Raw genomic sequence first — 56592 nt, 5'->3', positions numbered from 1 at the left:
ATAAGGCATTTCGTTTTCCGCCGCGCAAACCTTTAGCGGTTTGTTTTGTTCGGCCATGGCTTGGGGTATTGCTAAGCCGCACCCCAAACATAAAGCCGTTATGAAAAACTTGTTTATCTGCATATTTACTCTCATTAATGCTGGTTTAATGTAGCTACTTCGCTAGTTCCCAAGCTCCAGCTCTCGTCGTTATACACATCTCGACGTAGGCCGGAATAAGCCTGTCCGCGCGTTAAGCGCAGGACTGGTGTTTCCGGCGCTCCGATTGCCGGAAACATCCGCCCTTGCTGACGTCGGGCGGACTTATTCCGGCCTACATCCAGGGCCGCCATTTCAGCTTTCATGCCTAAATGACGGTCTTGAACAGACTTGCGTATAACGACGAGAGCTCCAGCTTGGGAACCAGCACAACTTAATAGCCCAATGCAAAGACCATCACGCCACCGCCTTGTTGCGTGTAGTGGGCCAGTTCTTTAAACGCACCGACTGCACCCAAACCTGCGGTAGGGTCCTGCAAGTCGAACACTAAACCGACACCGGGCCAGCCGCCGACACCGTAGTAAATCGCCACATATTGCTTGCCTTTGTGTCCAAAGGTGATCGGGTGGCCGATAACGCCGGAGGGCAGTTTGAATTTCCATAATTCTTTACCGTTCCGGGAATCCAGCGCTTTGATGTGACCGTCCAAGGTACCGTAGAAAACCAGGTCGCCCGCTGTTGCGGTGGTGCCGCCCCAGACTGCAAACTTTTCCTTGATTTCCCATTCGAATTTACCGGTCACGGAATTCATCGCTTTAACTTGTCCCAAGGTGCCTTTAGGTCCCGGATACATGTTCAGCGTCGCGCCGACAAAGAACTGGCCAGCGCGGTAAGGCAGCATGAACGGTTCCCAGTCCATGCAGATATGGTTGGTGCCCATGAAGAACAGTTTTTTGTTCGGATCGTACGATTCGATGCCCTGGTTGTGATAACCCATCGCGGACGGGCAAATGCCTTTGGCTTCGTGATCCATGTGCGTCGAAAATTCAGGATCGCGAACCGGCAGGCCGGTTTTTAAATCGACTTTTTTAACCCAGTTGACGGTATCGTCGATTTTAAAGGCGTTGACCAGATCGCCGTTTTCACGGTTCAGGGTATAAACCAGGCCGTTGCGGTCGGGGTGGGTCAGCAGTTTGGTCATTTTGCCGTCAACCAGCTGCTCCGATAAGCCCATGTAGTTGACGCCGGCGTAGTCCCATTCGTCATGCGGCGTTTTTTGATAACCGAATTTCGCTTCGCCGGTATTGATGTCGCGGCCCCAGATGGTCATCGTCCATTTGTTGTCGCCCGGACGCATGGTTTCATTCCACGGTGCGGGGTTGCCAGAGCCGTAATAGAGCATGTCCAGATCGGGATCGAACGCATACCAGCCCCAGTTGGTGCCGCCGCCGATTTTCCAGGCGTCGCCTTCCCAGGTTTTAAGACCCAGTCCGAATTGGCCGTAATGCGGGTTGGCGCTGTTAAAATCCTTGGCCAGTTTGATGTCTTCATCGGGACCGGTCGCATAAACGCGCCAGGCCTGTTTGCCGTCTTTGATGTTATAGGCGGTGGCATAGCCTCTTACGCCCAGTTCCGCGCCTGAGCTGCCGACAATGACTTTATCTTTAGCCACAAAAGGCGCGACGGTCAGCGTGGAGCCCATCGCAATATCGGAATTCTCCATTTTCCACAACACTTCGCCGGTCTTCGCGTTTAAGGCAACGATATGGCCGTCCAGTTGATTCTGGAAAATAGTCGCCGGATAACCGTCACCGGCGGGTGCGTAAGCCAAGCCTCTGTTTACCACGTCGCAACAGGCGACTGCACGGGCAGCGGGGTTTTGCTTGGGCTTGTGTTCCCACAGAATTTTGCCGGGCTCGTCCAGGTCGATGGCAAAAATATTATTAGGGAAGGGCGTATGCACATACATAATGCCGTCAATGACCAGCGGTCCGCCTTCATGGCCGTTCAGCACGCCCGTGGAAAACGACCAGACCGGCTGTAGATGCTGGACGTTGTGCGCGTTAATCTGGGTCATGTCGCTAAAGTGGCTGGCACTGTAGTCTTTGGTCTGCATGACCCAGTTAGTATCTTCTTTCGACAGTCTATCCAGGGCCTTGTTGGCCTGTGTCGGCATGGAAACCGTCAATAGAGCACCGCTACAGACAGCTGATGCGACAGCGGCGCGGGTGAATTTGGAAATCCGCATAGTTCCTCCAGGGGTTATGATTGTTGTACTTATAAAGCCAAGCCTGTGCGTATCAATAAAGGGTAAGTAAGACAACCAGCTTTCTTGATCAAAACGTTTGCAATGCCTCATTGAGATGCAGGGCTGAGCAGGCGGTCATAGTACGGGAGCGGTTGCTTGCAGCGTTACGGAATAAGCCCTGAAATCGGCGGGAAAAATCCCGGAATAAACCAAGAAAACTTCCTGTATCGTTGGGCGGAATAAAACAGGAAAAGCTCCTATCGATTTAGCGTTTATAAACAGGCATGATGGCTGTTTTGACACGTTAAGGAGTAAGGTAGTGGCGGGTAAGATTAGTGTGTTATTGGTGGATGATCACGCCGTGGTTAGGTCGGGATACAAAGCTTATCTTTCCTTATCCGATAAAATCGGACAGATTTATGAGGCGGATCGCGGCGAGACAGCGTGCCAAATGTATAACCGGTATCAGCCGGACATTGTGGTGACGGATTTATCGATGCCGGGCATCGGCGGTTTTGAGAGTATCAGGAGACTGCTCAATCGTGATCCGCACTGTAAAATTCTGGTATTCAGCATTCATAATGAACTGGTCTATGTGACGAGGGCGCTTGCGGCCGGAGCCAAGGGCTATATCACCAAAAGCAGCGTGCCTGAAACGCTGGTTACTGCGGTGTATAAAATTGCCCAAGGCGGGACTTATGTCGATCCTGATATTGCCCAGCAACTGGCTGTTTCTATGGCTGGCGAACAGGACGAGGCGGAAAAAATCAAGCTGCTTTCCCCTAGAGAGTTCGATGTGTTCTGTTTATTGGCGAATGGTTATACCGTTAGAAAGGCGGCGGAAAAACTGTGTTTGAGTTACAAAACGGTATGCAACCACGGTACTGTCATCAAGGAAAAAATGGGTGCGGAAACGTTGGCCGAGTTGACTTTGTTGGCAAGTCGGCAGGGGCTTATTGAAGTGCATGAACATTAATCATGATAATAGGCAAAAGGCAAAAGGCAAAAGGCGAAGGGCGAAGGGCGAAGGGCGAAGGGCGAAAACATCTTTCGTCATTTGCCTTTCGCCTTTTGCCTATAATATCTTTATTTTTCCAGCTTTTGCTTTAGTCCCATCAAACCGTTTTTAAAGAACGCATTCATCGCTTTAACTGCCGCTGCATCATTCAAGCTTTCAGGCGGGGTATTGCCGCTATCGCCACGGTAGAAACGGCTTTTTAGCGTAACCACGCTGGTATTCGTATCAGTTCCGGCTGTTACCTGGAGGTTGGTGGTGTATGAGCCGACCGGAAATGCCGTTACGTTTTCGGTTTTAAGACGGTAATTGTATTCATGATCTTTATCGCTGTAAAAATCCAGACTCTCTACCAGTTGTCCGTCATTTTGCAGGGTAACGGTTCTGGTGCCGTCGGAGGCGTTTTTTCCATCGCCTGAACTGGCTTTGACATCAGGGTGCCAGTTTGCAATGGCGTCAAATTGCTTGATTGCATTCCAGACCTCATCGACAGGGGCATTAATAGTGATGCTTTCTTTGGCTTTTTGCGGAGTGGGTCCGTGAGCCAGAGAGGTCACGGGGAATAACAGGAAACTCAGTAACAGGTAAGGTAAACGGGTCATGTCATTAATGCCATTAATTAAAATGGCTTATTATTCATAAATCCGGGCAAAAGGTATTGAGTGATTTTCCTGATAATGGCAGGGAAATTTTCTTTTTTAAGTCGGCAATAAAAAGGGCGGGTTAATGGCGCCCGCCCTTGTTTGTATTTGGAAACGCCTGATGACTTAAGCGTTTCCGGTTGAACAGTATCAGATAAAGTTTATTTAAGCACTTCCAGTTGCACTCTGCGGTTGTTGGAGCGACCTTCTTCGGTCTCATTGGTGTCGATAGGTTGGGTTAAACCGTATCCACGGGCAGTCAATGTTCCGCCGTTTTGGATATTGCGATGTAAATAGTTTTTAACGGCCAGTGCCCTGCGCTCTGATAATCTCTGGTTGTAATTTACTGTGCCGGTGCTGCTGGTGTGGCCTTGTACTTCAATGTTTACACCGGGATTTTGTTGGATGACGGTAACGGCATTGTCGAGTTCACGGTAATACTGAGGTTTAATGTTGCTTTTGTCGTTGTCGAACTTAATATCGACAATCCAGCAGCCGAATGCGTTAACGTGGGCTCCTTTTAAGGTATTAAGGCATTTATCATTGCAATTATTGACGCCGTCGGCATCATCATCTTGGGTTGAGCAGTCGGCAACCGGCGGCGTGCCGGCTTTTAAGAATATGCTTTGCACAAATTTAGTCATGCCGTCGGTGCTGGAAATCCGTTCGGCAGTGGTGCCAAAGCCGCAACCGCCAAAGTCGGAAAGTCGACTTAATTGGTTTTGTCCGTATTTGTCCTGTTCATTGCCTACCCAGACGGTATAAACGCATAGTTTGTCGCCATACCGTTGTCTTAATGATTTAACGGCTGGGACAGGGTCGTTATCTACCCCTCCATCGCTGAGGATCAGCACAGCGATATTGCCCGTCGTGGCTGATAAGTCTTCGGTTGTTTCTTCAATTCCGCTATCCATCGGTGTCCCGCCGCTTGCGCAAGTCAGTGTATCTATGCCGCTACCGAAAGGTGCTTTTGAGTGGAGGATCGGAGGCATGTTAAGCCGGGTGAATTTCCAGTCCAGACAAGGACCGAAACCGAAACTGCGGATGCTGGAAGTCAGCTTCAGATCGGGAATGGTCAGGTTTATCCTGTTCAGGATTTCTTTTTCAACGGATAATTTTGTAGGGGAGGGTTGAGCCGGGTAGCCGGTACCCAGATAATTTTCTGCCATTGATGATGAAGAATCATTGATGACAAAGAAGTTATCGGCTTTTTGTATATAGTATCCTGAAGAGACCAAGCTGTTTAGGTCTTGAGGATGAAAGCTTTCGAAAGTGCTTACCGGCTGCGAGGCGCAACCCGACATAAGGACGCTTGTAATAGCTGCTGTAATGATAAGTGCTTTTTTCATGAAATATCTCCTTGTAACCAAATCGTTTAAGATGACGTAATGTTATATAGTAACCATCGGCATTGATCCTAATATTGTCTTGAATAGATAAGCCTAAAGTAATCAGTTGGGACGGTAGTAACAGCCACAGGGTATAAGAAACAAGCTGTTCATGAAATCAGTGCTAACACCTAGCGGAAGAACTTATAGCTGAATGTCGGTTAATGCTTGCTAACTTTTAACAACAGTTGATTTTTGATGACGGTATGGGTCGATAGTACCGAGGATAATTTATCTTTAACCCTCGGCATGAAATAATGCGGGCTTTTCAATTAAAGTAAAAGGGAGTTACATTGATGTCCAAATTATTTATTCTAGCTTTTTTGTTGTCGCTTTGTCCCGGCGTACAAGCTCAGCAGCAGCCATCGCAGGATGATGTTCGGCAGTCTGCAATGCAAGGCAATGCAGAGGCTCAAGCCAAGCTGGGGGCGATGTATTTATTAGGCCGTAATGGTGTTGAAACGGATGAGCAAAAAGCAGCGGAGTGGATGCTAAAATCGGCAAATCAGGGCTTTATTGAAGCCGAAGTGATCATGGCTGCATTGTATGACCGCGGCATGGGTGTGAAAAACGATGTTAAAATAGCGACAGCATGGTACGAAAAAGCCGCAGCTCAAGGACATGGTCCTTCACTGGCTATTTTAGGCAAAAATGCCGCCGCCAAGGGAGCGGTGGCTTTTAATTATCAAGCGATGCGTTTAAGCGCTTCCAAGCAAATCCCGACAGAGTACGCTAACAAAATCTTACTAACGAAATAATATCAAATGAGTATAAAAACACGTTTTGCCCCGAGTCCAACGGGTTATCTGCATGTAGGCGGCGCGCGCACTGCCTTGTTTTCCTGGCTTTACGCGCGCAAGCATGGCGGAAAGTTTATTTTAAGGATCGAAGATACCGATCTGGAGCGATCCACGCAGGAATCGGTCGATGCCATTTTGGAAGGTATGACCTGGTTAGGCCTGGAATATGATGAAGGGCCTTTTTATCAGACCCATCATTTCGATCGGTATAAGGAGATTATTCAGCAGTTGCTGGATCAGGGCGACGCCTATTATTGCTATTGTAGTAAAGAAGAGCTGGAACAGTTGCGTACCGAGCAAATGGCTAATAAGGAAAAGCCGCGCTATAACGGCAAGTGCAGGGATTTGGCGGGGCCTAAAAATGATCGGGAAGCGGTCATCCGCTTTAAAAATCCGATTGACGGCGTAGTAACAATTCCCGACTTGATTAAAGGCGATATTGTTGTTGCCAATAAAGAGCTGGATGATTTGATTATCGCCAGAGGAGACGGCACGCCTACCTATAATTTGACGGTGGTGGTTGACGATATGGATATGAAGGTCACGCACGTCATACGCGGCGATGATCATATTAATAACACGCCAAGGCAGATGAATATTCTTAAGGCTTTGGGTGCGGAACTACCCAAATACGCGCATTTACCGATGATTTTGGGGTCTGATGGCGCCAGATTGTCTAAGCGCCACGGTGCTGTCAGTGTGATGCAGTTTCGTGACGACGGCTACTTGCCTGATGCTTTGTTGAATTATCTGGTGCGTCTGGGTTGGTCGCATGGGGATCAGGAGATTTTTTCGATTGATGAAATGGTCGAGCATTTTGCGTTGGAAAATGTCAATGTGTCTGCATCTACATTCAATACCGAAAAGCTGTTATGGCTGAATCATCATTACATTATGAATAGCGATCCGGCTCATGTGGCGCGTCATTTAAGCTGGCACATGGGCGAACTGGGCATCGATCCTTCCGAAGGACCCAGTCTTGTCGATATGGTCAAGGCACAACGGGAACGCTGCAAAACACTGGTTGAAATAGCGGCTGCCAGCGTTTATTTCTATAAGGATTTCGATGTGTACGATGAAAAGGCGGCTAAAAAGAATTTCACTCCAGGTTCGGACGAGGTTTTGGCGCAGTTGCGTGATGAATTTGCAGCTGTGACAGAATGGCAGGGCGAGGCGCTGCACCAGATTGTGGTGAATCTTGCCGAAGCCATGGGCCTGGGTCTGGGTAAAGTAGCTCAGCCTTTGCGCGTCGCAGTTTGCGGCTCAGCGGTTTCACCGGCAATCGATATAACCTTGTCGTTGTTGGGCAAGGGAAAAACCTTGGCCAGAATACAGCGAGCCATAAATCATATAAAAAACTTAAATTAATATTGGACAGAATAAGTAATTACTGTACAATGCCGGTTCTCAACTTAGGGGCCATAGCTCAATTGGGAGAGCGCAACACTGGCAGTGTTGAGGTCAGCGGTTCGATCCCGCTTGGCTCCACCAAAAAGTTGGTAAATCAGTTCTAGTCCCCATCGTCTAGTGGCCTAGGACACCGCCCTTTCACGGCGGTAACGGGGGTTCGAACCCCCCTGGGGACGCCATATATTAAGGCCTATATGTATAGGCCTTTTTTTACGAAGTTGTCTTTTTATAGTTTTTAGGACATAAAAAGCAGCAATATGATTTACAGTTAAGTGTAGGCTGACTAAACCAGTTTTAGTCCCCATCGTCTAGTGGCCTAGGACACCGCCCTTTCACGGCGGTAACGGGGGTTCGAACCCCCCTGGGGACGCCATTAATAAAAGGGTTATCAGAAATGATAACCCTTTTTTATGCCTGTCAGTTTTGTTTTGGCGTCAGGTATGACGGAATAATCTTTATCAAAAACAGTAATTATTCTATAAAATAGAATTTTCCCAATCATTGCTGTTTCTTATATGCATACGCGTACATTAAACCTTCTGAAGCACGAGCACGACTTCTCCGTCACTAGCAAGAAAGGGGAGCGGCGAACCAAGCAGGTTCTTGTCCTTACCTTTTTAACTATGCTGCTGGAAATAGCGGCAGGCATTCTGTTTGGATCGATGGCGCTGCTTGCCGATGGCTGGCATATGGGGACGCATGTTGCCGCTTTCATGATCGCCATCATTGCTTATCGCTATTCCCGCGTTCATGCGCATGACCAGACCTTTGCGTTTAGCTCTGGAAAAGTGGGTGTTTTAGGGGGATATACCAGTTCTGTTGTGTTGGGCGTTGTAGCCTTGATAATGTTGATCGAGTCGGGACAGCGCATAGTTCATCCGCATATAATTCATTTTAATGAGGCTATCGCCGTTGCTGGTTTCGGCCTGTTTATTAATTTGATTTGCGCGCTTCTGCTTAAGGATCACCACGACCATGATCACGCTCATGGCCACAGTCATGATCATAATCTCAAAGCGGCATATCTGCATGTTCTTGCCGATGCGTTGACTTCAGTGCTGGCCATTATCGCGCTGGTATTAGGCAAATATTATGGCTGGAGCTGGTTGGATCCGGTTATGGGCATTGTTGGTGCGTTGATTATTGTGCAATGGTCCTATTCTTTGATGAGAGAGACCAGTCCGGTTTTACTGGATGAAAGCATCGCGTTGAAATATAAATTGGCTATCAAGGAAAAAATAGAAAGTGACGCCGACAATCGTATTTCAGACTTGCATATCTGGCGGGTAAGTCCCGGACATTTTGCAATAATCATTTCTATAGTGTCGCATGATCCCCAAGCACCGGAATATTACAAGGAGTTATTAAAGGAGTTTCGCGGAGGTGTTAACAAGCTGTCCCATATTACCGTTGAGGTAAATCGATGCGCTGGGGATTTCTGTATCAAACAAAACTGAAAATATTTATTTTGGATAAAGCTTAAGTTTCCCGGTCACTGCTCCGATGTTGTTCTACCTCCCCGTCCGTGGGGTCGTACCTGCGCCATAAGTCATATGGTGGTGAGATATTAGGGGAATTCTATCCATACTATAGTCTCGTCGCGCGCATGCTACTTACCGGTATCCATGCAAGCAAAGCTAAAGCTGTCTGCCACCGGTTCGATTTGAAAAATCCTGTTAGGCATATGGGTGTTATAGCTTTTTTCTTTCCCTGCCTGATTGCGTTCACGCAATTTAAAAGAATTGCAATCAGCTATCAAATACGTGCCAAAAGGTGTTTCAATCGCATCTTGTACCCATTTGACCGGGTAATAACGACTTGTGCCGGGAACTCTTTTTTGAAGAATAAAGTTTTTATCAAACAACAATACTTCGCCTTTACGCGAATTCGATAGCATATAACCCATGGAATGAGGGCGAATGTGGTGGGCGCCGTTTAAGTCCCTGATTACAATTTCATGCTTTAATGTATCTCTGTCAATTCTGACGACTATCCCTTGATAAAATAAAATAGTCAGAATTTTTGTCGGGTCATAAGGATCGACGATGGCGGAGTTGAGATGAGTCGTTTGTAACCGGCCGGGATAATTTTTAAGTCGGTGATCCTGTTGCTTATCGATTACTCGCGTACCGCCACCGTGAGCTTGGTCGTAACCCTGCTCTGTGCCCCACCAAGACCAGATGAGATTGCCGTCTAAATCAAACTCCAATAACGCATCGATGCCGCTGGCTGTGACCAATAAACCCTTATCGGTTCGACGCAATGAGCGAACCTGCGTGAGTAATGGGCTGCGTATTTCCAGGTCGATTTCGCCTTTATCATTGAGTCTGGCAATATGTTCGTCACCAGCAACGCCGTCCTTGCAACACGGTAATCCGGTAATAAAATACAGTCCTTCGCCGGCAACATATTGCATGCCAAAAGGTTTGACCGGATGATAACTGCCCAGTGATTTAATGCCTCCCAGCTCGCCGTTATGCTCAAACAGTTCAATTTTGCCTCCGGGAGAGCCGCTAAAGACATCATTAGAGCGATCCGCACCTTTAATTATTCTGTTTAATCGAAACTTTACATAGTCCCAGTTAGTTTGAGGATAAGAAACAACGAACTTCATCGTATTATTCATTAAATGATCTTCCGGTTATAATTTTCCGATTATCCAGTAAGGGAGCTTGAAGGTCAATGAAGCGAAAAATAATGCTAGCGCATTATCAGTCATATTTGTGATAAAACGGCGGCTTTCTAATCTTACCCGGTTGATCTGGTGTGGCTCGAATCCCTCATTTTTTTCTTTTGATATAAAACGCAATCCGGTTAAAAAAAACGAATGGTTATGAAAATACCAATACAAAAAGGGTGCGCTTATTGCCTGATTAGCGCTGCGCTGTTAAGTTGCACTACCATGCCCAGCGTTAAGCCTCAGGCTGCCGCGAAGGCCAAAAATATCATCATGATTATTGGCGATGGTATGGGGCCGCAACAAGTCGGATTATTATTGTCTTATGCCAGACAGGCCCAGCGCGGCGTTATCGTCAACCGTACTACCTCGTTAGACCGTATGATGGAACAGGGTCGGCTGGGTATTTCCATGACCTATACCGGCGACACGCTGGTGACAGATTCTGCCGCATCCGCAACGCAATTGGCAACCGGAAAGTTTGCCTGTGCGGAAATGCTGGGTCTGGATAAAGACGGCAATCCTCAGGAAAACATTATCGAAAAAGCCAGGCGTCTGGGCAAATCAACCGGCCTGGTTTCAGATACGCGTATTACGCATGCAACCCCAGCCGCCTTTGCCGCACACCAGACGCACCGCAGCCAGGAAAACAGCATTCCGGAAGATTTGCTGGCAACTGGAGCCGATGTGATGTTCTCGGGCGGTTTAAGTTATTGGCTGCCCGAGCAGGCCGGTGATAAAAATTCCGAGCTGCATCAACAATTGGTACGGTTGACGGACAATAGCGTTGGGATTAAATCATCGCGCAAGGACGCCAAAAACCTGTTAACCGTCGCGCAACAAAAAGGTTACATGCTGGCGTTTAACAAGGTGCAACTGGACCAAGCCACCGGTAAAACGTTGGGCTTGTTTGCTGAGTCAGGCATGGCAAACGGTATTGTTGAAACTCAAAACCGTGGCGATGCGCGGCATGTTCAACCGACGTTAAAAGAAATGTCCGTACAGGCGCTGGAGATTCTTGACCGTAACGAGCAGGGATTTTTCTTGATGATTGAATCCGGGCAAATCGATTGGGCCGCGCATCGCAATGACACCGGACTGCTGCTACATGAAATGCTGCGTTTTAATGACACCTTGAATGCCGTGCTGGATTGGGCGGAAAACCGGCAGGACACATTGATTATAGTGACCGCCGATCATGAAACAGGCGGTTTCGGCTTTAGCTATTCCGGTGTGAACATCCCCAAGCCGTATAGTCTGCCGGGAGCCGCATTTGCTGACGGGACATTATTCCAGCCCAACTTTAATTTCGGCAACCCCGAAGTATTGGATAAAATTTATGCACAACAACTGAGTTATCACGATATTTTCAGCTTGTTTGATAAGCTGCCTAAAGATCAGCAAACACCGTTAAAACTCACTGAACTGGTTAACCGTTACACGGAATTTAAGATTACCGAAGCGCAATCGGTAAAAATTCTGGCAACAGAAGCCAATCCGTTTTACCGGGCAGGGCATATCTCGCTGGGCGAGAAAACTGTGCCTAAAATAGAAGTCAACGGCGCGTTTTTTGTGTATCAAAAAGAAAATCGAGAAAACTTGTTGGCGCAGGCTGTAGCCGTCAGCCAGCAGGTAGTCTGGGCGACCGGAACCCATACCAGTACGCCGGTGTTCGTTTTTGTAAAAGGTGAGGAGCAAGCCATGCGGCCCTTTGCCAAAATTCTGCATCCAACCCGGTTGGGCCAGTTGATGATTGATGCCTTGCGGTAAATGAACGCATTATTGCTGTGTCATCAAATTTTAACGTGGCCAGCTCAGAATAGCCCTTGAATCATTTATCAAGGGTTAATCGCCATGAACAAATTCGCATTGAACAATCTCAATATAATGACCGTATCATTGGCCATGTCTGTTTTGGGTTTGCTGGTAACCTGGGCTGTTGAACTATTGGTTAAGGCATTGTTTTGCTTGGGGTAGGGTGCGCATCGCGCACCTTTCGACTATTCAGTAACTTGATTTTTACTTTCACGCTTGTTGATATACATGGCTTGGTCGGCATGTCGTAACAATGCTTCCGCCGTGTCGCCGTGTTGTGGATAGGTGGCAATGCCGATACTGATATTGGTGGTGACTGCGTTGCCGCGGTAGTTAAAACTGCTTGCAACCAATGTATCTTTGATGCGCTTTGTCACCAGTTCAGCCGCTTCTACTGCGGTGTTCGGCAGTAATACGGTGAATTCATCGCCTCCATAGCGGGCAGCGGAATCGCAGCCCCTTAAGCAGTGGCGAAAATTATCGGCGATGGATTGCAATAGCAGGTTGCCGGCTTCATGACCGTATTTGTCATTGACGACTTTTAAGTTATCGCAATCTCCCAGTAATAAGCTGAAAGTGGCTCCTCCGCGCCGAGCTTGTTGCAATTGTTTGTCCAATAGATCCATGAATGCCCGGCGGTTGTAGAGACTGGTTAATTCATCGGTTTGAGCGGTGGTTTTGATTCGGCTGAAAGCATGGTAAATATCGCTGGACAACATGGTGGTGACATAACCCACCAGTAGCATAGGAAACAGCCAAGCCAGCAGGACGCTGCTTTGAGTCAGTGAAAATATCTCGTCGGTGGGCGTATCGCTTTTGCCCAGATACAGATAACAAGCGCCGATTAATGCCACTTCCAATAATGTAGTTAGCCTGCCCAAGGCCAGGGCGCTAGTGATGATGGGCAGAAAGTACAAGTTAAGCAACAGGCTGTCCTGGCGTCCGGTGTGCCAAACGAACCAGGTGACTAACAAGATCATGACCCAGGTTTCCAAAGCCAGTTTCCAAACGTTGGCTTTGGCAAAAAAGTTGAGGTAATGGAATGTCATGACGAAGCCGGCGAAAGCGCAGAGGCCGCCTAATAAAAAAATTTTAACATTTTCGTCGACTTGGCCTACCACCAGGTAGAACATCATCAATACCAGCAGTAACCACTGGATTTCCGCAACGGTGCGGGTAAAACCGCTCAGAGCGTCAGGTTCTTGATTGAGACGAAAAAAAGGTTCCTTGGTCATGGCGAATTTTCCAGGTTGATAATGTTGGGCAGTGGAACATAAATAGGATAAATCAATTTTTTATCTTAACACAATTGCTGTGCGACAGCCCTGTGGGTGCGTTGTTAATGGGTAAGTGCCTCCTGCTGTTGATCAGATAATTATTTCGATTGGGTTAAAACGGCATACCCGAGTGGCATGCTATCTTAACCGCCATAACTTATAGCCAGCCTTTTCGTTTAAAAAACCAATAAGGCGCAATCCCCGACAGCAGCATTAAGCACAGTGCGCCGGGATAACCCAGTTGTAAATTGAGTTCCGGCATGTGTTGGAAGTTCATACCGTAAATGCTGGCCACCAAGGTGGGAGGCAGGAATACCACGGCAGCAATGGAAAAAATTTTAATAATCTTGTTTTGAGTAATGTTGATAAAGCCTTGGGTCGAGTCCATCAGGAAATTGATTTTATCGAACAGGAAAGTGGTATGCGACATCAACGTATCCACGTCGCGCATGATCTCCCGCGCCGTTTCCTGCAACTCGGGGTGATTACGTAAATGCCGTTGCAGAAAAGAGATGGAGCGTTGCGTATCCATCAGGCATAGTCGAATCTTACCGTTGCTGTCTTCCAGTTTGGCCAGTTGATCAATGGCATTTTCAAGATCCGAGTCTATTTCTTCCAGCACCAGATAACTGACATCTTCCAGTTTGCGATGGATATCCTCCAGCGCATCGGCGAGATTTTCCACTTTTTGCTCGAACATAATCACCAGCAATTCCTGCGGTGAATGCGCTTCTATCTGTCCGTGCCGGGCACGCATACGTAATAGGCGAAAATCCGCCAATGCGCCGTCACGCAAGGTAATTAAGCGGTCATTTTGCAGAATGAAAGCGACGGTCGCCGTACTGTGCCGGCCCTCGCTTTGCGCAAGAAACAAAGAGCGTACATGAACGCCGGTGTTATCGGTAAAGTAACGCGCCGAAGACTCGATTTCCTCCACATCATCGGATTCGGGCAGTGCCGTGTGTAAAAATGTTTGCAGTTGCGCACGCTCGCTGTCGCTGGCATCGTGGGCATCGATCCAGGAAGCTTTAGCAATGGCCTGTTTGAGTTGATCTTCAGGCGGCGTTTGTTCTTTGAGCCGCCCCCGGTCAATAGTAAATAGTCTTAACATGAATGTATCCCCGTTGTTTTATTATTCAGGCACGTTGTCCGGGCGAATCAGCGTGACTAGTTTAGCGCTGCCTTCTGCCAGTTCTGTCCAGTCGCCTTCAAAAGCAAGTCGGGCTAAAGCGGCGGTAGGCAGGCATTTTCCTTTAGCCGATAAAGGAACCGAATGGGGAATTAATTTTAATAATAAATCTTCCAAGCCGGGATTATGTCCGACCAACAGCACTCGCCGTCCATGACAGCCGGTTTTTAATACAGTCAGTAACGTTAATGCGTCTGCTTCATAAATGCGTAGGTCACAGACGATAGCCGACTCATCTATATCTAACTGTCGGCAAACCCGTTGCGCTGTTTCCAGCGCGCGCGTCGCCGGAGAGCTGAGTATGATGTCGGGTTTCAAATGCTGCTCACGCAGCCAACGTCCTACTTGTTTGGCCGCGCGTCGACCGCGTTTTTTTAAGGGACGGGAAAAATCATCCATATCAACAGCCCAATCTGACTTGGCATGTCGTAATAATAAAAGTTCGTGAGTCATAAAATATTTTTGTCAATGAAGGGTTATTTTTCGACACGTATATACTTGTAATACTATAACAGCTAATTTTTACAATTCTATTAAAACATAAAGTAAAAAAACACCTGAAACCTAGGAAATGCAAGGCATCCGGCGTGTTAGTGGTCAGGGCTGATTGGTGGTATTACTTATTGATTGAAGAGGTTGACTTCTCTATCCTAGAGATGGTTATGCAATATCAACTGATTTTCAAGTTAATCAATGAGCGATAAAACTGAGGTGTGTGATGTCAATAAAAGAAGATTTTGAAAGTGTATTAAAAAAATTACAAACAGAACGCGATGAAATCAATTTAAAACTGCATCTGGCTTCCATGGAAGCCAGACAAGAATTTGAAGAAGCCGAAAAAGAATGGAGTCGATTAAAAGTCAAAGCCGCAGAAATAGGGGATGAGTCGGTGGAAACTTCCGAAGAGTTTATAGCCAATGCCAAAATAGTCGGTGAAGAACTTAAAGATACCTACCACAGAATTGCCAAGCGTTTGACTCATTAGACTTTATCTTTTATCAGCGCATAGAAAATCATAAGCTTATACACTTTCTTGTATTCTCTGGGTTAATGAGAGGGCGGGGCATCAAACTCATAGTTTATTTTGGCTGCTAATAAAACAGGGCTATGGGAAATTCCTGCTAACATGCTTTCAGCAAGGAGAATATTATGAATATTTCACGTTGGGTACTACTGGCCGCCATCACCGCCCTGATCGCGGCGTTTTTTATTTTTGGTCTGCAAAACTATTTAACACTGGAAACACTCAAGGCGCAGCAAGCGTCTATCGACACTTATCGCAGTAACCATCCCGGTGCGGCAATGGCTGTTTACGCGCTGATCTATATCGCAGTGACCGGTTTATCATTGCCGGGGGCTGCAGTCCTGACTTTGGCCGGCGGTGCTGTGTTCGGTTTGCTGTGGGGCACGTTGATTGTCTCGTTTGCCTCGACCATCGGCGCCACACTGGCTTTTCTGGCGGCCCGTTTTTTGTTTCGGGATGCGGTTAAAGCCCGTTTCGGCGATCGTCTGGATATTATCAATAAAGGTGTAGACAAAGATGGCGCGCTGTATCTTTTTACGTTGAGATTGGTGCCGATTTTCCCTTTCTTTGTTATCAACCTGGCTATGGGCTTAACAAACCTGAAAACCCAAACTTTTTATTGGGTCAGTCAGATCGGCATGCTGGCCGGTACGTTGGTTTATGTGAATGCAGGAACTCAGCTGGGTAAGCTGGATTCATTGTCGGATATTTTGTCTCCCGGATTGATCGGCTCTTTTGCCTTATTGGGCATTTTTCCGTTGCTGACCCATAAAATCGTCGAAGCCATTAAGGCCAATAAAGTTTATGCACAATGGATTAAACCGTCGCGCTTTGATAGTAATATCGTGGTGATAGGTGCAGGGTCGGGCGGCTTGGTCACCGCTTATATCGCGGCTGCCGTCAAAGCCAAAGTCACCTTGATTGAAAAACATAAAATGGGCGGCGATTGCCTGAACACCGGCTGCGTTCCGTCTAAAGCCTTAATCCGATCCTCCAGGTTGCTGGCCCAGATGCGCCGATCCGCCGATTTCGGTATCAAAAAAGCCGGTGCCGAAGTGGATTTTGCCGACATCATGAACCGGGTGCAGACGGTTATTCTTACCGTTGAGCCGCATGATTCCGTGCAACGTTACACAGACCTTGGTGTGGACGTTATCGAAGGCGAAGCAAAGATCATTTCACCTTGGGAAGTTCAGGTGACAACAGCCGGAGCAACCCGCATTATCACCACGCGCTCCATCGTTGTTGCCGCCGGTTCGCGTCCGTTTGTGCCGCCGATTCCCGGCATTGAGGACATCGGCTATCTTACCTCCGATACCGTTTGGGCGTTGCGCGACCTGCCCAAGCGGCTGGTCGTACTTGGCGGCGGGCCTATCGGTTGCGAATTGGCTCAATGTTTTGCCCGTTTAGGCAGTCAGGTGACCCAAGTCGAAATGTTACCGCGCTTACTAGTCAGGGAAGACGCCGAAGTCTCGGAAGCCGTCATGGATAAGTTCCGCCTGGAAGGTATTAATGTACTGGTTGGGCATACTGCCAAAAAATTTATTATCGAAAATGATGAAAAAATCCTGCTTGTCGAGCATGATGGTAAAGAGCTGCATATTCCCTTCGATCAGATACTGTTGGCTATCGGCCGGGTTGCCAATACCCAAGGGTATGGCCTTGAACAGCTGGGTGTTGAAACCTCGCCCGGCCGCACCATTGAAATTAATGAATTTCAACAGACCAATTACCCGAACATTTTTGCCTGCGGCGATGTATCCGGCCCGTTTCAGTTTACTCATGTTGCTGCCCATCAAGCGTGGTATGCGGCGGTGAATGCGCTGTTCGGCAGTTTGATAAAATTCCGTACCGATTACTCGGTGATTCCATGGGCTACCTTTACCGATCCTGAAGTTGCGCGGGTCGGCCTTAATGAGCAGGATGCCTTAGCAAAGGGTATTGCCTGTGAAGTCAGTACTTATCATATTAACGATCTTGATCGGGCTATTGCAGACGGGGTGGCGCACGGCTTCGTTAAAGTATTAACTTCGCCGGGAAAAGACCGGATTCTCGGCGTGACCATTGTTGGCGAACAGGCTGGCGATTTGATCGCCGAGTTCGTGCTGGCAATGAAGCACAATATCGGCCTGAATAAGTTGCTCGGTACAATTCATATTTATCCAACCTTATCCGAGGCCAATAAATATGTAGCCGGAGTCTGGAAGCGTAACCATACCCCGAAAGGCTTGTTGTGGTGCGTCGCCCGTTATCACGATTGGCGCAGAGGGTGACGCCGAAATGTCGGTAGATTCAATCAATAAAATGCAAGCGAATTTATTCGCCACGAAAGATACCAAGAAAAAGTAAATCGCATCACTCCCTCTCCGTTCGCTGGTTAGTAATGACACTGTAGGAGCGGGCCGTACCCGCGATATTTGGGCTGCGCTTGCAGAGTTGTAGCTCTTTCGTCACGGGCATGGCCCGTTCCTACAGCGCTTACCGAATGGTAGCGTCGCTCCGCCATGAGAATGATAAAAAACTTCGTGTTCCTGGTGCCTTCTTTGTTTTATGTTTATCAGCTCACTCTACATTTAACAGCTTGATATTAATCAACGCGACTTTTGTCTATAATCGAGAGAAATTTTAAGCCCGCGCGGAGCAACGAAAATAGAACGTTGTTATTTTCAGCATTAGTGACAGGTTCCAATTAACAGGAGTAACAATTTGAACCCAAAGAACAAGATTTTATTTGCAGGCGATCCGCATGGAGATTTCAGACCACTGATAGCGGCAGTACATGAATATAAACCCGAAGCCGTTGTTTTGCTCGGAGATTACGACCTGGAAATGCCATTGGAAAGTTGTTTGCAGGAAATTATCGGTTTAACCCAAATCTGGTGGATTGCGGGTAATCATGATTTTGAAACGCCATGCAAATATAAAAATCTGTTTCATTCGGCTCTGGCTGATAACGGTTTACACTTGAAAGTGACGGAAGTAGCGGGATTAAGAATTGCCGGTTTAGGCGGTATTTTTCTTGGCCGGGTCTGGTATCCGCCGCAGCAGCCTAAATGGCGGGACAAACAGCATTATCTGCATAATCAACCTATCAATCTAAGGCATACAGCCCTGTCATTAAAATACAAGGGGGCGATTTGGCATGATGAGTTTGAGGCATTAAAGGCGCTGAAAGCGGATATTTTGGTGACCCATGAAGCGCCGGGATCTCATCGGCATGGGTTTGATGTGATTGGTGAACTGGCTGCCGCGATGGGAGTGAAAAATATCTTTCATGGCCATTTGCACGAAAATTATATTGGCATTGTTAAAAACAATATCAGGGTAGTCGGCGTGGCGAACAGGGCTGTTAGCGATTTGGTGGGTAATACGTTAAGGGATGGATGTTAAATCACTATCAAATTAGATTAAGCACGGAACGCTGGTAAATATGCGATTAAAGGTTTTTTTATTCACCACGAAGACACGAAGAAATAAAACTTCGTGTCTTCGTGGTGATAATCTTTTGATTTTTTGTATTTGTTTATTCCCGCTTTAGGATAATCGCTGGGTTTACGCTATCGTTTCAACCCAGCTTACAATTTGTCGCTCTACGCTTGACTGCTTAAATAATCCTCATAGTTGCCGCTGAAATCAACAATGCCGGTCGGGGTTAACTCGATAATCCGCGTTGCCAGTGATGACACAAACTCGCGGTCATGACTGACGAATATCAAGGTGCCGGGATAATTTTCCAGCGCGGTATTCAGCGATTCTATTGACTCCATGTCCAAATGGTTGGTCGGCTCATCCAACACCATGATGTTGTTTTTTTGCAGGATCAGCTTGCCGAACAGCATGCGGCCTTGTTCTCCGCCGGAGATGACTTTAACGGATTTGTTGATGTCGTCTGCGCTGAATAATAATCGTCCCAAGGTGCCGCGTATGGCTTGGTCGTCGTCCGATTCCTTGCGCCATTGACTCATCCATTCTATCAGGGTCAGGTTTTCGGCGAAGTCTTCGGCATGATCCTGAGCAAAATACCCAACTTCCGAGTTTTCCGACCATTTAACCTCGCCGATATCAGGCGTTAAATCGCCGACCAAGGTGCGCAGCAGGGTTGTTTTGCCGATACCGTTAGGGCCAATAACGGCAATGCGCTCGCCGACCGGAATCATCAAGTTCAAGTTTGCGAACAGAGGTTGTTCGCCATAACCTTTGCTTAAGTTGTCGACTTCCAGTGCTAAGCGGTGCAGTTTTTTAGTCTGATCAAAGCGGAGAAATGGATTAACCCGACTTGAGGGTTTAACTTCATCCAGTTTGATTTTATCCAGTTGTTTGGCGCGCGAGGTAGCCTGTTTGGCCTTGGATGCATTCGCCGAGAAGCGTCTAACGAAGGTTTGCAGTTCGGCAATCTGGACTTTTTTCTTGGCGTTTCCAGCAAGTAAGCGTTCTCTAACCTCGGTAACTGCTACCATGTAATCGTCATAATTGCCGGGATAAACACGTAACTCGCCATAATCCATATCGGCCACGTGGGTGCAGACACTGTTTAAAAAGTGGCGATCATGCGAGATGATAACCATGGTGCAATCGCGTTGGTTCAATATGTCTTCAAGCCAGCGTATGGTGTTGATGTCCAGGTTGTTGGTCGGCTCATCAAGCAGCATGATGTCAGGATTTGAAAATAAAGCCTGTGCGAGCAAGACTCTCAGCTTCCAGCCCGGCGCTACCGAGCTCATCAGGCCGTTATGCTGTTCCAGCGGAATGTCCAGACCCAGTAATAATTCACTGGCCCTGGATTCGGCGGTATAGCCGTTGAATTCGGCGAACACCGACTCAAGTTCGGCGGCGTGCATGTAGTCGTCTTCGGTAGCTTCCATGTTGGCGTAGATGGCGTCGCGCTCGGACATGGCCGCCCACATCTCGGCGTGGCCCATCAGCACCACGTCCAGCACGCGCTGGTCTTCATAAGCGAATTGATCCTGGCGCAAGTTACCCAAGCGTTCATTGGGGCTGATGCTGACGTTGCCCGCCGACGGCTCCAAATCGCCGCTCAATATTTTCATGAAGGTTGATTTGCCGCAGCCGTTCGCGCCGATCAGGCCGTAACGGTTGCCGTCGCCGAATTTGACTGAGACGTTTTCAAACAGGGGTTTAGCCCCGAACTGCATGGTGATGTTAGCTGTAGAAATCAAGTTTTTGTTCCGAAGATTAAAGTAAAAGATTGTTGAGTTACAAAGAGATTAATTCACCACGAAGGCACTAAGAGCACGAAGTTTTATGTTCTTCGTGCCTTCGTGGTGAAAGTTTTTAATTAACCCATGTTTCAGGCACTATATTAGCCGTATTTTGATCGTCGCTGACCCAAATCTGTCCGTCCTGGATGCTGATTTGTAACTGCATGGTGCGCTTTACCATCGGTGCGAGTTGATCGGTTGCTTCTTTGGGTAAATTAATAACCGTCAGGTTTTTAAAGCGTTCCAGCTTGGGTTGAATCTGGTTCCACCAGATATTGTTGCGTCCGCCGTAGGTGTAGATGATAACTTTATCGGCACGATTGGAGGCTTTGCGGATACGTTTGTCATCGGGCATGCCGACATCAATCCACAGCTCAATGTCGTCGGTCAGGCTTTTTTGCCAGAGCTCGGGTTCATCATCGGTACTCAGACCTTTAGTGAATTGCAGGTGTTCATGGGCATTGATTACAAAAGCCAGCAGACGCGTCATCATGCGCTCTTCGGTTTCCGAAGGGTGCAGGGCAATGGTCAGGTGATGCGATTGATAATAGCCTCTGTCCATGTCTGAAATCTGACAGTCGGCTTTATAGATGGTTGACTTAAGCGCCATTGAGCGATTTTTTACGGCTTTGAAAAATAAAGCCGTATTCTAACAGATTTTAGCCTTCGAGTGTTCTACAGTAACAGCTTATCGTCTATGGCTATAAAACGGCCGGCCGAATTAACCAGCGAGGGCGCGGTCAATGCCGGTACGCCGTATACTTCTGTCGTTACGCCGTAAACGTTTCGAGCCTTGTCCAATAACAGGTCGAAGTCGCCGTCGCCGGATAACAAAACAATCACATCGACCTTGGTGGCATAGTCGATTACATCCAGCGTGATACCCACGTCCCAATCGCCTTTCGCGGAACCGTCGCTACGCTGGATGTAAGGCTTTAGCTTGACTTCAAAGCCGATATTCCTGAGTACCTGTTGAAATCCCTGCTGCTTGCTGTCGCCCTTGTCGATCGCATAAGCAAACGCCGCGACCACTTCTCTGCCTGCGGCCGCCTGCGCCCAGAATGCAGTGTAGTTAAAATGCCGCCGGTAACTTTGCTTGGTGGTGTAATAGATGTTCTGCACATCGACAAAGATGGCGACTTTTTCCATGTCGTTATTTGATGAATGAGCAGCAATAATCGCTAGGGCTTTTAACTTTCATGGTGAATGCCGCATTGGCGGGCACGTTGAAAGATTCGCCGCCTTTGATGCTTTGCCATTCAGCGCCGGGCAATAAAACATCCAGTTCGCCGTCGATGATTTCCATGAGTTCAGGATCGGCGGTGTTAAAAGTGTATTCGCCGGGTAACATGAAGCCCAAGGTTTTTGACGAGCCGTCAGCGAACTTGATAGTCCGGCTGCTGACATTGCCGCCGAAGTAAACATTGGCTTTTTTGACGATGGTTACGTTATTGAATTCTGACATGGGTTTCCTTTATGGGGGAATAGGTAATAAGGCGCGCAATGATACCAGATTGTCTTGGTTTAACGCAGTTTGCGGATCACAAAAAGACGAGGTGCCGAGTCTTTATGGTCGGTGCTGTAAAGAGTGCTGACTTCAAATTGCCGGGTATCCAGTTGCTCGCACCAGTTTTTAACCTGACCGGTTTCCAGATCGCCGCCTTGGTGACCGGGATAGGCGAGCAGGGTGATGATGCCGTTGACGGCTAAAATCCGGGCGGCGACAGTCAAGGCGGTCAATGTGGAATCGGTTAGCGTAATGACTGTTTTATCACCGCCCGGCAAATAGCCCAGATTAAACATGATTGCGCGGACTTTGCCGTGGTGATACGCGGGAATTCTTTCGTCCATGTCGGCATGGCTGGCATGGATCAAGGTCAGGCATTCCGGTGAGTGTGCTTGCCGGAATTTCTCAAGAGTCGAGTGGATGGCCGCCTGTTGTATATCAAAGCCGTAAACATGGCCGGATGGACCGACTTGTTCGGCGAGGAATACGGTATCGTGACCGTTGCCTACCGTCGCATCGATGGCAATATCGCCGGGGCGGAGAATGTTCAGGATCAGGTCATGAGCTGCGTTAACCAGTGAAATGCGTTTCATAATGACGTTGGATATTGCTGGAATGGGCTAGGGGAGCGCCGTTTAATAAAGTATCGGCGAAATGTCGGCTGTACCAAGGTATCTGTAAACTGCCTTTTGCGCCAAAGCCGTTAAAAATGGCGAGCTGCTTGTGTTGCGGATGCAGGCCGATAAAGGGTTGTCTGTCCTGAGTGCAAGGCCGGATATTGGCTTGGTGGTTGATCAGCGTTGCCTGAGTCAAACCGGGTGAGACTTGGCTGAGCGCATTTAGCAAGTCATTTTTGCCCTGTTCGGTGGCTTGGGTGTCCAGATTTTCCCGATCAAACGTTGCGCCGGTACGGATTCGATGGTCGTTTAAAGGGATCAACCAGTTGCCGTAATTGAGGATTTTATCGGGTAATTCGGTTTGGTGTTCCAGCGTCAGGATTTCGCCTTTGACCGGTTGAAAAGGCAGCCAGTAAAACCAGGGGTTTTGCGTTGCCTGATAGCCTTCGCAGAAAATAATCTGCTTGGTGGCGATGTTCTGCCAGCGTAAAGACGGTTGCAGCTGTATGTCCCGGTAATCGAAACCAGCCTGCCGGTAGCTATTTTTGGCAATGAAAAACGCTTTCAGGCAACTTAATAGCGGCCGAGTTAATAAATAACCGGTCTGTCTTTGTTCCAGAAAACCGAAGGGTGTTGCAAGATTGTCGATGGTTTTGCCCTGTGGCTGTATGTCGCCGAGGTAGGCTTGATAGTCAGGGGTGTTAAGGCGTTTATGGGCGTTTGTAAATTCGCTGTCGCTACGGAAAATCCGCAGCATCGGTTTTTCATTATAAAAGTCTTGCTGGAAAAAATCGGCTAACTGTGAATAACAGTGTTTTGCCATGGGCAACAGCGCATCGACATCGGCGGATTTTACAAAGCGCATGCCGGTGATCGGGTTGATCAGTCCTGCTGCAACCTGTGAGGCATTTTCCCGGCCGTTATCGACAATGACGACTTTGCTGCCGCGTTGTATGAGTTCCCATGCCAGCAGGCTGCCCGCTAGTCCCTGGCCGATGATTAGAAAGTCGATCATAATTTATAGTTCACCACGAAGACACGAAGGACGCGAAGAAAAACAAGGTACGCTGGTTCCCAAGCTGGAGCTTGGGAACCAGCGTATTTCTTATCTTAATGCGGTAACGCCGGAGCGTGGAAACGATAAAGAAAAACTTCGTGTCCTTCGTGCCTTCGTGGTGAATTTTTATGTTTTGATGGCGATTAATGTTTATTTGGCTGTCAATGCCACACCGTTAAAACAAATCCCATCCCAGCCGTATTGCATGAAATTCCTGATGTTCTGGTGGCCTGTGCCGTGCGGGTCATTTAAAACATCCAGCCGGTAATAATCGCCAAACAGGTTTAACGTCTGCTGCTGGTCGAGTCGATTGAGTTGGGCAAAGGCGAAAATCTTGCAGGAGCCTTCGTTAGTACCGGCCTGATTGACTAACATCTGCTCATTCAGGCCGTTGCTAAATTCGGTGGCTTGGTAATGGTAGTTTTCAGTAATAACCGCGATAGTCTCATCAAAACTGACCGGGCTGTTATTTGTTACTTTTTCAATAAACGATGCGAGCGACATGTGTAAGTTCAAGGTAAACAGGGGTTAACGAAGCAATCCGGAAATACTTTTAAATTCAGGATGAGTGGAATCTTTGACCCATTCGAACAAGACCGATTCATAATTGGTAATGGTCGCGCCTTGTTGTTGCATGCGTTGCAAGGCATAGAATTTATGTTCCGCCTTGCGCGAACAGATGGCGTCTTCGACGACATGCACCTGATAGCCGAAATGCATCAATTCCAACGCGGTCTGCAATACGCAAACATGCGCTTCCTGGCCGACCAGTATGATTTGCTTGCGATCAGTGCTGGCTACGGTGTCGGTAAAACCATCAGCGGCACAGCAGGAAAAACCGGTCTTGTCGAAAATCAGGGTGTCTTCCGATAATATATCGGTGATAGTCGTATCGGTAGAGCCCAAGCCTTTCGGATATTGCTCGGTTAATAATACCGGGATGCTTAACAGTCCGGCGCCTTCAACCAGACTGCGGGCGTTGGTCGTCATCAATTCCGATTCAGCCTCCGGCATGGCGGCGGATAATTTTGCCTGCAAATCGACGACGATCAGCAGGCTGTTTTTTATAGACAGGAGGTTAGGGTGTGTGGTCATTTTAATTTGCAGGAAAGGGTTAGGGGAAGAAGGCGAAAGGCAAAAGGCTAAAGGCTAAAGGCTAAAGGCTAAAGGCTAAAGGCTAAAGGCTAAAGGCTAAAAAACACATCCTTCGCCTTTTACCTTGCGCCTTTAGCCCTTTTTCAAAATCCGTCCTTTTTCACGTTGCCAATCGCGGTCTTTTGAGGTTGCGCGCTTGTCGTGTAATTGCTTGCCTTTTGCCAGACCGATTTCCAGTTTGGCTCTACCGTTTTTCCAGTACATCTTCAATGGAATCAAGGTGTAACCTTTGCGTTCGACCGAACCGATCAGTTTGTTGAGTTCGTGCCGGTGCAGCAACAGTTTTTTGGCGCGGATAGAGTCGGGATTAACATGGGTCGATGCGGATAACAACGGTGAAATATGCGCGCCCGACAACCAGGCTTCGCCGCGTCTGATCACCACATAACTCTCTTTGAGTTGGATGCGTCCATCCCTCAGGCTTTTAACTTCCCAGCCTTCCAAAACAACCCCCGCTTCAAACCGTTCCTCAATCGAATACTCAAAAGTAGCCTGACGATTAACGGCAATGGTGGCATTTTGCTGCTTGGTGTTTTTCTTGGACTTTTTATCGGCCATAAGTGCGGGTTAGGATTTTTAAACTGACGTAAAGGAATAATTTTGCTATTTTACTCGATATTACTAACTGATGTTATGCAATAAGCGGAAAAGTTCACCACAAAACAAACATCCGTGGTGATTTTATAATTATTGAGTTTTTACAGGCACACAAATGACGGATACAAAAAAATCACAACATGGTGAATGGTCATCGCGTTTCGCATTTATTCTGGCTGCGACAGGTTCCGCAGTCGGTCTGGGTAATATCTGGAAGTTTCCCTATATTACCGGAGAAAATGGCGGCGGGGCATTTGTCATAATCTATCTGTTGTGCGTGTTGCTGATCGGCATCCCCATTATGATGGCGGAAACCATGTTGGGGCGTCGCAGCAGGCAAAACCCCATTAGCACCATGATAACCTTGGCCGATGAAGCCGGAGCGGATAAAAACTGGCATTATTTAGGCTGGATGGGCGTCGCTGCCGGTTTCTTAATACTCTCTTATTACAGCGTTATTGCGGGCTGGGCTTCGGCTTACGTGTTAAAGGCCTTGACCGGCAGCTTTTTCGGCGCCGATGCATCTGCGATAAAAGCGATTTTTGACGATTTTGTTGCCAGTCCGGTGAAATTGCTTTTTTGGCATAGCCTGTTCATGTTGGCGACCATGCTGATTGTGGTTCGCGGCGTTAATACCGGCCTGGAGAAAGCAGTTCGTTTTTTAATGCCCAGCCTGTTTGTGCTGCTGATTCTAATGGTGGCTTATGCAATGACCACCGACAGCTATGATCAGGGCGTCAAATTCTTGTTCACGCCTGATTTCAGCAAGCTGACCGGCAACGGCGTATTGACCGCCATGGGGCACGCTTTTTTTACCCTGAGTTTAGGCATGGGCGCCATCATGGTTTACGGTTCTTATTTGCCGAAAGATGTGTCGATTTCAAAAACCGTATTTTTGATTGCAGGCACCGATACCGTGGTTGCCTTATTGGCCGGTGTTGCCATCTTCCCGATTGTTTTTGCCAGTGGGCTGGAACCTGCAGCCGGTCCGGGACTTATCTTTCAAACCTTGCCGATAGCGTTTGGCAACATGACCGGCGGCTGGTTTTTCGGGGTTTTGTTTTTTGTAATGCTGGTTTTTGCGGCGTTGTCTTCCTCCATTTCATTGATTGAACCGGCTGTAGCGTGGCTGGTTGAAAATAAAGACATGAGCAGGGAACAAGCCTGTATCTGGTCGGGTTCGATAACCTGGCTGCTGGGACTTGGCACCATTTTTTCATTTAACGTTTGGTCCGAGTTCAAGATTTTCGACAGAACCATTTTTCAATTGCTGGATTATTTGACCGCCAATTTGATGTTGCCTATCGGCGGTTTTTGCATTGCAGTGTTCGCCGGTTGGATCATGAAGCAGCAACACACCGAGCATGAGCTGGATATGCCTAACGCGCTCAGCTATCAAACGTGGCAGATATTAACTCGCTACGTGGCCCCAGCCGCCGTGTTTCTGGTATTCCTGCACGTGGTCGGAGTTCTTTAAAATATGACCGTCGTTCAAAAAAGCGCCCTGGTCAAATTTTCAGCGCAGCAGATGTTTGATTTGGTTAACGACATTGAAGCTTACCCGAAGTTTTTGCCCTGGTGTAGCGGCAGCCGAATCATCAAGCGCGAAGATGATATTGTTGAAGCCGAGTTATTGATTTCCAAAGGCGGCTTTAAAAAGTCCTTTTCGACCAGGAACAAGATCGATAGCGGACGCAGTATGACGCTCTCCTTGTTGAACGGCCCGTTTTCCTCCTTGGAAGGAAAGTGGGAGTTTATACCGTTGCGCGAGGATGCCAGCAAGATTTCCCTGGATCTGGAGTTTGAAATGTCAGGCAAACTGGCAAGCCTGGCGTTCGGCGCAGTCTTCAACCAGATCTGCAACACCATGGTGAGTTCGTTTACCGCACGGGCCAAAGCTGTTTATGATTAATGTCGAAGTGGCTTACGCCAAACCCGAGCAACAGGTAATAGTCACAGTGGCAATGGAGGAGGGCGCGACCGTTGAAGCTGCGATAAAAGCCTCCGGCTTGCTGGAGCTTTTTCCTGAGATTGTTTTGTCCGAGCTTAATGCGGGGATTTTCGGCGTAGCCTGCAAGCTGGATCAGCCTGTTAGAGAGGGCGATAGGATAGAGATTTATCGGCCTTTGGTTCATGATCCTAAAGAGGCTCGGCGGCAGCGGGCTTTGAAGGGGATTTGATGCGTTGATGTAATCTGCTATTCTATTTGTATGAAAGTAAATGAAATTTTAATCATGTTGAAGAGAGATGGCTGGTATCTTGCCGCAACGCGAGGGAGTCATCGTCAATTCAAGCATTCAATTAAAAGTGGTCGTGTAACCGTCCCGGGAAAACCTAGCGATGATTTAGCGCACGGCACTTTAAATAGCATACTCAAACAAGCAAAACTAAAGGAGTAACCTATGCGTTATGCAATCGTTGTCGAAAAAGCGGAAAACAACTACTCAGCCTATGTACCCGATTTACCAGGCTGTGTTGCTACTGGCTCTACTGTAGAGGAAACTGAGCGTGAAATTCGTGAGGCAATCGAGTTTCATATCGAAGGGCTTATTGAAGATGGTTTGCCGGTGCCACAACCAGAAAGTATTGTTCAATACATTGAAATCGCTGCTTAAGTTGTCATTCATATAGAGTGCAAGCTCCGCCGGGTTAGCGATAGCGTAACTCGATATTTTGCGCAAATGCCTCGGGTTACGGCTGTCACATAACCCGCCCTTGGCTGAGGTACGAAGCGCATCAATCACGAAAAATGCGCTTCACTTTGTTCAGCACATTCTACGCACTCCATTCCTTATTCCTCTGCGAATTCATTCCCTTGCATGAATTAACCTCGAAGCACATAATCCGTGAACGAAATGGCGAAACCATTCCGACACTATCTGAGCCTAGGCTTAATTCCAGCCGTATGCAACAAATACTTCCGGGACGCTCAGCCAGTGTCGAATGCGCTTTTGCAAATCGTGCGATGCGTTAATCCATTCGACGCGCGTAATCAGAATAAACTTCTACAAGTTTCCTGTCCAGGCAGGCAAGGAGAGAAAAATGATTACACCAGAATACGATTTGGCTGTGGTAGGTGGCGGAGTTGCGGGCTTGTATTGCGGAATGCATGCCGCACCTGACTGGCGTGTCGCCCTATTCGAAGGCAGTCATCGCCTCGGAGGCAAACTGGAAACCGTTTCCATGCTTGGCTTCGATGCGGAATACGGGGCAATGCGTTTTGACCCGATCCGACAGTCCCGCATCGGCGAACTCATCAATGAACTGGGTATCGAAACCTTGCCTTTCCCGGAATATTCAAGTCCCCCTGATCAGCAACACAATTTGAACTACCGGCTGGATGCAGACGAGCAGGGCCTGACGACTTTAGAGCTCTACAAGCTTGCGATACAGAGGGTACTGGGGCTGTCGGAAGCGGAAATGCTGGCCCTGAGCGAACAGCAGCTCGAGTCGATCAGGCGGGAAAGCGTATTTTTCGGCCAGCCTTTATGGGAGCAAGGTTTGTGGAATACGCTGGGGCGGGTTATCAGCCACAATGCCTTGCGCTACATTGTTATGGAAGGCAGTTTTTTTCATTTCATTCACGAGAATCCGAATGCCGCAACCTGGATGATTACCTGGGTCAAGATGCTGCAAATGAGCCCAAATCTCAGGACGATCCGGCACGGCATGCAGTCGCTAGCCGATGCAATGCAGGAGCGCCTGCAACAGCGGGGTGCGGAAATTCACCGCGCTCAGGTGCTCACTTCCCTGGAACGCTATGATCGGGAACGAGTACTGCTGCATTTTTCCGAAGGACAGTCCTGCATTGCTAAACACGTCATTCTGGCGCTGCCCGAACATTGCCTGGTTCGCATCAACGGACTTCCGCCGGGAATTCGGTCGATGTTCGGATCGGTGCTGGACATCCCCTTGCTTAAATGTTTTTTCGTGGTCGAAGATCCGTGGTGGGACGAGGATATTCCTCATCTGGACATGCCGAATCTGCCTGCCCGTGAAGTGCACTATCAAAAGCGGGATGGCAAAGGCCTGGTCATGGTCTACGCCGACCGGCCGTACCTGAATTTCTGGAGCCAATATTTGCGCAAGGGTTATGAGACGCGGGCGGAGATTAATGGCGATCAGGGCTTGCCGCTGGCCTTCGCCCGTTTCATGGGCATCGATCCTAAGCGCATTGTCAGCTACGGCGTCCGTCATTGGGGAACCGAACCCTACGGCGCCGCCTGCCATCTATGGAAGCCCGGGATCAAACTCTGGACGGTGCAGGAAAAGGTATCGGCGTTTTCGCTGGAGCGCAACGGCCCCGCGAACGTGCATATTTGCGGCGAAGCCTTTTCGGATTATCAAGGCTTTATCGAGGGAGCGTTGCGTACGGCTAACGATGTGATGGGGAGATTGTAGGGTGCGCAGTGCGCACCCTTTAAGGCTAGAGCGGCAGTTGATCTGTTGGTGATCCCGGCGCCGGTTTTGCATCCGCTTTGTCACTCTTAGGCGAATCATCAGTGCTGTCATAGCCAAACAGGCCGGTGATCATTTCCCATAGGGTTCTTTCAAGATCACGTTTGGGTACTTCTATAGTGGTTTCTTCCGATGTTTTAATAACGGGAACAGCACTGGGTTTGAAATCACCTTGCACGCCGATCAGTTGATCATTATCAAAAAATAATGAAATTCTTTTTTGCTCCCTGTCTCCCCCTTCAATTTGTGCCGAATAGAGGTAGTCCCAGCGTTTTTGATGGAAAAAATCAACCAGCATCGGTGAGCCCATGATGTAAAGCACCTGGCGTTTGTTCATACTGGGTCTGAGTTGGTCAATCATGGATTGATCGACGATATTGCCTTGCTGGACATCGACGGTGTAGACGCCGGGCAGATTGTTCAGAATGGTGGAGCAGGAGCTGAGCGACAGACTTGCTACGACTGCAAAAGTGCAGGAAATACGATTCCACGGGTGGAGGAGGTGGAGCAATTGCCGAGAGCAATTACTAAATAGGTTTAAAGCAGAAAACGGCTTTCTCATTTAAGGCTGCGGATGAGTTGAAAATGCAAAATCATACAGGATGTTAAGGGATTATCCTATAAAACTGTCATGCCCATACCGTCAAAAAAAGGCTACAATGCACGTAATTCTATATAAGACTGCCTACACAAAGGTATAAACGGAGATTAATATTGGATACTCATGATTTAAGGAGTGCAGGCCTGAAGGTGACTTTACCTCGGGTCAAGATTCTGCAAATTTTAGAAAATCAGGTTAATGATCGTCATTTAACCGCCGAACAAGTTTATAAAATTCTGCTGAGTGAAGATGAAGAAATCGGTTTGGCTACGGTTTATCGTGTTTTAACTCAATTTGAAGCGGCCGGACTGGTGAGTCGACATCACTTTGAAGGCGGTAATTCTGTCTTTGAACTTGATAAAGGCACTCATCATGATCACATACTGTGTATGAAGTGCGGCAAAGTGGATGAATTTACCGATGAGGTTATTGAGGCCCGGCAAAAAGAAATCGCTGCAAAACTGGGCTATGAGTTGACCGATCACGGCCTTTATTTATACGGTTTTTGCGCTCAGTGCAGGAAATCCTGATTTTTTTATTTTAAATTGTAGGCTTCATGTTTAAACCTCTCATTTTTTATATCGGCTTGCGTTATACGCGGGCCAAACGCCGAACCCAGTTCATTTCTTTTATTACCTTAACTTCCGTGCTGGGCATAGCCTTGGGCGTCACTGCGTTGATTGCCGTGTTGTCGGTGATGAATGGCTTTGAAGCCGAATTACGCGAACGGATTCTCGGCATGACTTCACATGCAACCGCCACCGGAAAATATGGCCAGTTGGATAATTGGCAGGAACTGGAGCGGAAATTAAAAAACTATCCGCATGTAGAGGGCACCGCGCCTTTTATTAATGGACAAGTGATGATTAACGCCGACCGGCGCGTCAGCGGCACCATGCTGACCGGGATTCTGCCGGAATACGAGTCCAGGGTATCGGAAGTCGCCGACAAAATGAAAGAGGGCAAATTGTCCGATCTGGTTCCAGGCGAATACGGCATTGTTTTAGGGGTAGAGCTGGCCAATTATCTGGGCGTTTTCATGGGCGATAAAATCACCGTTATCAGTCCGCAAATTAACTCCACTCCGGCCGGTATTGTGCCTCGCATGCGGCGGTTTACCGTAGTCGGTATTTTTAAGGTAGGCATGTATGAATATGATCGCAATATGGCGCTGATTCATCTTGATGACGCGGCCAAGTTGTTTCGTTTAGAGAGCTCTGTTTCAGGTCTTAGAATCAAGCTGGATGATTTGTTTAATGCGCCGAAAATAACCCACGCTCTTTCAAACGCTTTGTATGACGATTATCAGGTTAGCGACTGGACGTTGGCGCACAGCAATTTCTTTCGGGCGATACAGACGGAAAAACGGGTGATGTTTATTATCTTGTTGCTGATTGTGGCGGTGGCGGCTTTTAATATCGTCTCTACGTTGGTGATGGTGGTTACCGATAAGCGCGGCGACATTGCTATTTTAAAAACCCAGGGACTCACATCAAGGTCGGTGATGGGAATTTTTATGGTGTTGGGGGCGGTCATCGGCGTAGTCGGCACCGCACTCGGAACCGTAGGCGGGGTGTTGCTGGCGTTGAATGTTGAAACCATCGTGCCGGCGATTGAAAAACTATTTAAGGTTCAGTTTATGGCCGCCGATGTGTATTACATCAGCGAACTGCCTTCCAAACTGGTCTGGACTGATGTGTATGCGATAGCGGGTATGGCCTTTTTACTGTCATTATTGGCGACTATTTATCCTGCCTGGCAGGCAGCCAAAGTAAATCCAGCGGAAGTTTTAAGATATGAATAATACCAACATACTGCAATGCCAACAGTTGACAATGCGCTATGACCAGGGCGGGCTGGATGTTGACGTTTTAAAAGGAGTTGATTTAAGTATCGGTGTCGGTGAACGTGTCGCCATTATGGGCGCATCGGGTTCAGGCAAAAGCACTTTGCTGCATCTGCTGGGCGGGCTTGAAAAACCCACCGGCGGTAAGGTGGTTTTGGACGGTGTTAATCTTAATGAAGTCGGCGCAGGTCAACTGGCTAAGTTGAGGAACAAATCGCTGGGATTTATCTATCAGTCGCATCATCTGCTGGGCGAGTTTACCGTACTGGAAAATGTGGCGATGCCTTTGTTGATTGCCGGATTGTCGGTAAAACTGGCGAGTATCCGTGCGATAGAGTTATTGAAGCGGGTAGGGCTGGGGCATCGTATCGAACACAAGCCCGGAGAATTGTCCGGCGGGGAACGGCAACGTGCCGCAGTAGCCAGGGCGTTAATCAATAAGCCCGGTGTAGTTCTGGCCGATGAACCTACCGGGAACTTGGATAGCAAAACGGCCGATCAGGTTTACCAGTTAATGCTGGAATTAAATCAGGAGCTGAACGTCAGCTTTTTGGTGGTGACTCATGATCATGAGCTGGCTGCAAGAATGGGTAAGGTTTTGCACATGGAAGATGGGCTGATTTTAGGCTAGGGGAAAAATAAAGCCGCCGGCACCTGCATTCATGCAGCCGTTGGCGGCTTGCCTTAATTAGTCTGCTTCGCTTTTTATGTCTTCAATCTGCGTGTCTTGTACAGCAGCAAGCCTTTTTTCTTTTCTTTCGGCCCATTTTTTGGTCACATGCTGTTGCCAGTAATATTGAATGCCGAAGTAACCAACGGCGGACGAGACTATACCCATAACAAAACAACCAGTCAGAAACGGTTGCCAGACATCGCCAAGTCCCGAGAACATGCCGCTTATTGAAAATTCGGATTCATCGGCGACGGCCGGCTGATTCATAAACCAGAGTCCGACTTTGTAAGCAAAATAAAACAGCGGCGGCATGGTGATGGGGTTGGTTATCCAGACCAGTCCTACTGAAATGGGCATATTAGCCCTAAAATAAATGGCGCCTGCAGCAGCAATGACCATTTGCCCCGGGGTCGGAATCCAGGCGCAAAAAAGACCCACGGCAAAAGCCATAGAGACAGAGCGTCGGTTTAAATGCCAGAGGTTAGGCTCGTGCAGTTTATCGCCAAGAAATTGCAGACTCTTGTGTCGTTTGATCACTTCAGGATCGGGTATGAACTTGTGGATCAGTTTTTGTATAAGTTCTTTTGGCATCGTTATTTCTTGTTCAAAGTTACATTTTTACAGTTTATCAGGTTTTTGTTAGCCTAAAAAACACCAAGGTGCTAAATGGTTGTTTCTGCCCTGTCATTTTTAGCCGGGCTGTTGTTGGTTCAGCAGTTGACGGTATTACCGGATATTAAATGCTTGATAGTCGGCGGCATAGCAGCCTGCATTATTGCATGGTTGCGTTATTGGCGGTGTCTGTTTTTTGTAGCCGGCGTTCTGTGGGCGGTAGTGTTTGCAATGCACCGCTTGTCCGACAGGTTGCCTGAACAACTGGAAGGTACAGAAATTCAGGTAACCGGCACCATAGCCGACTTGCCGGAGCAGGATGAAAAGCGCGCCCGCTTCGACTTTATCACCAGGGATGGTGTGTATGCCGCTAACTTGCCGGGAGCAGGTGCGGCGGCGATCAGCCCCGCGTCTGACCGGCAATTACCCGCTAAACTGAGATTAAGCTGGTATTACCCGGACCAATCCATCAAGGCAGGTCAGCAGTGGGTTTTTACCGTTAAGCTGAAGCGTGTCCACGGCAATATGAATCCCGGCGGCTTTGATTATGAACGCTGGCTGTTTACCGAAGGGGTAGGCGCGACAGGCTATGTGCGGCCAAGTCCAAAGCCGGTTTTGCTGGGACGCGATTCAGTCTGGAGTAGTATTTCCGTCTGGCGGCAAAGTATCACCGATCAGCTTTCAAGCACATTGGGCAGCAGTTCAAGTCTGGCGCTGATAAAGGCGCTGACTATCGGTGACGGCAACAGCGTCACTCAACAGCAATGGGAGGTTTTTCGTAAAACCGGAACAACTCATCTGGTGGTGATTTCCGGATCGCATATCGGCCTTATTGCCGGACTGGTTTATTTTCTGGTACTGAAATTATGGGCACGGACAGGATTGCTCGCCTGGTCGCCGCAAAAGGTTGCGGCAGTGGCGGCAGTGCTGGTTGCGGTTTTTTACTCCGGGCTTGCCGGGTTTTCCGTGCCTACTCAGCGCTCCGTGGTCATGTTGTCTATTGTTATGGCGGCCATTATTCTGCAACGCAACAGTCGCCCTTTTAATACCTTGTCCATCGCCATGTTTGCGGTGTTGATTGTGGACCCGTTAGCCGTTTTATCGGCGGGATTCTGGCTGTCATTTCTTGCCGTGGCTGTGATTGTTTATGCCGTTTCCGGGCGCTTGGGCCAGCTTGGGCCTATTTGGGGGGCAATAAAAATAAACTGGGCCACTTCGGTGGGTTTATCGCCTCTGCTATTACTGTTTTTTCAACAGGTTTCATTGATTGCGCCGTTGGCTAATTTGATCGCCGTGCCGGTCATCAGTCTGCTGGTTGTACCGTTATCGCTGCTGGCTGTTCTCATTATGTTTATCTCGCCGACATTGGCGAGTGAATTGTTCTATTTGATAGATTATGTATTGCAAGGTTTATGGTGGCTGTTGGATCATCTGGCAGAAATTCCCATGGCGTCGGTAAATCATGCATTGCCCTCGTATTGGGCATTGCTTTTCGCCGTGCCGGGTATTTTATTGCTGCTTGCTCCCGTCGGTATTCCAGCGCGGTGGTTGAGTCTGGTGATGTTTTTGCCGCTGGTGTTTACCGATACAAAACAACCTGAAACAGGTGACATCAACATGACCCTGCTGGATGTCGGGCAAGGCTTATCGGCTGTCGTACAAACTACTCATCATCTTCTGGTTTACGATACCGGCGCGAAATTTTCTGAGCAAAGTGATATGGGGAAAAGTGTGCTGTTGCCTTTTTTGCACTCGCAAGGTATTGCTAAAGTCGACACTTTAGTTATCAGCCATGGCGATAACGACCATATCGGCGGCGCTGTATCGCTAATGCGCGGTATTGATACAAAACAAGTGCTGACCAGTGTGCCTCAGCTGTTAAGCGAATATGCGCCAATCGCGTGTAAAGCCGGACAATCGTGGTTATGGGATGAGGTCAAGTTCACTGTGCTGAGTCCACAGCAAGCGTTTGTGTCGGAAAACGACAATTCCTGCGTGCTGAAAATCCAATCGAAACACGGCACGGTATTGTTGACCGGCGACATAGAAGCTGCGGCAGAATCCTGGCTGGTTGAGACCTACGACGAGGCTTTAAAGGCCGATGTATTGGTTGCTCCGCATCACGGCAGCAAGACTTCATCGACAGTCGGTTTTTTGCAAGTCATTCAGCCTGACTACGTGTTGATTCCGGCGGGTTACCGGAATCAATTCGGTCATCCGCATAGGGATGTTTTGGCGCGCTATCGGCAAGCCAATGCTAAATGGCTGAATAGTGCCGACAGCGGGGCTATTGTTGCTAATGTGAAAAGCAATGTATTGGTAGTGCAGGGGATGCGTGAGACGGAAAGTAAATATTGGAATATTAAATGATATTTACCTATGACTTTACTCTGTAATTAAATAGGACTAAAATAGTCCTTAATTATTAGGGGCAAGATATGTTACGGCTAAGTAAGTTAACTGATTATGCGACGGTCATTTTAAGTTTTATGGCCCGAGAAAAGACGCAGGTGCACGCGGCTATGGAAATATCGACGGTGACAGGTATTGCCCTGCCTACAGTCAGTAAAATACTTAAGCTGCTGGTTAACGCGGACGTGTTGGTTTCTACGCGTGGTGCCAAAGGTGGTTATGTTTTAGCCAGAATACCGGAAGAAATCAGCGTTGCAGCGGTTATCTGCGCACTGGAAGGACCGATTGCCCTCACCGAATGCAGTATTTCCCATCAGGGCTGCGAGCAGGCTTCGGGCTGTGATATTTTGGGAAACTGGAGTTTGATTAACCAGACCATTCATAACGCATTAGAGTCGGTGACTTTAGCCGATTTAATCAGACCCGTTGTTGTGCCGGAAGAAGTGTTGATTCCGGTCTCCAGTTTATATAGGTAGAAAATTTTATGTCAGCAAGCGAACAAGAAATCAAGAATCTGATCGGTAAGGAATACAAGCAAGGCTTTGTGACTGTATTGGAAACCGATACTTTCCCGCCCGGACTGGATGAAGCGGTTATTCACAGGTTATCGAAAGTCAAGAATGAGCCTGAGTTTATGCTGGAATACCGACTGAAAGCGTTTCGTCATTGGCAGACCATGAAGACGCCTAAATGGGCGTTCGTCAAGTTCGATCCTATCGATTATCAGACGATCAGTTACTATTCTGCGCCTAAACGCAAGGAAGACGGCCCCAAAAGTCTGGATGAAATCGATCCTCAGATATTGGAAGCCTACAAAAAGTTAGGTATTCCTTTGGATGAACAGGAGCGTTTGGCCGGTGTTGCGGTCGATGCGGTTTTCGACAGCGTGTCGGTAGCGACTACCTTTAAAGGCAAGCTGAAAGATGCTGGCGTTATTTTCTGCCCGATTTCAGAAGCCTTGCGCGATCATCCCGAACTGATCAAGCAATATCTGGGCTCGGTTGTGCCGCATACGGACAATTATTTTGCCGCTTTAAATGCAGCCGTATTTACTGACGGGTCATTTGTCTATATTCCCAAAGGCGTACGTTGCCCGATGGAATTATCGACCTATTTCAGGATCAACGCCGCCAATACCGGACAGTTTGAGCGGACTTTAATTATTGCCGACGAAGGCAGTCATGTCAGTTATCTGGAAGGCTGCACCGCACCGATGCGCGATGAAAACCAGCTGCATGCGGCGGTGGTTGAGTTAGTCGCGATGAAAGATGCGGTGATTAAATACTCGACCGTGCAAAACTGGTATCCGGGCGATAAAAACGGTTTGGGCGGTATTTATAACTTTGTCACCAAACGTGCCGATTGTCGCGGCGAGAATTCCAAAGTGTCGTGGACGCAGGTGGAAACCGGTTCGGCCATTACCTGGAAATACCCAAGCTGCATCCTGACCGGCGATAATTCCACCGGCGAGTTTTATTCGGTGGCGCTGACCAATAATTATCAGCAGGCCGATACCGGAACCAAGATGATCCATATCGGCAAAAACACCAGCAGCACCATTATTTCCAAAGGTATTTCGGCAGGTAAAGCGCAGAATACTTATCGGGGTTTGGTCAAGGTGTTAAAAAGCGCTGAAAATGCCCGTAACTATACCCAGTGCGATTCGCTGTTAATCGGCGATAAATGCGGCGCGCATACCTTTCCTTATGTCGAAGTCAAGCAGCCCTCGGCCCAGGTCGAACATGAAGCGACGACGTCCAAGATCAGCGAAGACCAGTTGTTCTTCTGCCAGCAACGCGGACTGTCGGCGGAAGATGCGGTGTCGATGATCGTCAACGGTTTTTGTAAGGAAGTGTTCAGGGAATTGCCGATGGAGTTTGCGGTGGAGGCTCAGGCGTTGTTGGGTTTGAGTTTGGAAGGGTCTGTTGGGTAGTCTGCCTATTCAAGTAAGTGCGCAGGAGTCGTCATACCCGCCGGGAAGCGGGTATCCAGTGCCATGGATGGCTAACTTAAAGACATCCATGTAGCCTGGATTCCGGCAATCCCTGCCGGAATGACGGGCTTACGCAAACTTGTGGATAATGATGATGGAATTAAAAAGACAAGGCATTGTTGATGTTGCCCTTCGAGATGGTGAAAATGTTTTAGAGGATTATGCCTTGGTTCAGCTAATCAATTCAGATCAAAGTCCAGTTATGACAATCGAAGATGCAAAGAAATACTATGCGAGTTTGGATAAGGCAAAATGGAAGTCGGATTGATGGCTAAATATGAAATGATTATTTACTGGAGCGAAGAAGATCAGACTTATATCGCCGAAGTGCCTGAATTAGCCGGTTGTATGGCCGATGGGAGCTGTTATCAAGAAGCGGTTAGCAATGCTGAACGGGTTATTGCTGAATGGATAGATACAGCTGTAGAGCTAGGTCGGTATATTCCCGAGCCTAAAGGTCGGTTGTATGCTTAGGCTATATCGGTATTGTTGTTCGATTGCTCGTAAGCATCCTTTGGTCGTAGTAATTTGCACGATGTTGATTGTTTTCAGTTTTTATTTCGCTAAATTTCATAATGGCTTCTCAGATACCAAAGGCGATTGGGGGACTTTTGGCGATTATGTTGGTGGGATACTCAATCCTGTTATTGCTGCATTTGCATTTTATTTGATAGCAGAGACTTATAAGTTACAAATCAAGGCTTATGATTTACAAAAAACGGAGTTAGAAGAAACAAGGAAACTGTTAAAAGTATCAACGGATGCACAAAATGACCAAGTAAAATTAGCTGCACTGACTGCGCTTTTTAATTCGAATCTAACGAGAATTGGATTGCTTAAGTCTGAGAGAATCGAATTATTGAATGGAATACCTGCCTATCTTAGGCCTCAAGCTACTGACACCAGATCAAATGAAGATTTGACAGATTTTGATGCGGGGGGAGAGCAAGTCTTTTTAAAGGAATCTATCCATATAATAAAGAAAGTTCGTGAGATTAACGGTGAAATTCAAAGCTTGACTAATAAGAATAATGAATTAGAACAACAGATAGTGGATTTTTTGAAAGAAAAATGAATTTATATAAGACAGAGTTTTAAATTCTTATTAATCCATGAATAACAAATACACAGCATTAATAAAACAAGACGCTGATTGGTGGCTAGGATGGATTGAGAAAATCCCTGGTGTTAATTGCCAGGCAGCTACTCATGATGAATTGGTTGAAAGTTTAAGAGTCACTTTGCAAGAAGCTTTGACTTTTTATTCATGAACAAAAAATAAATAAAGTTTGTAAAAATCCGGGTGTAAAACCCGTTAAATAGCACAGGTAAAACAACATGCTCAGCATAAAAAATCTTCACGTCAGCGTTGGCGATAAGCCCATTCTTAAAGGCATTAACCTTGAGATTAAAGCCGGTGAAATCCACGCGATTATGGGGCCGAACGGCTCCGGTAAAAGCACCTTGTCGCATGTGTTGTCAGGCAAGGGCGGTTACACCGTAACCGAAGGCTCGGCGACTTATCAGGGCAAAGATTTACTGGAGATGGCGCCTGAAATCAGGGCGCGTGAAGGTTTATTTTTGGCGTTCCAGTATCCGGTGGAAATTCCTGGCGTCAGTAATATCTATTTATTGAAAGCGGCGCTGAATTCTATACGCAAACATAATGGTCAGCCTGAAGTCGATGCGATGGATTTTTTAACGTTGGTTAAAGAAAAAGTGCGTTTGCTGGAAATGGATGAGAAGTTTCTTTACCGCGCGGTTAACGAAGGCTTCTCCGGCGGCGAAAAGAAACGTAATGAAATCCTGCAAATGGCTATTTTGGAACCCAAGTTGTGCATTATGGATGAAACCGATTCAGGCCTGGACATCGACGCTTTAAAAATCGTATCGGAAGGCGTGAATTCATTACGCTCACCGGAGCGGTCATTTGTGATGGTGACGCATTACCAACGTTTGCTGGATTATATTAAACCGGATTTTGTCCATGTTTTGGCGAACGGCCAGATTGTTAAATCAGGCGGTCCTGAGCTGGCATTGGAGCTGGAAGAAAAAGGTTACAGTTGGGTCGAAAACAATCAGGCGGCGGCATAAATGAATACGGCAACAGCAAGCCGTTATGCGGCTGAATACCCAACGATAGCATCTGCCTTGCCGGGGCAAACATTGCCCTGGTTGAAAGCGTTAAGAGCTGAAGCATTGATCGCATTCTCAGCGCATGGCTTTCCATCGCCGCGTGAAGAAGAATGGCGTTACACCAATGTGTCCGGCATTGAGAAGAAACTGTTTGCACCGTCGGTAGATTTAACCGGCAGTGATGTTGATGCCGATTGGCTGAAATCGTATCGGTTGGAAGATGCCTGGGTTTTGGTTTTAGTGAATGGCCATTTCTCGGCAGAGCTTTCGGTTTTAGACGGCCTGCCCGAAGCCGTTTCAGTAATGAGCATGGCTGATGCATTGGCAAAGCAGCCGGACAAAGTGGAAAAATATCTGGGCGCAGCTGCCGATCAATCGGAGCACAGCTTTATCGCTTTCAATACCGCATGGTTTACCGACGGTTTGTTTGTGCATGTACCGGCCAAGCTGGTTTTAGACAAACCGATACAGTTGTTGCATATTGTGACCGGCAGCGATGCAATGGCTACGACCCGCAATATCATTATTGCCGACGAAATGGCCGAAGCTAAGGTAATAGAGACTTATGTCGGTATAGATAATGCCTATTTAACGTCCGCAGTCACCGAGGTTTTTGTCGGGCAGAATGCCGATGTGACGCTGTATAAAATGCAAAGCGAGTCTGACAAAGCCTACCATTTTGGCGGCAGCTATATTAAACAGGCTCGTGATGCGCGCTTTACGCATCACAATTTCGCCTTTGGCGGCTTGCTGGCGCGTAGCGATATTCATGCCGATCTGGATCACGCGTCAGAGTGCGAACTGAACGGTTTGTACTTGGGCGTCAAGCGTCAGCATATCGACAACCATACCCGCATCAATCACTTGAAACCTTATGCCATCAGCCGCGAGCTGTACAAAGGTGTGCTGGATGACAGGGCCAGAGGCGTGTTTCAAGGGCGAGTAATTGTGGCTATTGATGCGCAGAAAACCGATTCGCAAATGAACAACCGCAACCTGCTGTTATCGGATGATGCCGAAGCGGATACCAAACCGCAGCTGGAAATTTATGCCGATGACGTCAAATGCGGGCATGGCGTGACGGTGGGGCAGTTGGATGAAAAATCCATTTTTTACCTGCAATCACGCTGCGTTGATGAAGAAACGGCGCGCAACATGCTGACCTTTGCATTTGCTAACGAAATGGTCGATAAGATCAAGATTAGAAGCTTGCACGACAAAGTTTTAGAGCAGGTATTGGCGCGCTTCCCGCAAGAAGGCGTCAACAAGGAATGGCTATAAAATATCGGCAATGTCGATGGTGATCTGGTCTAGCTGAGACAAAGTAATGCTGTCGCCGACCCGCAACGTGGTTTTCTCGCCGTAACAATCACCATGCGGTTGGCGATAGACTTCAACGCAAGAGTCGTTCAAGTTCATCAGCCAGTATTCGGGAATGTTATGGTTGGCGTATAGACGCAGTTTCTGGTTTTGGTCGAAGCTAAGCGAGCTATCAGCGACTTCGATCAATAACAAGACATCATCGGCATTAGGGTGACGGGAACAATAGAAATCTTCATTGGGCTTTAACAGCATGAAATCCGGCTCAGGCTCGGAAAGATCGCCGAGTTGTAAGGGGTTTTGGACACTGACTATAGCTTTGCCGAAAACTAAAGTTGATAGGAAGTGGGTTAAACGTATTACATGACCTGAGTGATTAGAGCCAATAGGTGCCATTTCCAAGATTTCTCCATCGATAAGTTCAAGACGGCTATCAGGCGGAAAAATATTAGCTTCACCTAATTTTTGCCATTCCTTGATGTCGGTCAGATGTTTTCGTACAGTCGCAGTTGCTATAGTCATTTTCTTAATGAGAGTCAGATAAGAAGAATGGCTCGAATATAATAGGTTGTAATTAAAGAATCAATGTTATCGGAATAAATATGACAAACTTTCCCGTAGAAAAAATCCGCGCCGATTTCCCCATATTGGCTGAACTTATACGCAACAAGCCGCTGGTTTATCTGGATAACGCGGCCTCTTGCCAAAAGCCCCAGGCGGTTATCGACAGCATCGTGCATTTATATAGTCATGATTATGCCAACGTGCATCGTGGCGTACATACCTTAAGCGTGCGATCTACCGATAAGTTTGAAGGCGCGCGCACCAAAGTTAAAGACTTTATTAATGCAGCCAGCGAAAAAGAGATTATTTTTGTCAGAGGCGCTACAGAAGCGATTAATCTGGTCGCGCAGACTTACGGCAAAGCTAATATCAAAGCCGGTGATGAGATTTTAATCACCGCCATGGAACATCATTCCAATATTGTGCCTTGGCAAATGCTCTGCGAGCAAACCGGCGCAATCTTAAAAGTTGCACCGATTAATCTGCAAGGCGAATTGATTTATGACGAGTTTGAAAAGCTGATCAGCGACAAAACCAAGCTGGTGTCAGTCGTGCATATGTCCAACGCTTTGGGCACCATTAACCCGGTTAAAGACATTATTGCCGCGGCGCATGCCAAAAATATTCCGGTACTTCTAGATGGTGCGCAGGCTATTCCGCATATGGCAGTAGACGTGCAGGACCTGGATTGCGACTTTTACGTGTTCTCAGGCCATAAACTTTATGCACCTTCAGGCATAGGTGTACTCTACGGCAAACAGGCGTTGCTGGAAGCCATGCCCCCGTATCAGGGCGGCGGCGATATGATCCGCAAAGTCACCTTTGAAGAAACCGAATATAATGTGCTGCCTTACAAGTTTGAAGCAGGCACGCCTAACATTGCCGATGTGGTTGGTTTGGGGGCGGCAATCGATTATCTGAATGCAATCGGCATGGATAAGATCGCCGCCTATGAAGCCGAGTTGCTTGATTACGCCACTGAAAAAGCCCAACAAATTAAAGGGCTACGGATTATCGGCGAGGCCGGGCATAAGGGCGCGATATTGGCTTTTGTGCTGGATAGAATTCATCCGCACGATATTGGCACCATGCTGGACAGCTTGGGCATTGCCATCAGGGCAGGGCACCATTGCGCGATGCCGGTCATGGACTTTTTTGAAGTCCCTGCGACGGCAAGAGCGTCATTTGCAATGTATAACACCAAAGAAGAAATTGATGTTTTAATGAAAGGTATACAATCCTTGATCGAGGTATTTGGCTAATGTTTGATGATTTACGCGACCTCTATCAAGAGGTGATTTTCGACCACAACCGCAACCCGCGCAATTTTCGGGTCATGGACAACGCCGACCGGAAAGTGGAAGGCTTTAATCCGTTGTGCGGCGACCGTTTGACCTTATATTTGAAAATGGACGGCAATACGATTACCGATGCCAGTTTTCAGGGCTCAGGTTGTGCCATTTCGACGGCGTCTGTTTCGTTGATGACCGAGATAGTCAAAGGCAAGACCGAGCAGGAAGCCGAAGACTTGTTTAAAAAGTTCCATGAAATGACCACAGGCAAAGATGAACAGATTAATCTTGAAGCGGTCGGCAAATTGGCTGTATTGGCCGGTGTGCGTGAATATCCGGCGCGAGTTAAATGTGCGACATTGGCTTGGCATACGCTGGATGCGGCATTGAAAAACGAACAGAAATCCATTTCTACAGAATAATTCACCACGAAGACACGAAGGACACGAAGTTTTTACAGCACTTTCATATTGTATGAGTTATATCGTTGGTGGATGCGCGCTGCTTATCCACCCTACAAGCGCGACACCTGTTCAGGGTTGAAGTAGGGTGGATAAGTGCAACGCATCCACCGATGATTAACCAGAAATGAAAACGCTGTAACTCGATGTTCTTCGTGGCTAATTCAAGCCATGACCACGAAAATAACGCAGCAATACTCTGGACAGTTGGCCGTACTTTACCAAGGGCAGGACGATAGCCTACCGTTCCGGCAGCTTGCGGAAAGGTTAGGCGTTCCTTTGTATGAGTCGCTGAATAGCGACAGCCCGGAACAATTCTTTTTAACTTGGCGTGACGGCTGCTTAAAATTACTCGACAGAGAGCTGCTTAAAAAAGGCGGCTTAGCCGTCGATATTGAGCCGCGCAATGGCGAGCAGCGGTCGTGGCCTGCGCCCAAAGACGGCGCTTTGGCTCAGGCGCTCGGGCGAAAAACCAAGACCGTCGTCGATGCCACTACCGGCTGGGGCCAGGACAGCCTGCATATTTTTCGCATGGGCTACGAGCTGCTGTGCATCGAACGTTCGCCTGTCATGGCGGAATTGCTGGCCGACGGCTTTGCCCGATTGACGCAACAAGACTGGATGCAGCGGCTTAATCTTGAACCTCCCCGATTGCTACAGGGTAATGCCATCCATCTGTTAGCCGATTTGGAAAGCCCGCCTGATTGCATTTATCTTGATCCCATGTTCCCGCCCAAACGCAAAAAGTCCGCCTTAGCCAAAAAATCAATGATGGTGTTGCGCGATTTGCTGGGCGACGATCAGGATAAGGAGCAGCTTTTTGAAGCCGCTTTAAATGCAGCCGGAAAGCGGGTTGTGGTAAAAAGTCCCGATTACGCAGAACCTTTGGGTGGCAAGCCTAGTCAAACTTTTCAGGGTAAGTTGCTGCGATATGATGTTTATTTGAAAGGCTAAAGGTACAAGGCGAAAGGCACAAGGTTCATGTGGAGCTTTAGTAAGTCGCCAGTTTTTAAACACAACGGTAATGGGTAAAAAATGTCAGACTGGATAGATGCAGTAGATGAAAATGCTTTAGCAAACGGCGAGAACATCGTCATAGATGTCGATGGGACGGATGTCGCCATCTTTAAAATCGACGGCAAATTTTATGCGATTGAAGATGTTTGTACCCACGACGGGGCCGAAATCGCCAGCGGCAGGCTGGAAGGCGACGAGATTATCTGCCCCCGCCACGGCGCGCGTTTTTGCGTGAAAACCGGGGAAGTAAAATCCCCGCCCGCCTATGAAAACATCGACTGCTTTCCGGTCAGAATCGAAAATGGCAAGGTGCAGGTCAGAGACAATCGTTGGGATTAATGCTGTTCCGTGCCCATGACTGCCGACTGTAAAATTGTTAACTTTAAGCTCCCCGTCCGTTAGTTCGGCACGGGGAGCTTAAATCAACAATGCCGCACATCAAAACCGTCGAGCGGTAGCCTTCACTCACGCTATCGTTACTAAATCAGCGGTAACAAAGCCGAATCAGGACGCGAGCCCTGATCCCCAGCTTTCTAAGCTCAAAGGGCATAGTCATATCGTCCTGTTCAATGCCGTTAATCCTGTCGTTGACCTCGTCACATGCGGTCAAGATGGTGATGGGGAAACAGATTTTACGGTTGCGAGATCGACCCAGTGCCAGTCTATTGACATCCGGCAATCCTAAATCAAGCACGATCAAGCCGAACCCTTGTGCTTGCAGTCAACACTCAGCATAAGTTCCCTTGGTTTGTACAGGCCACTGAATAACCGCTATCGCCCGGCGTATTAATCCATCCGCCAAAACTGCGTCGTCTTTCGGCAATAAAATATTCATAAAGCTGGAATAGCTGTCATGAAAGGTTGGTGAAAGGGAAAAAGGCTAGAGTTAGAGCTTGAAAATTAACTGAAGCGTTCCCTTGTTGCTTTTTTCTTCATTGTGCAAACGAAATATTACTTATGTGTCGGCTCTATTTCACATAACACCTAAGACATTGACATCGATAAAGTTAATACCATGAAAACGCAAGTAACAGAAATACAGATGAATTCAAGCCCTAAAATTGATAATAGCCTGTTTGCTTATCTGAAATACGATTTACCAGCCGGTATCGCCGTTTTTCTGATAGCCATACCGTTGTCATTAGGCATCGCATTGGCATCGGGTGCGCCGCTGTTTTCAGGCTTGATAGCAGGCATTATCAGCGGAATTATAGTGGCGCCGTTAAGCGGTTCTTCGCTGGGCATCAGCGGCGCAACCGCAGGTATTGCGGTCATTGTCTGGTCGGCCATCGACAAGCTGGGCTTCAACGGCTTTTTACTCGCCCTGGTCGTGGCGGGCGTTTTCCAAATTATCATGGGGCTGTCCAAAGCCGGGGTTATTGCCTATTACTTTCCGTCATCCGTCATTAATGGCATGTTGTCGGGTATGGGCTTCATTCTTTTTCTGAAACAGCTTCCCCATGCGATGGGTTACGACCGGGATTACGAAGGCGATACCTCGTTTTTTCAGGCCGATAGCTACTCGTCTTTTACTGAACTGGGGCATATGCTGGATTTCAGCTCGCCTACGGCAGTTATGATCGCGCTGATGTCATTGGCGATTCTTATCTTGTGGGAACAGCCGTTCATGAAAAAATACCGGTTTTTCCAGTTGTTTCAGGGCGTTTTAATCGCGATTTTAGCAGGTACGCTAATCAATCAGGGTCTGCAAAACTTTTATCCTGAACTGGCGTTGGGCGGCAATCATTTGGTTATGATTCCTGTGCTAAAAAACACCGGCGATTTATTGAATCAACTCCATTACCCGGATTTTTCCCAGTTCAATAATCCGGCCATTTACCTGACCGCGTTAACATTGGCTGTCGTAGCGAGCTTAAAGACCCTGCTCTCTGTGGAGGCGGTCGATAAAATGGATCCCTATAAAAGAGTGACATCCACCAACAGGGAATTGATGGCTCAGGGCGTCGGCAATATTTGTAGCGGTTTGATCGGCGGCCTGCCGTTGGCGCAAGTCGTTGTGCGCAGCTCTATCGGCATTCAGTCCGGGGCAAAAACCAAAGCGGCAGGGATTATATGCGGGCTGCTATTGCTGTTTGCGGTCATCTTTATTCCAACACTGATCAACAAAATCCCTTTAGCCAGTTTGGCCAGCGTGTTACTGGTGGTCGGTTATAAATTGATCAGGCCGAAAACTTTTACCCTGATGTACCAAGCGGGCATGTACCATTTCATCCCGTTCTGCGTCACCATCCTGGGCATGATTTTTACCGATCTGCTGTTCGGTCTTATTATTGGGCTGATCGCCGCGTTATTTTCGATATTGCTGGAAAATTATAAAAGCCCTTTTTATTTTACCGAGTCGCACATCGGCAATAAAACCATACTCAGGTTATCCGAGCATATCTCTTTTCTGAATAAAGCTAATATTCAACAAACCCTCGAACAGTTACCTGATTATTCGGAAGTCGTGATTGATGCAACCCGCTCAAAATACATCGATTACGATGTCTTCGAAATTATTGAAAACTTCAAAATAGAAGCGCAACGAAAACATATCAAACTGACCATTGAAAACCTGCGCGGTTTTGGCGTGCTCGACCCGGTTGAGAATGCCAGGGCGCCAACCTACGATACTCAAAAATCGCTAACTCCCGCTAAAGTGCTGGCGTTGCTGAAAGAAGGCAATGAGCGCTTTGTTAATAACCTGAAATCCAACCGGAATCTGTTGGAGCAAATCAACGATACCCGGCAAGGGCAATTCCCGATTGCGATTATTCTTAGCTGCATGGATTCGCGCACCTCGGTCGAATTGATTTTCGATCAGGGTTTAGGCGATGTGTTCAGCGCGCGGGTCGCCGGCAATGTCATCAATGACGACATTCTGGGTAGCATGGAATACGCCTGCAAGCTGGCAGGCTCAAAGTTGATCGTGGTGCTGGGCCATTCGCATTGCGGCGCAGTCAAAGGCGCTTGCGATAATGTAGAGCTGGATCATTTAAGCGGGCTATTGCACAAAATAAAACCGGCTGTGGATGCCGTGCATGCCGAAGAGTCTGTAAAAATCACTGCCAGTAATGGCGAACTCGTGCAAAAAGTAGCCGATAAAAATGTGCAACTGACCGTCGAGCAAATCAAAAGCAAGAGTCCCTTACTGGACGCCATGTTAAAAAGCGGTGACATCGATATAGTCGGCGGGATGTACGACATTGAAACCGGAAAAGTGAAATTCTATGCGGATGTGTAACAGCTATTAATAGCTGATTTTGTTGAGACTATTATTTTGGGAGCAAGCTATGATTCCATTAGTTAACCGAAAAATACTGAGCTATTTCATCCTGATCGGACTTGTTATCACTCTATATGATGTGATGTTGCACTCATTGTTCATAGTCATGCATTTTACTTTCGAGTGGTTCGAGTTTGCTCTTGAACAAATCATCGAGCATGTTTTTCATACCACCCGCCAACAAAGCCAGGTTATCGTTTTTTATCTGCTCTGTTTTATGGCGCTTTGTGTGCTCTATCGCCTATGGCGAGCGCTGCCGGGCCTTTATAACCGGTTTAAAACACAACTTCTCGTCGCCCGCTTGCAATATAAGTCATACATTACCGGTTGCTGGAGAGAACTGTCTTCAATGCAAAAAATAAAATGGCTTACCTCTTTTACGGTGAGCGTATCCTGCCTGGTCTTTTTTGCTTTCAGTTAACAGCCAAGTTAGGATGACATCAGGAATCCCAACAAAAAATAAAATAAAATGAAATTAATCGCCGCCTATCCGGCCGGTATTGTCTGCCATCTACTTTGGCTTTTTCCCTGAAGGTAATTTTTTATTAAAACAATGTATCGACTATCCCTTATTTTATTATTTTTTGTCTCTCTTCCCGCCCAGGCCGCTGAACTGGCCCCGACGCTCGGACAGACCAACTCGATAATCGGCATTATTTGTCTGGCGATGTTTGTTATTTCTTACGGCTTCGTCATGACCGAAGAGTTTACCGGCTTAAGAAAGTCCAAGCCGGTGATCATGGCATCGGGGATTATCTGGATATTGGCCGCTTATCTGGCGATACAAAACGGCTATGGCCGGGAAGAGATCAGAGGGAGGCTGATGCATGATCTAATGAATTATGCGGAACTGTTGTTGTTTTTGCTGGTATCGATGACCTATACCAACGCGATGACAGAAAGGAACGTCTTCGAAGTATTGCGCAGCTGGTTAAGCACCAAGCAATTCAGCTATCGGCAACTGTTCTGGATTACCGGCGTGATAGCCTTTTTCCTGTCTTCATTTGCCAACAACATGACCACGGCCTTATTAGTCGGTGCGGTGGTGATGGCGTTCGCCGATAAAGATGCAAAAAGTTTTGTTAATCTCAGTTTCATCAATATTGTCGTGGCGGCCAATGCGGGCGGGGCATTCAGTCCCTTTGGCGATATCACCACGCTGATGGTCTGGCAATCGGGCCATGTCCCTTTCATCGAATTTTTCCAGCTGTTTATCCCTGCTTTGCTGAATTTCGCCATACCTGCGCTATGTATGCAGTTTTTTGTACCCAACACTCTGCCCCCCGTTAATAAGCAAGAAGAAAAGGTCCGCCTTAAGACGGGCGCCAAACGAATCACGGCTTTCTTTATCCTGACGATTATTTTTGCGATTCTCGGCGAACAGTATTTATTTATCCCGCCGTTTATGGGCATGATGGTCGGGCTGTCGTTTTTAATGATGTTGAGTTACCACTTTTCAATATCGAACGCATTTGAAGGCCATTACGACATTTTTAATTGCGTACGCGATTCGGAGTGGGACACCTTGCTGTTTTTTTTCGGCGTGGTTTTCGCGGTCGGCGGACTACAATTCATCGGTTACCTCGACCTGCTATCGCATACGCTGTACGTTGATATGGGCCCGACCCAGGCCAATATCACCTTAGGCATTTTATCTTCGGTTATTGATAACATCCCGGTGATGTTTTCAGTGCTCAGCATGCACCCTGAAATGAATACCGCGCAATGGCAGTTGATTACCTTGACCACCGGTGTCGGCGGTTCGTTGCTGTCGGTCGGATCGGCTGCCGGCGTTGCTTTAATGGGTCAAGGCAAAGGGCTTTATACGTTCGTGGGGCATCTCAAATGGATGCCCGTTATCTTGCTGGGTTATATCGTCAGCATTTATGTTCATTTAATGATCAATGGCTAAAAATACTCGCCATCTTTGAATCCTGGAAAAAGTAGTCGAGCTACAGATAAACACGGATTTAAGTAGATAAGCAACGAATGACATCAATTCTTTGTATCGCCTTTTTGATAAGCAGAAACCTCGCTTAACATCATGCTTTATTAGCGTTTATCTGTGCAAATCTGTGGCTAACCAAGTTTTTTAGGTTGAATAATTTTTTATGCTCCACGGCTATGTTCTCGCATAGCCTTTTTTAATTCATAGGATTGAAATGCTCTTTTTATCAAAAAAACAGGACTGGCTCGGCAACATCCGAGGCGATATATTGTCCGGCTTGGTCGTTGCCCTTGCGCTGATTCCCGAAGCCATTGCTTTTTCCATCATTGCCGGAGTCGATCCCAAAGTCGGCCTCTACGCCTCGTTCTGCATCGCAGTCGTTACCGCATTTGTCGGCGGCAGGCCGGGCATGATTTCGGCGGCGACAGGAGCCATGGCATTGCTGATGGTGACACTGGTCAAGGATCATGGTTTGCAATATTTACTGGCGGCGACATTGTTGACCGGCGTTTTGCAAATCATCGCCGGTTACCTGAAGCTCGGCAGCCTGATGAGTTTCGTGTCGCGTTCGGTAGTCACCGGTTTCGTCAATGCCTTGGCGATATTGATTTTTATGGCGCAGTTGCCGGAATTGACTAATGTGACTTGGCATGTTTACGCAATGACCGCAGGCGGACTGGGGATTATTTATCTGTTTCCGTATATTCCGGTGATTGGTAAATCCCTGCCTTCGCCGCTGGTTTGCATTGTCGCGTTGACTTGCATCGCCATTTATTTGAATCTGGACATCCGCACCGTCGGCGATATGGGCGAGCTGCCCGACACACTGCCGATTTTCCTCTGGCCCGAAGTGCCGTTGACGCTGGAAACCTTGCAGATCATTTTGCCTTATTCGGTTCCATTAGCCGTAGTCGGTTTGCTGGAATCGATGATGACCGCAACCATCATCGATGATTTGACGGATACCTCCAGCGACAAAAACCGCGAATGCAAAGGCCAGGGCCTTGCCAATATCGGCGCAGGCTTGCTCGGCGGCATGGCCGGTTGCGCGATGATCGGTCAGTCCGTTATCAATATCAAATCCGGCGGGCGCGGACGCTTGTCCACCTTAATCGCCGGCAGCTTTCTGCTGATCATGGTGGTGTTTCTGGATGAATGGATTTCCAGGATACCGATGGCCGCGCTGGTCTCGGTGATGATTATGGTGTCGATCGGCACGTTCAGCTGGAGCTCTATCGTCAACCTGAAACAGCACCCGCTGTCCACCAATGCGGTGATGCTGTCGACCGTGATTGTCGTGGTCTTGACGCATAATTTGGCGTTCGGCGTTTTCGTCGGCGTGCTGCTGGCGTCGTTGTTCTTCGCCAACAAAATCAGCCATTTCATGTATGTCGAGTCGGATCTGGACGAAGCGAACAGCAGCCGGACTTATCGTGTCATCGGTCAAATCTTCTTTAATTCGACGGGTAAGTTCATTGAGGCTTTCGATTTCAAGGAAGCTGTCGATAAAGTGGTGATCGATTTACACCGCGCCCATTTCTGGGACATCACCTCGGTGACTGCCTTGGACAAGGCCGTCATCAAGTTCCGCCGCGAAGGCGCGGACGTGGAGTTGATCGGCATGAACGAAGCCACCGCCACCATCGTCGACCGCTTCGGCATACACGATAAACCCGAAGAAATTGAAAAAGTCATGGGAGGTCATTAATGACGACTAATACGAATAGAGTTCTGGCCTGCATCGACGGCTCGTCGCTGACAGAAGCGGTCTGCGATTATGCCGCCTGGATAGCGCAACGCGTCGATGCGCCATTAAAGCTGTTGCATAACATCGATCACCATCCCGAAACCGCCGTAACCTTGGATTTGTCCGGCAGCATCGGTTTAGGCAGTCAGGAGCATTTGCTTGAAGAACTGACCGCCGTCGAACAGCAGCGCAGCAAACTAAGGCTACAGCAAGGCAAGTTCCTGCTACAAGCCGCCAAAGAGCGGGTTATTCAGGCCGGTATTGCCAACCCCGATACCAATCAGCGCCACGGCAGCCTGGTTGAATCGCTGATAGAGCTTGAGGAAAGCATCCGTGTCCTAGTCATCGGCATCCGGGGAAAAGTGCATGAAAACCAGCCTGACAAGATAGGCGCAAAACTTGAGTCCATCATCCGCTCATTGCATAAGCCTATTCTGGTGGTCAACGACGCGTTCAAAGCCCCCCAGCGCATCATGATTGCCTTTGACGGCAGCAAGGCGACAGAAAAAGCCATCGACATGGTTGCCATCAGCCCGCTTTATAAAGGCCTCACTTGCCATCTGGTTAACGTCAGCAAAGATGACGCAGCGACCGAACAATTGCTTGACGCGGCTGTCAGCAAACTGAAAAATGCCGGCGGCATTGAAGTGACCACGAAAAAATTACAAGGCAAGCCCGACCAAGCGCTTTGTGAATATCAGGACAAACATGATATCGATATGATCGTGATGGGCGCATTCAGCCACACCCGTCTTCATGACCTGCTGCTGGGCAGCTTTACCACCAAGATGCTGCTAAATGCCAAAAAACCGCTGCTGTTGCTGAGATAAGCGGCTGTAAGGGAGCGGCGCCGGTTCTTCTGACGAGGTTTCAGAAACAGAAGCTTTGGACAGTGGTAACATCAGTTGATAATCACAATGAGGTCATTAATGATGAACAAAAAGAATTCTTCACCAAGCCGTTCTTGGCATGCGCTTTCCCCCGATGCAATTTACGAGGCTTTGGTCGGCACTGAACAGGGCTTAAGCCCGCAGGAGGCAAAGCTACGGCTGGCGCAATACGGCTTAAACAGGCTGACACCGGCCGTCAGCCGCGGATCTTTCAAACGCTTTATCAGCCAATTCCACAATGTACTCATTTATGTATTGCTGGTTGCCGCCGGTGTAACGGCGGCCATTGAACATTGGGTCGACAGCGGCATCATCGTCGGCGTGGTGTTGATCAATGCGTTGATCGGTTTCATTCAGGAAGGCAAGGCGGAAAAAGCTTTGGATGCGATACGCAATATGCTGACGCACCAGGCCATGGTGCGGCGCGAGGGCAAGAATTTCCTGATACCCGCCGAGCAACTGGTTCCTGGCGACATCGTTTCCCTGGAAAGCGGCGACAAGGTGCCGGCTGATTTGCGCCTTTTACAGGTTAAAAATTTGCGTGCCGATGAATCCATGCTCACCGGGGAATCTTTACCCGTCGAAAAAAACACGGAGGCTGTCGGCGCCAATGTCCCACTGGGAGATCGTTTCTGCCTCGCTTACTCGGGCACCTTGATTACTTACGGCACTGCGCTTGGCATGGTGGTGTCCACCGGCGATGAAACCGAAATCGGCCGCATCAGCTCCATGCTGCGCACAGTTCCGCAATTAGCCACGCCGCTGCTGCGGCAGATTGCACGCTTCAGTCAGTGGCTGACCTTTGCTATTGTGGTGCTGGCCTCGGCTACCTTCGCCTATGGCTGGGCTATGCAGCACTCGTCTTTGACAGACTTGTTCATGTCGGCGGTAGGGCTTGCGGTGGCCGCCATTCCGGAAGGCTTGCCGGCGGTTATGACCATTACCCTGGCTATCGGCGTACAACGCATGGCCGAGCGCAATGCCATTATCCGGCGCTTGCCGGCCGTCGAAACCTTGGGCTCGGTCACCGTCATTTGTTCCGATAAAACCGGCACCCTGACCTGCAACGAAATGACCGTTAAATCGGTGTTCGTTAATAACAAGCTTTTTGCTGTGGAAGGTGTCGGTTATAGCCCCGAAGGCGGTTTTAAACTGGCGGACGAAATCACGCCGGTAGAAGATCACCCTGATTTGCATGAGCTGCTCCGCGCTGCCGTGCTGTGTAATAACGCAAGACTGGAGCAAAAATCCATAAACTGGATTGTACACGGCGACCCTACCGAGGGCGCATTGGTTACCCTGGCGCACAAAGCCGGGATAAGCCCTGATTTGCTGAATCAGGAAATGCCGCGTACCGACGTTATCCCGTTCGAATCGGAGCATCGCTATATGGCGACACTGCACCACGACCATAGCGGCCATGCCTTTGTCTTTATCAAAGGCGCGCCAGAACGGGTGCTTGGCATGTGCGACCGGCAACGCATCGATGGCGAAGATGTGCCGATTCATGTTGATCATTGGCGTCAGATGATGGATGAAATCGCAGGCGATGGTCAGCGCCTGCTGGCAATTGCGTTCAAGGCCGTACCTTCCTCGCAAAATCAAATCAGCTTTGCCGATGCTGAAACCGGGCTGACCTTATTGGGCATTGTCGGCATGATCGACCCGCCGCGTCCCGAAGCCGTTAAAGCCGTGCTCAAGTGTCAGAACGCAGGGATCAGGGTCAAAATGATTACCGGCGACCATGCGGCGACCGCTGTAGCGATTGCCACACAGCTCAATATCGGCGACGGTTCGGTGCTGAGCGGGGAACAGCTGGACCGGATGACCGATAGCGAACTGACGGCAGCCATTCGCGATGTCGATGTTTTTGCCCGTACCAGTCCGGAAAACAAACTGCGTTTGGTGACTGCTCTGCAAGCGGACGGGCATGTGGTGGCGATGACTGGCGATGGTGTTAATGATGCGCCGGCGCTAAAACGCGCCGATGTGGGCGTGGCGATGGGTCAAAAGGGCACCGAGGTCGCCAAGGAAACCAGCGAAATGGTGTTGGCGGATGATAATTTCGCGTCGATAGCCCATGCTGTTGAAGAGGGGCGCGGCATTTACGACAACCTGCTTAAGTCGATTATTTTTATCTTGCCTACCGGGGGCGGCGAAGCGTTAATGATCGTCGCGGCCATCGTCATGGGCGAAACATTGCCTATCACTCCGGTGCAAATATTATGGGTGAACATGATTACTGCCGTGACCTTGTCGCTAACGCTGGCCTTTGAGCCGCCGGAACGCAATATTATGAGCCGCATGCCCAGAAAGCCTGACGAGCCGTTACTCTCCAGGTTTATGGTTTGGCGCATTGTATTTGTGTCGCTGATTATGGTTACCGGCACTTTCGGCTTGTTTCTCTGGGAGCGGTCATTGGGAGCTTCGATTGAACAGGCGCGAACGATTACTGTGGATACGCTGGTGATGTTTGAAATATTTTATGTCTTCAACAGCCGTTACCTGCACCATTCCGTGCTCAATCTGCACGGCCTGTTCGGTAACTGGCTGATGTGGCTGGCTGTCCTGATGCTGCTTGTATTTCAATTCGCTTTCACCTATTGGCCGCCTATGCAAGCGTTATTCGGCACGGTTGATATAGACGCGCATGCCTGGCAAATGATTGTCGCCGTCGCCTCCAGTGTGTTTATACTGGTTGAAATAGAAAAGTTTTTTATGCGCTTGTTTCAGCCCAAAGCAGTGGCCGCGAATAGCAAGAAATGAATAAGGGGCATTTTTCGAGGCACCCTTAATTTTAAAACAATTAATTATAGGAACATGCATGATTGTATGTATAGAAGTGACGCTATGAAAATGCTCGTTTTTTCTTTTATGGTAGGTATTGTTTTGCTCTATTTTTTGAATATAGCATTATTAAAAACCCCTATACTCGATCTTCATTGGTCAATCCATGCAGGCTTAAGGTTTTTGATAGGGTTTATTGTACTAGGCGTTAGTTTTTTTTATGCGCATGCAGTTGAATTTAAAAAAGCTGTGTATATAACAGCTTGTATTGTAACAGTAGATTACCTCTATGATTACTATGCACAAGCCTATAGGTTTAATTTTGAAATAATATTACACGGAATTTTTATGATGATATGGGGAGCGATTTTGGGTTATCTGACAGCAAAATATATAAAAGAGCGATTAATGCGTAATTAAGTTAGTGGCATTAATATTTTATAGTCGGCATTTTAGCGGTCATTCCGGTCGTTATTGTCATGCAGGTCCTGGTGTTTTTGGAAACCATCCTCAGAGACTTTTTTATTTATATTTACGGCTATTCCAACAATGTTTTTATAACCGTCCTGGCATTCATGTTGTCTTTTATCGCTATTGCCTACACCGGTTATCGGGTTACTGTATCTGAAAAAATGTGGGTGCTGCATCAGGTTGAACTATTGATTAACCGGATTCCAATGATCAGGACGGTTTACCGGGTCAGCAAAAAACTGGTCAACCTGCTCGGCAGCCGGGAAAAAAGCGTCGCTAAAGAAATTGTTCTTATCGAATACCCCAAAGAAGGCTTATGGGTGCCGGCTTATGTCACCAATAAAGTAGGCGAAATGCTGGTTGTCTATGTGCCTACTTCGCCAAACCCCACTTCCGGATTTACCATTATTGTGCACCAATCAAAGGTCGTAAAATCGAACATGGATATTGAAGCCGTTACCAG

60 protein-coding genes and 3 tRNA genes (1 of these 63 only partly in view) are annotated in these 56592 nt (G+C 48.0%); 41 read left to right on the top strand and 22 right to left on the bottom strand.

The window, feature by feature from the left end; genetic code table 11:
* From moxJ to Q8L79_RS08845, 3 genes are all read right to left on the bottom strand, one after another.
* Positions 1-123: the beginning of a methanol oxidation system protein MoxJ gene (gene moxJ / locus Q8L79_RS08855; protein WP_305270144.1), read on the bottom strand. Its footprint begins 717 nt before the window's first position; 123 of the gene's 840 nt are visible here — the first part of the coding sequence; it begins with the start codon at positions 121-123; its stop codon lies off the left edge, out of view.
* Positions 124-134: 11 nt separating this feature from the next.
* Positions 135-344 carry a hypothetical protein gene (locus Q8L79_RS08850; RefSeq protein ID WP_305270142.1) on the bottom strand — a complete coding sequence of 70 codons (210 nt, stop codon included), beginning with the start codon at positions 342-344 and terminating at the stop codon, positions 135-137.
* Positions 345-412: 68 nt separating this feature from the next.
* Positions 413-2227, bottom strand: coding sequence for a methanol/ethanol family PQQ-dependent dehydrogenase (locus Q8L79_RS08845; RefSeq protein ID WP_305270140.1), 1815 nt, complete (start codon positions 2225-2227; stop codon positions 413-415).
* A 319-nt stretch (positions 2228-2546) separates the two neighbouring features.
* Between Q8L79_RS08845 and Q8L79_RS08840 the strand changes: the two genes are divergently transcribed.
* On the top strand, positions 2547-3203 hold the full coding sequence (locus Q8L79_RS08840) for a response regulator transcription factor (protein WP_305270138.1): 657 nt from the start codon (positions 2547-2549) through the stop codon (positions 3201-3203).
* Between the two features lie 110 nt (positions 3204-3313).
* On the opposite strand, the gene Q8L79_RS08835 is transcribed toward Q8L79_RS08840, so the two are convergent.
* Positions 3314-3844: an SRPBCC family protein gene (locus Q8L79_RS08835; RefSeq protein WP_305270136.1), complete on the bottom strand. Its 531-nt coding sequence runs from the start codon at positions 3842-3844 to the stop codon at positions 3314-3316.
* 200 nt (positions 3845-4044) lie between these two features.
* Entirely contained in the window at positions 4045-5232 is a 1188-nt protein-coding gene (locus Q8L79_RS08830) for an OmpA family protein (RefSeq protein ID WP_305270134.1), read from the bottom strand.
* A gap of 335 nt (positions 5233-5567) precedes the next feature.
* Here Q8L79_RS08830 and Q8L79_RS08825 point away from each other — a divergent pair, with 335 nt between their 5' ends.
* The 6 genes from Q8L79_RS08825 to dmeF all read left to right on the top strand — a co-directional run bounded on the left by Q8L79_RS08825 (position 5568) and on the right by dmeF (position 8938).
* Positions 5568-6029 carry a tetratricopeptide repeat protein gene (locus Q8L79_RS08825; RefSeq protein ID WP_305270132.1) on the top strand — a complete coding sequence of 154 codons (462 nt, stop codon included), beginning with the start codon at positions 5568-5570 and terminating at the stop codon, positions 6027-6029.
* Between the two features lie 6 nt (positions 6030-6035).
* A complete protein-coding gene (gene gltX / locus Q8L79_RS08820; protein WP_305270130.1) occupies positions 6036-7439 on the top strand; it encodes a glutamate--tRNA ligase in 1404 nt (467 codons plus the stop codon).
* 47 nt (positions 7440-7486) lie between these two features.
* Positions 7487-7562, top strand: a tRNA-Ala gene (locus tag Q8L79_RS08815).
* Positions 7563-7584: 22 nt separating this feature from the next.
* Positions 7585-7660, top strand: a tRNA-Glu gene (locus Q8L79_RS08810).
* A 118-nt stretch (positions 7661-7778) separates the two neighbouring features.
* Positions 7779-7854: transfer RNA gene (locus tag Q8L79_RS08805), tRNA-Glu, on the top strand.
* A gap of 142 nt (positions 7855-7996) precedes the next feature.
* Positions 7997-8938, top strand: a complete 942-nt coding sequence (gene dmeF, locus Q8L79_RS08800; protein WP_305270128.1) for a CDF family Co(II)/Ni(II) efflux transporter DmeF — start codon at positions 7997-7999, stop codon at positions 8936-8938.
* A gap of 152 nt (positions 8939-9090) precedes the next feature.
* Here the strand turns inward: dmeF and Q8L79_RS08795 are convergent, their stop codons facing one another.
* Positions 9091-10107: an RHS repeat protein gene (locus tag Q8L79_RS08795; protein ID WP_305270126.1), complete on the bottom strand. Its 1017-nt coding sequence runs from the start codon at positions 10105-10107 to the stop codon at positions 9091-9093.
* Between the two features lie 207 nt (positions 10108-10314).
* Between Q8L79_RS08795 and Q8L79_RS08790 the strand changes: the two genes are divergently transcribed.
* A complete protein-coding gene (locus tag Q8L79_RS08790) occupies positions 10315-11928 on the top strand; it encodes an alkaline phosphatase (RefSeq protein ID WP_305270125.1) in 1614 nt (537 codons plus the stop codon).
* 230 nt (positions 11929-12158) lie between these two features.
* Here Q8L79_RS08790 and Q8L79_RS08785 read toward each other — a convergent pair whose 3' ends face one another.
* From Q8L79_RS08785 to Q8L79_RS08775, 3 genes are all read right to left on the bottom strand, one after another.
* On the bottom strand, positions 12159-13208 hold the full coding sequence (locus Q8L79_RS08785) for a GGDEF domain-containing protein (protein WP_305270123.1): 1050 nt from the start codon (positions 13206-13208) through the stop codon (positions 12159-12161).
* Between the two features lie 199 nt (positions 13209-13407).
* The gene (gene corA, locus Q8L79_RS08780; RefSeq protein ID WP_305270121.1) at positions 13408-14361 is read right to left on the bottom strand and encodes a magnesium/cobalt transporter CorA; all 954 of its coding nucleotides are present in this window, start codon (positions 14359-14361) and stop codon (positions 13408-13410) included.
* 21 nt (positions 14362-14382) lie between these two features.
* Positions 14383-14892: a histidine phosphatase family protein gene (locus Q8L79_RS08775; RefSeq protein WP_305270119.1), complete on the bottom strand. Its 510-nt coding sequence runs from the start codon at positions 14890-14892 to the stop codon at positions 14383-14385.
* 265 nt (positions 14893-15157) lie between these two features.
* On the opposite strand from Q8L79_RS08775, the gene Q8L79_RS08770 reads away from it, so the two are divergent.
* From Q8L79_RS08770 to Q8L79_RS08760, 3 genes are all read left to right on the top strand, one after another.
* Positions 15158-15424, top strand: coding sequence for a hypothetical protein (locus tag Q8L79_RS08770; RefSeq protein WP_305270117.1), 267 nt, complete (start codon positions 15158-15160; stop codon positions 15422-15424).
* A gap of 164 nt (positions 15425-15588) precedes the next feature.
* Positions 15589-17736, top strand: coding sequence for an FAD-dependent oxidoreductase (locus Q8L79_RS08765; protein ID WP_305270115.1), 2148 nt, complete (start codon positions 15589-15591; stop codon positions 17734-17736).
* Positions 17737-18169: 433 nt separating this feature from the next.
* Complete coding sequence (locus Q8L79_RS08760) at positions 18170-18853, top strand: metallophosphoesterase (RefSeq protein WP_305270113.1); 684 nt, start codon at positions 18170-18172, stop codon at positions 18851-18853.
* Between the two features lie 200 nt (positions 18854-19053).
* On the opposite strand, the gene Q8L79_RS08755 is transcribed toward Q8L79_RS08760, so the two are convergent.
* The 9 genes from Q8L79_RS08755 to smpB all read right to left on the bottom strand — a co-directional run bounded on the left by Q8L79_RS08755 (position 19054) and on the right by smpB (position 25576).
* Positions 19054-20640: an ABC-F family ATPase gene (locus tag Q8L79_RS08755; RefSeq protein WP_305270111.1), complete on the bottom strand. Its 1587-nt coding sequence runs from the start codon at positions 20638-20640 to the stop codon at positions 19054-19056.
* A gap of 115 nt (positions 20641-20755) precedes the next feature.
* Complete coding sequence (locus Q8L79_RS08750; RefSeq protein WP_305270109.1) at positions 20756-21292, bottom strand: YaeQ family protein; 537 nt, start codon at positions 21290-21292, stop codon at positions 20756-20758.
* A gap of 65 nt (positions 21293-21357) precedes the next feature.
* A complete protein-coding gene (locus Q8L79_RS08745; protein ID WP_305270107.1) occupies positions 21358-21831 on the bottom strand; it encodes an NYN domain-containing protein in 474 nt (157 codons plus the stop codon).
* Positions 21832-21835: 4 nt separating this feature from the next.
* On the bottom strand, positions 21836-22147 hold the full coding sequence (locus Q8L79_RS08740) for a pyrimidine/purine nucleoside phosphorylase (protein WP_305270105.1): 312 nt from the start codon (positions 22145-22147) through the stop codon (positions 21836-21838).
* Positions 22148-22206: 59 nt separating this feature from the next.
* Positions 22207-22782 carry a class I SAM-dependent methyltransferase gene (locus tag Q8L79_RS08735; RefSeq protein ID WP_305270103.1) on the bottom strand — a complete coding sequence of 192 codons (576 nt, stop codon included), beginning with the start codon at positions 22780-22782 and terminating at the stop codon, positions 22207-22209.
* Complete coding sequence (locus tag Q8L79_RS08730) at positions 22760-23821, bottom strand: FAD-binding oxidoreductase (RefSeq protein ID WP_305270101.1); 1062 nt, start codon at positions 23819-23821, stop codon at positions 22760-22762. The genes Q8L79_RS08735 and Q8L79_RS08730 overlap by 23 nt, the downstream gene beginning before the upstream one ends.
* Before the next feature lie 192 nt (positions 23822-24013).
* A complete protein-coding gene (locus Q8L79_RS08725) occupies positions 24014-24367 on the bottom strand; it encodes a HopJ type III effector protein (protein WP_104428463.1) in 354 nt (117 codons plus the stop codon).
* Between the two features lie 24 nt (positions 24368-24391).
* Positions 24392-24958 (bottom strand): isochorismatase family protein, encoded by a 567-nt coding sequence (locus tag Q8L79_RS08720; protein WP_305270095.1) that lies wholly within the window; start codon positions 24956-24958, stop codon positions 24392-24394.
* 132 nt (positions 24959-25090) lie between these two features.
* On the bottom strand, positions 25091-25576 hold the full coding sequence (gene smpB, locus Q8L79_RS08715; RefSeq protein WP_006894106.1) for an SsrA-binding protein SmpB: 486 nt from the start codon (positions 25574-25576) through the stop codon (positions 25091-25093).
* 154 nt (positions 25577-25730) lie between these two features.
* On the opposite strand from smpB, the gene Q8L79_RS08710 reads away from it, so the two are divergent.
* From Q8L79_RS08710 to Q8L79_RS08685, 6 genes are all read left to right on the top strand, one after another.
* A complete protein-coding gene (locus tag Q8L79_RS08710) occupies positions 25731-27092 on the top strand; it encodes a sodium-dependent transporter (protein WP_305270090.1) in 1362 nt (453 codons plus the stop codon).
* Positions 27093-27095: 3 nt separating this feature from the next.
* On the top strand, positions 27096-27527 hold the full coding sequence (locus Q8L79_RS08705) for a type II toxin-antitoxin system RatA family toxin (protein ID WP_305270088.1): 432 nt from the start codon (positions 27096-27098) through the stop codon (positions 27525-27527).
* Positions 27523-27795, top strand: a complete 273-nt coding sequence (locus Q8L79_RS08700) for an RnfH family protein (RefSeq protein WP_305270262.1) — start codon at positions 27523-27525, stop codon at positions 27793-27795. The genes Q8L79_RS08705 and Q8L79_RS08700 overlap by 5 nt, the downstream gene beginning before the upstream one ends.
* A 30-nt stretch (positions 27796-27825) precedes the next feature.
* A complete protein-coding gene (locus tag Q8L79_RS08695) occupies positions 27826-28014 on the top strand; it encodes a type II toxin-antitoxin system HicA family toxin (protein WP_370869907.1) in 189 nt (62 codons plus the stop codon).
* A 3-nt stretch (positions 28015-28017) separates the two neighbouring features.
* Positions 28018-28230 carry a type II toxin-antitoxin system HicB family antitoxin gene (locus tag Q8L79_RS08690; protein WP_305270086.1) on the top strand — a complete coding sequence of 71 codons (213 nt, stop codon included), beginning with the start codon at positions 28018-28020 and terminating at the stop codon, positions 28228-28230.
* A gap of 427 nt (positions 28231-28657) precedes the next feature.
* On the top strand, positions 28658-30016 hold the full coding sequence (locus Q8L79_RS08685) for an FAD-dependent oxidoreductase (RefSeq protein WP_305270084.1): 1359 nt from the start codon (positions 28658-28660) through the stop codon (positions 30014-30016).
* A gap of 25 nt (positions 30017-30041) precedes the next feature.
* Here Q8L79_RS08685 and Q8L79_RS08680 read toward each other — a convergent pair whose 3' ends face one another.
* Positions 30042-30635 carry an outer membrane protein assembly factor BamE gene (locus tag Q8L79_RS08680; RefSeq protein WP_305270082.1) on the bottom strand — a complete coding sequence of 198 codons (594 nt, stop codon included), beginning with the start codon at positions 30633-30635 and terminating at the stop codon, positions 30042-30044.
* A 152-nt stretch (positions 30636-30787) separates the two neighbouring features.
* Here Q8L79_RS08680 and fur point away from each other — a divergent pair, with 152 nt between their 5' ends.
* From fur to lolD, 3 genes are read left to right on the top strand one after another with little or no spacing between them, the layout of a single operon-like run.
* Positions 30788-31204 (top strand): ferric iron uptake transcriptional regulator, encoded by a 417-nt coding sequence (fur, locus tag Q8L79_RS08675; RefSeq protein ID WP_305270079.1) that lies wholly within the window; start codon positions 30788-30790, stop codon positions 31202-31204.
* 26 nt (positions 31205-31230) lie between these two features.
* Positions 31231-32478, top strand: a complete 1248-nt coding sequence (locus tag Q8L79_RS08670) for a lipoprotein-releasing ABC transporter permease subunit (RefSeq protein WP_305270077.1) — start codon at positions 31231-31233, stop codon at positions 32476-32478.
* Positions 32471-33151 (top strand): lipoprotein-releasing ABC transporter ATP-binding protein LolD, encoded by a 681-nt coding sequence (lolD, locus tag Q8L79_RS08665; RefSeq protein ID WP_305270075.1) that lies wholly within the window; start codon positions 32471-32473, stop codon positions 33149-33151. The genes Q8L79_RS08670 and lolD overlap by 8 nt, the downstream gene beginning before the upstream one ends.
* Positions 33152-33208: 57 nt before the next feature.
* Here the strand turns inward: lolD and Q8L79_RS08660 are convergent, their stop codons facing one another.
* Positions 33209-33784 (bottom strand): DUF2062 domain-containing protein, encoded by a 576-nt coding sequence (locus Q8L79_RS08660; protein WP_305270073.1) that lies wholly within the window; start codon positions 33782-33784, stop codon positions 33209-33211.
* Between the two features lie 75 nt (positions 33785-33859).
* Here Q8L79_RS08660 and Q8L79_RS08655 point away from each other — a divergent pair, with 75 nt between their 5' ends.
* From Q8L79_RS08655 to sufD, 9 genes are all read left to right on the top strand, one after another.
* On the top strand, positions 33860-36175 hold the full coding sequence (locus Q8L79_RS08655) for a DNA internalization-related competence protein ComEC/Rec2 (RefSeq protein WP_305270071.1): 2316 nt from the start codon (positions 33860-33862) through the stop codon (positions 36173-36175).
* 68 nt (positions 36176-36243) lie between these two features.
* Entirely contained in the window at positions 36244-36693 is a 450-nt protein-coding gene (locus Q8L79_RS08650) for an SUF system Fe-S cluster assembly regulator (protein WP_305270069.1), read from the top strand.
* 8 nt (positions 36694-36701) lie between these two features.
* On the top strand, positions 36702-38150 hold the full coding sequence (sufB, locus tag Q8L79_RS08645; RefSeq protein WP_305270067.1) for a Fe-S cluster assembly protein SufB: 1449 nt from the start codon (positions 36702-36704) through the stop codon (positions 38148-38150).
* 151 nt (positions 38151-38301) lie between these two features.
* Positions 38302-38478 (top strand): hypothetical protein, encoded by a 177-nt coding sequence (locus Q8L79_RS08640; protein WP_305270066.1) that lies wholly within the window; start codon positions 38302-38304, stop codon positions 38476-38478.
* Positions 38478-38684 carry a type II toxin-antitoxin system HicB family antitoxin gene (locus tag Q8L79_RS08635; RefSeq protein ID WP_305270064.1) on the top strand — a complete coding sequence of 69 codons (207 nt, stop codon included), beginning with the start codon at positions 38478-38480 and terminating at the stop codon, positions 38682-38684. Before Q8L79_RS08640 ends, Q8L79_RS08635 begins: the two co-directional genes overlap by 1 nt.
* A gap of 61 nt (positions 38685-38745) precedes the next feature.
* Positions 38746-39285 carry a hypothetical protein gene (locus Q8L79_RS08630; RefSeq protein WP_305270062.1) on the top strand — a complete coding sequence of 180 codons (540 nt, stop codon included), beginning with the start codon at positions 38746-38748 and terminating at the stop codon, positions 39283-39285.
* 37 nt (positions 39286-39322) lie between these two features.
* Positions 39323-39481, top strand: a complete 159-nt coding sequence (locus Q8L79_RS08625) for a type II toxin-antitoxin system HicB family antitoxin (RefSeq protein ID WP_305270060.1) — start codon at positions 39323-39325, stop codon at positions 39479-39481.
* A 67-nt stretch (positions 39482-39548) separates the two neighbouring features.
* Complete coding sequence (gene sufC, locus Q8L79_RS08620; protein ID WP_305270059.1) at positions 39549-40304, top strand: Fe-S cluster assembly ATPase SufC; 756 nt, start codon at positions 39549-39551, stop codon at positions 40302-40304.
* Positions 40305-41627 (top strand): Fe-S cluster assembly protein SufD, encoded by a 1323-nt coding sequence (gene sufD, locus Q8L79_RS08615; protein WP_305270057.1) that lies wholly within the window; start codon positions 40305-40307, stop codon positions 41625-41627.
* On the opposite strand, the gene Q8L79_RS08610 is transcribed toward sufD, so the two are convergent.
* Entirely contained in the window at positions 41622-42188 is a 567-nt protein-coding gene (locus Q8L79_RS08610) for a Uma2 family endonuclease (RefSeq protein ID WP_305270056.1), read from the bottom strand. The genes sufD and Q8L79_RS08610 overlap by 6 nt on opposite strands.
* 80 nt (positions 42189-42268) lie before the next feature.
* Between Q8L79_RS08610 and Q8L79_RS08605 the strand changes: the two genes are divergently transcribed.
* The 4 genes from Q8L79_RS08605 to Q8L79_RS08590 all read left to right on the top strand — a co-directional run bounded on the left by Q8L79_RS08605 (position 42269) and on the right by Q8L79_RS08590 (position 45339).
* A complete protein-coding gene (locus tag Q8L79_RS08605; protein ID WP_305270054.1) occupies positions 42269-43492 on the top strand; it encodes a cysteine desulfurase in 1224 nt (407 codons plus the stop codon).
* Positions 43492-43944, top strand: coding sequence for a Fe-S cluster assembly sulfur transfer protein SufU (sufU, locus tag Q8L79_RS08600; RefSeq protein WP_305270053.1), 453 nt, complete (start codon positions 43492-43494; stop codon positions 43942-43944). Before Q8L79_RS08605 ends, sufU begins: the two co-directional genes overlap by 1 nt.
* Before the next feature lie 210 nt (positions 43945-44154).
* Positions 44155-44937 carry a class I SAM-dependent methyltransferase gene (locus Q8L79_RS08595; protein ID WP_305270050.1) on the top strand — a complete coding sequence of 261 codons (783 nt, stop codon included), beginning with the start codon at positions 44155-44157 and terminating at the stop codon, positions 44935-44937.
* Positions 44938-45018: 81 nt separating this feature from the next.
* Positions 45019-45339 (top strand): non-heme iron oxygenase ferredoxin subunit, encoded by a 321-nt coding sequence (locus tag Q8L79_RS08590; RefSeq protein WP_300486944.1) that lies wholly within the window; start codon positions 45019-45021, stop codon positions 45337-45339.
* 145 nt (positions 45340-45484) lie between these two features.
* Here Q8L79_RS08590 and Q8L79_RS08585 read toward each other — a convergent pair whose 3' ends face one another.
* Entirely contained in the window at positions 45485-45694 is a 210-nt protein-coding gene (locus tag Q8L79_RS08585) for a hypothetical protein (RefSeq protein ID WP_305270047.1), read from the bottom strand.
* A 321-nt stretch (positions 45695-46015) separates the two neighbouring features.
* Between Q8L79_RS08585 and Q8L79_RS08580 the strand changes: the two genes are divergently transcribed.
* The 8 genes from Q8L79_RS08580 to Q8L79_RS08545 form a co-directional block, all read left to right on the top strand.
* Entirely contained in the window at positions 46016-48244 is a 2229-nt protein-coding gene (locus Q8L79_RS08580; protein ID WP_305270046.1) for a bifunctional SulP family inorganic anion transporter/carbonic anhydrase, read from the top strand.
* A gap of 49 nt (positions 48245-48293) precedes the next feature.
* Complete coding sequence (locus Q8L79_RS08575; protein ID WP_305270045.1) at positions 48294-48707, top strand: hypothetical protein; 414 nt, start codon at positions 48294-48296, stop codon at positions 48705-48707.
* Positions 48708-48839: 132 nt separating this feature from the next.
* A complete protein-coding gene (gene nhaD, locus Q8L79_RS08570; protein WP_305270043.1) occupies positions 48840-50198 on the top strand; it encodes a sodium:proton antiporter NhaD in 1359 nt (452 codons plus the stop codon).
* A gap of 250 nt (positions 50199-50448) precedes the next feature.
* A complete protein-coding gene (locus tag Q8L79_RS08565; protein WP_305270041.1) occupies positions 50449-51942 on the top strand; it encodes a SulP family inorganic anion transporter in 1494 nt (497 codons plus the stop codon).
* Entirely contained in the window at positions 51942-52811 is an 870-nt protein-coding gene (locus Q8L79_RS08560) for a universal stress protein (protein WP_305270039.1), read from the top strand. The genes Q8L79_RS08565 and Q8L79_RS08560 overlap by 1 nt, the downstream gene beginning before the upstream one ends.
* Before the next feature lie 99 nt (positions 52812-52910).
* Positions 52911-55637, top strand: a complete 2727-nt coding sequence (locus Q8L79_RS08555) for a cation-transporting P-type ATPase (protein WP_305270037.1) — start codon at positions 52911-52913, stop codon at positions 55635-55637.
* An 84-nt stretch (positions 55638-55721) separates the two neighbouring features.
* Positions 55722-56078 (top strand): hypothetical protein, encoded by a 357-nt coding sequence (locus tag Q8L79_RS08550; RefSeq protein ID WP_305270035.1) that lies wholly within the window; start codon positions 55722-55724, stop codon positions 56076-56078.
* Positions 56079-56137: 59 nt separating this feature from the next.
* A partial coding sequence (locus tag Q8L79_RS08545) for a DUF502 domain-containing protein (protein ID WP_305270033.1) occupies positions 56138-56592 on the top strand: 455 nt, incomplete at its 3' end.

It is taken from the genome of Methylobacter sp. (genome assembly GCF_030680395.1).
GTDB lineage: Bacteria > Pseudomonadota > Gammaproteobacteria > Methylococcales > Methylomonadaceae > Methylobacter_A.
The sequence above is the reverse complement of the archived record's forward strand: the minus strand, read 5'-3'. Positions and strand labels throughout refer to the sequence as shown.

Coding starts and splice junctions, on each gene's coding strand:
- gltX (WP_305270130.1), top strand. CDS start 6,036: ATGAGTATAAAAACACGTTTTGCCCCGAGTCCAACGGGTTATCTGCAT.
- sufD (WP_305270057.1), top strand. CDS start 40,305: ATGAATACGGCAACAGCAAGCCGTTATGCGGCTGAATACCCAACGATA.
- Q8L79_RS08670 (WP_305270077.1), top strand. CDS start 31,231: ATGTTTAAACCTCTCATTTTTTATATCGGCTTGCGTTATACGCGGGCC.
- nhaD (WP_305270043.1), top strand. CDS start 48,840: ATGTATCGACTATCCCTTATTTTATTATTTTTTGTCTCTCTTCCCGCC.
- Q8L79_RS08685 (WP_305270084.1), top strand. CDS start 28,658: ATGATTACACCAGAATACGATTTGGCTGTGGTAGGTGGCGGAGTTGCG.
- Q8L79_RS08735 (WP_305270103.1), bottom strand. CDS start 22,782: ATGAAACGCATTTCACTGGTTAACGCAGCTCATGACCTGATCCTGAAC.
- Q8L79_RS08590 (WP_300486944.1), top strand. CDS start 45,019: ATGTCAGACTGGATAGATGCAGTAGATGAAAATGCTTTAGCAAACGGC.
- Q8L79_RS08745 (WP_305270107.1), bottom strand. CDS start 21,831: ATGGAAAAAGTCGCCATCTTTGTCGATGTGCAGAACATCTATTACACC.
- Q8L79_RS08790 (WP_305270125.1), top strand. CDS start 10,315: ATGAAAATACCAATACAAAAAGGGTGCGCTTATTGCCTGATTAGCGCT.
- Q8L79_RS08630 (WP_305270062.1), top strand. CDS start 38,746: ATGTTGATTGTTTTCAGTTTTTATTTCGCTAAATTTCATAATGGCTTC.
- Q8L79_RS08640 (WP_305270066.1), top strand. CDS start 38,302: ATGATGGAATTAAAAAGACAAGGCATTGTTGATGTTGCCCTTCGAGAT.
- Q8L79_RS08730 (WP_305270101.1), bottom strand. CDS start 23,821: ATGATCGACTTTCTAATCATCGGCCAGGGACTAGCGGGCAGCCTGCTG.
- Q8L79_RS08580 (WP_305270046.1), top strand. CDS start 46,016: ATGAAAACGCAAGTAACAGAAATACAGATGAATTCAAGCCCTAAAATT.
- Q8L79_RS08650 (WP_305270069.1), top strand. CDS start 36,244: ATGTTACGGCTAAGTAAGTTAACTGATTATGCGACGGTCATTTTAAGT.
- Q8L79_RS08610 (WP_305270056.1), bottom strand. CDS start 42,188: ATGACTATAGCAACTGCGACTGTACGAAAACATCTGACCGACATCAAG.
- smpB (WP_006894106.1), bottom strand. CDS start 25,576: ATGGCCGATAAAAAGTCCAAGAAAAACACCAAGCAGCAAAATGCCACC.
- Q8L79_RS08770 (WP_305270117.1), top strand. CDS start 15,158: ATGTCAATAAAAGAAGATTTTGAAAGTGTATTAAAAAAATTACAAACA.
- Q8L79_RS08765 (WP_305270115.1), top strand. CDS start 15,589: ATGAATATTTCACGTTGGGTACTACTGGCCGCCATCACCGCCCTGATC.
- sufC (WP_305270059.1), top strand. CDS start 39,549: ATGCTCAGCATAAAAAATCTTCACGTCAGCGTTGGCGATAAGCCCATT.
- Q8L79_RS08705 (WP_305270088.1), top strand. CDS start 27,096: ATGACCGTCGTTCAAAAAAGCGCCCTGGTCAAATTTTCAGCGCAGCAG.
- Q8L79_RS08565 (WP_305270041.1), top strand. CDS start 50,449: ATGCTCTTTTTATCAAAAAAACAGGACTGGCTCGGCAACATCCGAGGC.
- Q8L79_RS08635 (WP_305270064.1), top strand. CDS start 38,478: ATGGCTAAATATGAAATGATTATTTACTGGAGCGAAGAAGATCAGACT.
- Q8L79_RS08595 (WP_305270050.1), top strand. CDS start 44,155: ATGACCACGAAAATAACGCAGCAATACTCTGGACAGTTGGCCGTACTT.
- Q8L79_RS08750 (WP_305270109.1), bottom strand. CDS start 21,292: ATGGCGCTTAAGTCAACCATCTATAAAGCCGACTGTCAGATTTCAGAC.
- Q8L79_RS08725 (WP_104428463.1), bottom strand. CDS start 24,367: ATGTCGCTCGCATCGTTTATTGAAAAAGTAACAAATAACAGCCCGGTC.
- Q8L79_RS08605 (WP_305270054.1), top strand. CDS start 42,269: ATGACAAACTTTCCCGTAGAAAAAATCCGCGCCGATTTCCCCATATTG.
- Q8L79_RS08655 (WP_305270071.1), top strand. CDS start 33,860: ATGGTTGTTTCTGCCCTGTCATTTTTAGCCGGGCTGTTGTTGGTTCAG.
- Q8L79_RS08720 (WP_305270095.1), bottom strand. CDS start 24,958: ATGACCACACACCCTAACCTCCTGTCTATAAAAAACAGCCTGCTGATC.
- Q8L79_RS08825 (WP_305270132.1), top strand. CDS start 5,568: ATGTCCAAATTATTTATTCTAGCTTTTTTGTTGTCGCTTTGTCCCGGC.
- Q8L79_RS08835 (WP_305270136.1), bottom strand. CDS start 3,844: ATGACCCGTTTACCTTACCTGTTACTGAGTTTCCTGTTATTCCCCGTG.
- sufB (WP_305270067.1), top strand. CDS start 36,702: ATGTCAGCAAGCGAACAAGAAATCAAGAATCTGATCGGTAAGGAATAC.
- lolD (WP_305270075.1), top strand. CDS start 32,471: ATGAATAATACCAACATACTGCAATGCCAACAGTTGACAATGCGCTAT.
- Q8L79_RS08710 (WP_305270090.1), top strand. CDS start 25,731: ATGACGGATACAAAAAAATCACAACATGGTGAATGGTCATCGCGTTTC.
- Q8L79_RS08785 (WP_305270123.1), bottom strand. CDS start 13,208: ATGACCAAGGAACCTTTTTTTCGTCTCAATCAAGAACCTGACGCTCTG.
- Q8L79_RS08550 (WP_305270035.1), top strand. CDS start 55,722: ATGAAAATGCTCGTTTTTTCTTTTATGGTAGGTATTGTTTTGCTCTAT.
- Q8L79_RS08560 (WP_305270039.1), top strand. CDS start 51,942: ATGACGACTAATACGAATAGAGTTCTGGCCTGCATCGACGGCTCGTCG.
- Q8L79_RS08695 (WP_370869907.1), top strand. CDS start 27,826: ATGAAAGTAAATGAAATTTTAATCATGTTGAAGAGAGATGGCTGGTAT.
- Q8L79_RS08795 (WP_305270126.1), bottom strand. CDS start 10,107: ATGAATAATACGATGAAGTTCGTTGTTTCTTATCCTCAAACTAACTGG.
- Q8L79_RS08625 (WP_305270060.1), top strand. CDS start 39,323: ATGAATAACAAATACACAGCATTAATAAAACAAGACGCTGATTGGTGG.
- Q8L79_RS08555 (WP_305270037.1), top strand. CDS start 52,911: ATGATGAACAAAAAGAATTCTTCACCAAGCCGTTCTTGGCATGCGCTT.
- dmeF (WP_305270128.1), top strand. CDS start 7,997: ATGCATACGCGTACATTAAACCTTCTGAAGCACGAGCACGACTTCTCC.
- Q8L79_RS08850 (WP_305270142.1), bottom strand. CDS start 344: ATGAAAGCTGAAATGGCGGCCCTGGATGTAGGCCGGAATAAGTCCGCC.
- Q8L79_RS08740 (WP_305270105.1), bottom strand. CDS start 22,147: ATGTCAGAATTCAATAACGTAACCATCGTCAAAAAAGCCAATGTTTAC.
- Q8L79_RS08845 (WP_305270140.1), bottom strand. CDS start 2,227: ATGCGGATTTCCAAATTCACCCGCGCCGCTGTCGCATCAGCTGTCTGT.
- Q8L79_RS08690 (WP_305270086.1), top strand. CDS start 28,018: ATGCGTTATGCAATCGTTGTCGAAAAAGCGGAAAACAACTACTCAGCC.
- corA (WP_305270121.1), bottom strand. CDS start 14,361: ATGTTAAGACTATTTACTATTGACCGGGGGCGGCTCAAAGAACAAACG.
- Q8L79_RS08775 (WP_305270119.1), bottom strand. CDS start 14,892: ATGACTCACGAACTTTTATTATTACGACATGCCAAGTCAGATTGGGCT.
- Q8L79_RS08680 (WP_305270082.1), bottom strand. CDS start 30,635: ATGAGAAAGCCGTTTTCTGCTTTAAACCTATTTAGTAATTGCTCTCGG.
- Q8L79_RS08660 (WP_305270073.1), bottom strand. CDS start 33,784: ATGCCAAAAGAACTTATACAAAAACTGATCCACAAGTTCATACCCGAT.
- sufU (WP_305270053.1), top strand. CDS start 43,492: ATGTTTGATGATTTACGCGACCTCTATCAAGAGGTGATTTTCGACCAC.
- Q8L79_RS08830 (WP_305270134.1), bottom strand. CDS start 5,232: ATGAAAAAAGCACTTATCATTACAGCAGCTATTACAAGCGTCCTTATG.
- Q8L79_RS08575 (WP_305270045.1), top strand. CDS start 48,294: ATGATTCCATTAGTTAACCGAAAAATACTGAGCTATTTCATCCTGATC.